Source organism: Mesorhizobium sp. M0496, assembly GCF_040321205.1.
In the GTDB taxonomy this organism is placed as follows: domain Bacteria; phylum Pseudomonadota; class Alphaproteobacteria; order Rhizobiales; family Rhizobiaceae; genus Mesorhizobium.
Map to the genome: position 1 here is coordinate 112,900 of NZ_JAMYRC010000009.1, position 57,123 is coordinate 170,022.

Annotated in this window: 48 protein-coding genes, 1 tRNA gene and 3 pseudogenes (2 of these 52 cut by a window edge); 25 read left to right on the top strand and 27 right to left on the bottom strand. The window is 62.1% G+C overall.

The window, feature by feature from the left end:
* On the top strand, positions 1-426 hold the 3' portion of the coding sequence (locus NKI73_RS11455) for a L,D-transpeptidase (protein ID WP_352629557.1). Its footprint begins 180 nt before the window's first position; 426 of the gene's 606 nt are visible here — the last part of the coding sequence; its start codon lies beyond the left edge, outside the window; the stop codon is at positions 424-426.
* The gene (locus NKI73_RS11460; protein ID WP_352629570.1) at positions 423-1,013 is read left to right on the top strand and encodes a hypothetical protein; all 591 of its coding nucleotides are present in this window, start codon (positions 423-425) and stop codon (positions 1,011-1,013) included. Before NKI73_RS11455 ends, NKI73_RS11460 begins: the two co-directional genes overlap by 4 nt.
* A gap of 15 nt (positions 1,014-1,028) precedes the next feature.
* On the opposite strand, the gene NKI73_RS11465 is transcribed toward NKI73_RS11460, so the two are convergent.
* From NKI73_RS11465 to NKI73_RS11495, 7 genes are all read right to left on the bottom strand, one after another.
* On the bottom strand, positions 1,029-1,565 hold the full coding sequence (locus tag NKI73_RS11465; RefSeq protein ID WP_352629577.1) for a hypothetical protein: 537 nt from the start codon (positions 1,563-1,565) through the stop codon (positions 1,029-1,031).
* A gap of 86 nt (positions 1,566-1,651) precedes the next feature.
* Entirely contained in the window at positions 1,652-2,500 is an 849-nt protein-coding gene (fghA, locus tag NKI73_RS11470) for an S-formylglutathione hydrolase (protein ID WP_352629579.1), read from the bottom strand.
* A 241-nt stretch (positions 2,501-2,741) separates the two neighbouring features.
* Complete coding sequence (locus NKI73_RS11475; RefSeq protein WP_352629581.1) at positions 2,742-3,869, bottom strand: S-(hydroxymethyl)glutathione dehydrogenase/class III alcohol dehydrogenase; 1,128 nt, start codon at positions 3,867-3,869, stop codon at positions 2,742-2,744.
* 161 nt (positions 3,870-4,030) lie between these two features.
* The gene (locus NKI73_RS11480) at positions 4,031-4,681 is read right to left on the bottom strand and encodes a glutathione S-transferase family protein (RefSeq protein ID WP_352629582.1); all 651 of its coding nucleotides are present in this window, start codon (positions 4,679-4,681) and stop codon (positions 4,031-4,033) included.
* 9 nt (positions 4,682-4,690) lie between these two features.
* Positions 4,691-6,457 carry a 2Fe-2S iron-sulfur cluster-binding protein gene (locus NKI73_RS11485; RefSeq protein ID WP_352629583.1) on the bottom strand — a complete coding sequence of 589 codons (1,767 nt, stop codon included), beginning with the start codon at positions 6,455-6,457 and terminating at the stop codon, positions 4,691-4,693.
* Positions 6,458-6,478: 21 nt separating this feature from the next.
* Positions 6,479-7,384: an aromatic ring-hydroxylating dioxygenase subunit alpha gene (locus tag NKI73_RS11490; RefSeq protein ID WP_352629585.1), complete on the bottom strand. Its 906-nt coding sequence runs from the start codon at positions 7,382-7,384 to the stop codon at positions 6,479-6,481.
* A 40-nt stretch (positions 7,385-7,424) separates the two neighbouring features.
* Positions 7,425-8,285 (bottom strand): aromatic ring-hydroxylating dioxygenase subunit alpha, encoded by an 861-nt coding sequence (locus NKI73_RS11495; protein ID WP_352629670.1) that lies wholly within the window; start codon positions 8,283-8,285, stop codon positions 7,425-7,427.
* A 249-nt stretch (positions 8,286-8,534) separates the two neighbouring features.
* On the opposite strand from NKI73_RS11495, the gene NKI73_RS11500 reads away from it, so the two are divergent.
* From NKI73_RS11500 to NKI73_RS11520, 5 genes are all read left to right on the top strand, one after another.
* Positions 8,535-9,392 carry a GntR family transcriptional regulator gene (locus NKI73_RS11500; RefSeq protein WP_352629587.1) on the top strand — a complete coding sequence of 286 codons (858 nt, stop codon included), beginning with the start codon at positions 8,535-8,537 and terminating at the stop codon, positions 9,390-9,392.
* Positions 9,389-10,483, top strand: a complete 1,095-nt coding sequence (locus NKI73_RS11505) for a BMP family ABC transporter substrate-binding protein (RefSeq protein ID WP_352629589.1) — start codon at positions 9,389-9,391, stop codon at positions 10,481-10,483. Before NKI73_RS11500 ends, NKI73_RS11505 begins: the two co-directional genes overlap by 4 nt.
* 100 nt (positions 10,484-10,583) lie before the next feature.
* The gene (locus NKI73_RS11510) at positions 10,584-12,131 is read left to right on the top strand and encodes an ABC transporter ATP-binding protein (RefSeq protein ID WP_352629591.1); all 1,548 of its coding nucleotides are present in this window, start codon (positions 10,584-10,586) and stop codon (positions 12,129-12,131) included.
* Positions 12,115-13,182: an ABC transporter permease gene (locus NKI73_RS11515; protein WP_352629593.1), complete on the top strand. Its 1,068-nt coding sequence runs from the start codon at positions 12,115-12,117 to the stop codon at positions 13,180-13,182. Before NKI73_RS11510 ends, NKI73_RS11515 begins: the two co-directional genes overlap by 17 nt.
* On the top strand, positions 13,182-14,102 hold the full coding sequence (locus NKI73_RS11520) for an ABC transporter permease (protein WP_352629595.1): 921 nt from the start codon (positions 13,182-13,184) through the stop codon (positions 14,100-14,102). Before NKI73_RS11515 ends, NKI73_RS11520 begins: the two co-directional genes overlap by 1 nt.
* Before the next feature lie 8 nt (positions 14,103-14,110).
* Here the strand turns inward: NKI73_RS11520 and NKI73_RS11525 are convergent, their stop codons facing one another.
* The 6 genes and pseudogenes from NKI73_RS11525 to NKI73_RS11550 form a co-directional block, all read right to left on the bottom strand.
* Positions 14,111-14,410 (bottom strand): hypothetical protein, encoded by a 300-nt coding sequence (locus NKI73_RS11525; protein ID WP_352629597.1) that lies wholly within the window; start codon positions 14,408-14,410, stop codon positions 14,111-14,113.
* Positions 14,403-14,624 carry a hypothetical protein gene (locus tag NKI73_RS11530; protein ID WP_352629599.1) on the bottom strand — a complete coding sequence of 74 codons (222 nt, stop codon included), beginning with the start codon at positions 14,622-14,624 and terminating at the stop codon, positions 14,403-14,405. Before NKI73_RS11530 ends, NKI73_RS11525 begins: the two co-directional genes overlap by 8 nt.
* Before the next feature lie 60 nt (positions 14,625-14,684).
* Positions 14,685-15,163 (bottom strand): annotated as a pseudogene (locus NKI73_RS11535) (zinc-binding dehydrogenase); the annotation flags it as partial.
* A 47-nt stretch (positions 15,164-15,210) separates the two neighbouring features.
* A complete protein-coding gene (locus NKI73_RS11540; RefSeq protein ID WP_352629601.1) occupies positions 15,211-15,804 on the bottom strand; it encodes a DJ-1/PfpI family protein in 594 nt (197 codons plus the stop codon).
* Positions 15,805-15,886: 82 nt separating this feature from the next.
* Positions 15,887-16,090: pseudogene (locus NKI73_RS11545) on the bottom strand (ATP-binding cassette domain-containing protein); the annotation flags it as partial.
* An 11-nt stretch (positions 16,091-16,101) separates the two neighbouring features.
* A complete protein-coding gene (locus tag NKI73_RS11550; RefSeq protein ID WP_352629603.1) occupies positions 16,102-16,803 on the bottom strand; it encodes a GntR family transcriptional regulator in 702 nt (233 codons plus the stop codon).
* A 188-nt stretch (positions 16,804-16,991) separates the two neighbouring features.
* On the opposite strand from NKI73_RS11550, the gene NKI73_RS11555 reads away from it, so the two are divergent.
* The 3 genes from NKI73_RS11555 to NKI73_RS11565 are packed head-to-tail and all read left to right on the top strand — an operon-like array spanning position 16,992 to position 20,550.
* Positions 16,992-18,218, top strand: a complete 1,227-nt coding sequence (locus NKI73_RS11555; protein ID WP_352629606.1) for an iron-containing alcohol dehydrogenase — start codon at positions 16,992-16,994, stop codon at positions 18,216-18,218.
* A gap of 15 nt (positions 18,219-18,233) precedes the next feature.
* Positions 18,234-19,715, top strand: coding sequence for an NAD-dependent succinate-semialdehyde dehydrogenase (locus tag NKI73_RS11560; RefSeq protein WP_352629608.1), 1,482 nt, complete (start codon positions 18,234-18,236; stop codon positions 19,713-19,715).
* 10 nt (positions 19,716-19,725) lie between these two features.
* Entirely contained in the window at positions 19,726-20,550 is an 825-nt protein-coding gene (locus tag NKI73_RS11565; RefSeq protein ID WP_352629610.1) for an alpha/beta hydrolase, read from the top strand.
* A 131-nt stretch (positions 20,551-20,681) separates the two neighbouring features.
* Here the strand turns inward: NKI73_RS11565 and NKI73_RS11570 are convergent, their stop codons facing one another.
* Positions 20,682-23,792 (bottom strand): efflux RND transporter permease subunit, encoded by a 3,111-nt coding sequence (locus NKI73_RS11570; protein WP_352629612.1) that lies wholly within the window; start codon positions 23,790-23,792, stop codon positions 20,682-20,684.
* A gap of 2 nt (positions 23,793-23,794) precedes the next feature.
* Positions 23,795-24,901, bottom strand: a complete 1,107-nt coding sequence (locus NKI73_RS11575) for an efflux RND transporter periplasmic adaptor subunit (protein ID WP_352629613.1) — start codon at positions 24,899-24,901, stop codon at positions 23,795-23,797.
* Positions 24,902-24,987: 86 nt separating this feature from the next.
* On the opposite strand from NKI73_RS11575, the gene NKI73_RS11580 reads away from it, so the two are divergent.
* The 4 genes and pseudogenes from NKI73_RS11580 (at position 24,988) to NKI73_RS11595 (ending at position 27,464) form a co-directional block, all read left to right on the top strand.
* A complete protein-coding gene (locus NKI73_RS11580) occupies positions 24,988-25,599 on the top strand; it encodes a TetR/AcrR family transcriptional regulator (RefSeq protein ID WP_352629672.1) in 612 nt (203 codons plus the stop codon).
* 70 nt (positions 25,600-25,669) lie between these two features.
* Entirely contained in the window at positions 25,670-26,485 is an 816-nt protein-coding gene (locus NKI73_RS11585; RefSeq protein ID WP_352629616.1) for an oxidoreductase, read from the top strand.
* Positions 26,486-26,614: 129 nt separating this feature from the next.
* A pseudogene (locus NKI73_RS11590) lies at positions 26,615-26,725 on the top strand (transposase); the annotation flags it as partial.
* A 61-nt stretch (positions 26,726-26,786) separates the two neighbouring features.
* A complete protein-coding gene (locus NKI73_RS11595) occupies positions 26,787-27,464 on the top strand; it encodes a hypothetical protein (RefSeq protein WP_352629617.1) in 678 nt (225 codons plus the stop codon).
* A gap of 87 nt (positions 27,465-27,551) precedes the next feature.
* Here the strand turns inward: NKI73_RS11595 and NKI73_RS11600 are convergent.
* Both NKI73_RS11600 and NKI73_RS11605 read right to left on the bottom strand, forming a co-directional pair.
* Positions 27,552-27,628 (bottom strand) — tRNA-His (locus NKI73_RS11600).
* Positions 27,629-28,007: 379 nt separating this feature from the next.
* Positions 28,008-28,466 (bottom strand): phasin, encoded by a 459-nt coding sequence (locus NKI73_RS11605; RefSeq protein ID WP_109670216.1) that lies wholly within the window; start codon positions 28,464-28,466, stop codon positions 28,008-28,010.
* A 248-nt stretch (positions 28,467-28,714) separates the two neighbouring features.
* Here NKI73_RS11605 and NKI73_RS11610 point away from each other — a divergent pair, with 248 nt between their 5' ends.
* On the top strand, positions 28,715-32,473 hold the full coding sequence (locus NKI73_RS11610; RefSeq protein WP_352629618.1) for a PAS domain S-box protein: 3,759 nt from the start codon (positions 28,715-28,717) through the stop codon (positions 32,471-32,473).
* Positions 32,474-32,807: 334 nt separating this feature from the next.
* On the opposite strand, the gene NKI73_RS11615 is transcribed toward NKI73_RS11610, so the two are convergent.
* The gene (locus tag NKI73_RS11615) at positions 32,808-34,778 is read right to left on the bottom strand and encodes an acetoacetate--CoA ligase (protein WP_352629620.1); all 1,971 of its coding nucleotides are present in this window, start codon (positions 34,776-34,778) and stop codon (positions 32,808-32,810) included.
* Between the two features lie 217 nt (positions 34,779-34,995).
* Here NKI73_RS11615 and NKI73_RS11620 point away from each other — a divergent pair, with 217 nt between their 5' ends.
* Positions 34,996-36,849, top strand: coding sequence for an AsmA family protein (locus NKI73_RS11620; RefSeq protein ID WP_352629622.1), 1,854 nt, complete (start codon positions 34,996-34,998; stop codon positions 36,847-36,849).
* A gap of 20 nt (positions 36,850-36,869) precedes the next feature.
* Here NKI73_RS11620 and NKI73_RS11625 read toward each other — a convergent pair whose 3' ends face one another.
* The 7 genes from NKI73_RS11625 to NKI73_RS11655 form a co-directional block, all read right to left on the bottom strand.
* On the bottom strand, positions 36,870-37,688 hold the full coding sequence (locus tag NKI73_RS11625) for an ABC transporter permease (RefSeq protein WP_352629624.1): 819 nt from the start codon (positions 37,686-37,688) through the stop codon (positions 36,870-36,872).
* A 4-nt stretch (positions 37,689-37,692) separates the two neighbouring features.
* Complete coding sequence (locus NKI73_RS11630) at positions 37,693-38,667, bottom strand: ABC transporter permease subunit (protein WP_352629626.1); 975 nt, start codon at positions 38,665-38,667, stop codon at positions 37,693-37,695.
* Positions 38,668-38,676: 9 nt separating this feature from the next.
* Positions 38,677-39,816 carry an ABC transporter ATP-binding protein gene (locus NKI73_RS11635; protein ID WP_352629628.1) on the bottom strand — a complete coding sequence of 380 codons (1,140 nt, stop codon included), beginning with the start codon at positions 39,814-39,816 and terminating at the stop codon, positions 38,677-38,679.
* Between the two features lie 82 nt (positions 39,817-39,898).
* Positions 39,899-40,996 carry a polyamine ABC transporter substrate-binding protein gene (locus tag NKI73_RS11640; RefSeq protein WP_352629630.1) on the bottom strand — a complete coding sequence of 366 codons (1,098 nt, stop codon included), beginning with the start codon at positions 40,994-40,996 and terminating at the stop codon, positions 39,899-39,901.
* 344 nt (positions 40,997-41,340) lie between these two features.
* Positions 41,341-42,291 (bottom strand): DMT family transporter, encoded by a 951-nt coding sequence (locus tag NKI73_RS11645; RefSeq protein WP_352629632.1) that lies wholly within the window; start codon positions 42,289-42,291, stop codon positions 41,341-41,343.
* A 178-nt stretch (positions 42,292-42,469) separates the two neighbouring features.
* Positions 42,470-43,420, bottom strand: coding sequence for a DUF2167 domain-containing protein (locus tag NKI73_RS11650; protein WP_352629634.1), 951 nt, complete (start codon positions 43,418-43,420; stop codon positions 42,470-42,472).
* 93 nt (positions 43,421-43,513) lie between these two features.
* A complete protein-coding gene (locus NKI73_RS11655; protein WP_352629635.1) occupies positions 43,514-44,956 on the bottom strand; it encodes a helix-turn-helix domain-containing protein in 1,443 nt (480 codons plus the stop codon).
* 237 nt (positions 44,957-45,193) lie between these two features.
* Between NKI73_RS11655 and aceA the strand changes: the two genes are divergently transcribed.
* The 3 genes from aceA (at position 45,194) to NKI73_RS11670 (ending at position 47,464) form a co-directional block, all read left to right on the top strand.
* The gene (gene aceA / locus NKI73_RS11660; RefSeq protein ID WP_352629637.1) at positions 45,194-46,480 is read left to right on the top strand and encodes an isocitrate lyase; all 1,287 of its coding nucleotides are present in this window, start codon (positions 45,194-45,196) and stop codon (positions 46,478-46,480) included.
* A gap of 58 nt (positions 46,481-46,538) precedes the next feature.
* The gene (locus NKI73_RS11665) at positions 46,539-46,781 is read left to right on the top strand and encodes an SMc00767 family acetate metabolism repressor (RefSeq protein ID WP_352629639.1); all 243 of its coding nucleotides are present in this window, start codon (positions 46,539-46,541) and stop codon (positions 46,779-46,781) included.
* Positions 46,782-47,077: 296 nt separating this feature from the next.
* A complete protein-coding gene (locus NKI73_RS11670) occupies positions 47,078-47,464 on the top strand; it encodes a response regulator (RefSeq protein WP_502905660.1) in 387 nt (128 codons plus the stop codon).
* Between the two features lie 20 nt (positions 47,465-47,484).
* Here NKI73_RS11670 and NKI73_RS11675 read toward each other — a convergent pair whose 3' ends face one another.
* Entirely contained in the window at positions 47,485-48,201 is a 717-nt protein-coding gene (locus NKI73_RS11675; protein ID WP_352629643.1) for an HAD family hydrolase, read from the bottom strand.
* 163 nt (positions 48,202-48,364) lie between these two features.
* On the opposite strand from NKI73_RS11675, the gene NKI73_RS11680 reads away from it, so the two are divergent.
* From NKI73_RS11680 to NKI73_RS11690, 3 genes are all read left to right on the top strand, one after another.
* Positions 48,365-49,801: a glutamine synthetase family protein gene (locus tag NKI73_RS11680; RefSeq protein WP_352629645.1), complete on the top strand. Its 1,437-nt coding sequence runs from the start codon at positions 48,365-48,367 to the stop codon at positions 49,799-49,801.
* Between the two features lie 208 nt (positions 49,802-50,009).
* Positions 50,010-51,296, top strand: coding sequence for an NAD(P)/FAD-dependent oxidoreductase (locus tag NKI73_RS11685; protein ID WP_352629647.1), 1,287 nt, complete (start codon positions 50,010-50,012; stop codon positions 51,294-51,296).
* Between the two features lie 363 nt (positions 51,297-51,659).
* Complete coding sequence (locus NKI73_RS11690; protein WP_352629649.1) at positions 51,660-52,520, top strand: SH3 domain-containing protein; 861 nt, start codon at positions 51,660-51,662, stop codon at positions 52,518-52,520.
* Between the two features lie 106 nt (positions 52,521-52,626).
* Here NKI73_RS11690 and NKI73_RS11695 read toward each other — a convergent pair whose 3' ends face one another.
* The gene (locus tag NKI73_RS11695) at positions 52,627-53,373 is read right to left on the bottom strand and encodes an SDR family oxidoreductase (protein WP_352629651.1); all 747 of its coding nucleotides are present in this window, start codon (positions 53,371-53,373) and stop codon (positions 52,627-52,629) included.
* Positions 53,374-53,687: 314 nt separating this feature from the next.
* Here NKI73_RS11695 and zwf point away from each other — a divergent pair, with 314 nt between their 5' ends.
* The 3 genes from zwf to edd form a co-directional block, all read left to right on the top strand.
* Complete coding sequence (gene zwf / locus NKI73_RS11700; protein ID WP_352629653.1) at positions 53,688-55,157, top strand: glucose-6-phosphate dehydrogenase; 1,470 nt, start codon at positions 53,688-53,690, stop codon at positions 55,155-55,157.
* Complete coding sequence (gene pgl / locus NKI73_RS11705; protein WP_352629654.1) at positions 55,139-55,855, top strand: 6-phosphogluconolactonase; 717 nt, start codon at positions 55,139-55,141, stop codon at positions 55,853-55,855. Before zwf ends, pgl begins: the two co-directional genes overlap by 19 nt.
* A gap of 72 nt (positions 55,856-55,927) precedes the next feature.
* On the top strand, positions 55,928-57,123 hold the 5' portion of the coding sequence (edd, locus tag NKI73_RS11710) for a phosphogluconate dehydratase (protein ID WP_352629656.1). Its footprint extends 628 nt past the window's final position; only the first 1,196 of its 1,824 coding nucleotides appear in the window; its start codon is at positions 55,928-55,930; the stop codon falls past the right edge of the window.

Sequence of the window (57,123 nt, forward strand, 5' to 3'; positions counted from 1 at the left end):
TTTCCAACCACCGAGCAGCCGGGAACGATCATCATCCGCAAGGATGAGAAGGCGCTTTACCTGGTGACCCGCCAGGGCCAGGCGCTGCGCTACCAGATCAGCGTCGGGCGCGACGGGTTCGGCTGGACCGGCGTCGTCAAGGTGGGGGCGAAGACCGAATGGCCGGAGTGGCGCCCGCCACAGGAAATGCGGGCCCGCCAGCCGGAGCTGCCGAAAATGGTGCCCGCCGGTCCCTACAATCCACTCGGCGCAAGGGCGCTCTATTTGTCTCGGGACGGGCGCGACACGCTCTACCGCATTCACGGCACCAACGATCCGTCAGGGGTCGGCTTCGACGGGACATCGGGCTGTTTTCGGCTCACCAACACGGATGTGATCGATCTTTTCAAGCGCGTCGCGGTCGGCGCAAAGGTGGTGGTCCAATGACGACGATCAGCGAACCGGACATGCCGGCGATCGACATCGGAAACCATGAGCAGCGCGAACAGGGCGCCATCGAGAAACCCAGCAAGACAAAGACGGTTGGCATTCTCATCGCCAGCGGTGCCTTGCTGATCACCGCCGTCAACATGGCGGCCGCGATCTATCTCTATCGCGGCATGAGCGACCTGCGTTTCGTCGAAGCGCGGCTGGAGCAGCTCGGCGCGTTCGAGCAGCGGATCGCGGCACGGCTCGACACGGTCAATAACGGCTTCCAGAGCAGGTTCGAGAAACTGGACAGCCAACTGCAAGGCAGCTTCAACGAGATCGATGGCAGCATTGCCCGGCTGGGACAGAATGTGCCGGTCGCCGGCGGCGAGGCCATGCCGAGTGCGGCGGAACCGTCCGAGATCACCACCAGTACGCTGGCGGAAGCGCCCGAAGCTCTCGAAGGCGAGAGCGAACCGAGCGTCATCGAAGCGCCGCGTGCGCCGAGGAAGAGGATCGCGCCGGCCTCGCCCCCTGCCCCAAGCTCCAACTACCAACGCATGGAGCAACCTGACGGCAAGGTCTATTACCGCAGGATCAACTAGACCGCCTGGAACAGTTTAGAGATCGCGCTGCAGGGCCAGGCTGCGGATGATCCGGGCTTCGGTCCGCGCCCGCGCTTCGCCGAGGAAGGCGATGTGGCAGTATGCACAGGCCGTGACGCCCAGAAGCAGCACCAGGCTGTTCTTCAAGGTGAAATCGACCGTCAGCGAGAATGGAAGACCGCTCGGCGACGTGAACGCGGCAATCGTGCTCGCCGTTTCCGGATGACTGCCGACCGCGATCATCAGCCCGGCGAAAATCAGGGCGACGTGGTTGGCGAGGAAGAAGAAAGCCGACCTTCTGGTGTTGCACGCCATCCAGCAGACGATCGATGCCGCGGCAAGGATGGCGGCGTCGAGAGCCATCGAGCCCCCCAGATTGACATCGACCTGCTGCCAAAGCATCGTCGCCAACGGACGCAGTTCAAGCCATATCCACCATGCGGTGGGGCTGGCTGGATAGGCTCCCAGCAAGAACGTCGCCATGCGCTCCCCTGCCAGGATCGCAAGAATGAGAAACGGGAAGGCAAAAAGCAGAAGCGGCTTGCGTTTCATGTTCCCTCGACAATCTGCCAGCCAAGATAGACTGCATAGATTGCGCAAGGCTTAACGGCCGACGGTCGAGATAGGCCCAAATCGGCTTATGACGAAAGCCGTTCCGCATGCCATTTCAGATGGTCGTCCATGAAACTGGAAATGAAGAAATACGAGTGGTCGTAGCCGTCCTGCATGCGTAGCGTCAGCGGGATGCCAGCCTTGGCGCAGGCCGCTTCCAGAAGCCAGGGCCTCAGCCCGTCATTCAGAAATCCGTCCGACGTTCCCTGATCGATGAGAAACCCCGGAAAACGGTGTCCATCCTCGATGAGCGAAGTGGCGTCGCAGCCGCGCCACGAGGCGTCGTCGTTGCCGAGATACTTTTCGAAGGCCGGTCTCGACCAGCCGGCGGTGGCTGGCTGCACGATCGGCGCAAACGCCGAGCAGCTTTTGAAGCGCTCTGGATTTTTCAGCGCAATCGTCAGCGCCCCATGGCCGCCCATAGAGTGGCCAAAGATCGCCTGGCGCCTCATGTCGGCCGGAAATTCCTGCGCGATCAAGGCCGGCAGTTCCTCAGTGACATAGGAATACATGCGATAGTTCTTCACGTAGGGCTCCTGCGTCGCATCGACATAGAAGCCCGCGCCACTGCCGAACTGCCAATTGCCCTTCTCGTCGGGAATGTCGGCACCACGCGGACTGGTGTCGGGACAAACGACGATCAGGCCAAGCTCCGCGGCCATCCGCCTGTATTCGCCCTTGTCCATCACATTGGCATGGGTGCAGGTGAGGCCGGAGAGGTACCACACTACGGGGCAAGGCGCTTCACGGGCCTGCGGTGGTACAAAAACGGCAAAAGTCATGTCGCAGGCGCAGGCATCCGAAGCGTGGGAATAGACGCCCTGCACGCCGCCATGCGACCTGGCGGCGGAGATGATCTTCATCTGTTCTGACATGTGCTTTTTCTCCGCCAATTTCAAAACGCCAACCATGGTCGCCGTCAATACGGCATCGGTCGGGATCGCGGCAACCCTGGAGGATGGACCATGATCCGGATTCCGTGGGGTGACGCATGTCTGGTCGACCGGCGGCGCGGGCATTCCGGAATGCCAATCGCGCCGCCGGTCTTACGCCGATGCTGGGGAAGCCGGTATTTGGGAACACAGAGCTTTCAGCGGGGCGTATGGCTCAAACCGATCAGTAGACCACCACGCTGCGGATGCTTTCACCGGCATGCATGAGATCAAAGCCCTTGTTGATGTCCTCGAGCTTCAGCGTGTGGGTGATCATCGGGTCGATCTGGATCTTGCCGTCCATGTACCAGTCGACGATCCTCGGCACATCGGTGCGGCCGCGCGCGCCGCCAAAAGCGGTGCCCATCCAGGTCCGTCCGGTGACCAATTGGAACGGCCGCGTCGAGATCTCCTGGCCGGCGCCGGCCACGCCGATGACCACCGACTTGCCCCAGCCGCGATGCGAGGCTTCCAGCGCCTGGCGCATCACCTTGGTGCTGCCGGTGCAGTCGAATGTGTAGTCGGCACCGCCGATCTGGTCGGCGCCGCGCTTGGTCATGTTGACGAGGTGCGGCACGACATCGCCGTCGATCTCCTTCGGATTGACGAAATGCGTCATGCCGAACTTCTCGCCCCAAGCCTTCTTGTCGTTGTTGAGGTCGACGCCGATGATCATGTCGGCGCCGGCAAGTTTTAACCCCTGGATGACATTCAAGCCGATGCCGCCGAGGCCAAAGACGACCGCGGTCGCGCCTTGCTCGACCTTGGCGGTGTTGATCACAGCCCCGATGCCGGTGGTGACGCCGCAGCCGATGTAGCAGATCTTGTCGAAGGGGGCGTCGGGATTGACCTTGGCCACCGCGATCTCAGGCAGCACGGTGAAGTTGGAGAAGGTCGAGCAGCCCATATAGTGGAAGATCTTGTCCTTGCCGATCGAGAAACGCGACGAACCATCCGGCATCAGGCCCTGGCCCTGCGTGGCGCGGATGGCCGTGCACAGATTGGTTTTTCGCGACAGGCAGGACGGGCACTGCCGGCATTCGGGCGTGTAGAGCGGGATGACATGGTCGCCCTTCTTGACCGAAGTGACGCCCTTGCCGACATCGACCACCACGCCGGCACCCTCATGGCCGAGGATCGCCGGGAACAGGCCTTCGGGATCGGCGCCGGAAAGCGTGAATTCGTCGGTATGGCAGATGCCGGTCGCCTTGATCTCGACCAGCACCTCGCCCTCGCGCGGGCCGTCGAGGTCGACCTCCATGATCTCCAGCGGCTTTCCGGCAGCGACAGCAACTGCGGCGCGGGTTTTCATCTTTTCTCTCTCCCAAAACTTGTTCTTGCCGAAGCCATGGCTCCGCTCGTGGTGATCGGTCTAAAGCCTGTTCCATCCCGATGGCATCGGGATGGGGCTCTATCTCAGTGTTTGGGCATGATCTTTTCCGAAAACCGGATTCCACTTTTCGGGATCATGCTCTAAGCGGCGACCTTGCCGGGACCAGCCGGGAACACGCCCGACATCACCGTAAACCCCTTGATGCGCTTGACCCGGTCGCACCAGCGCCGGATTGCCGGATAGTCCTGACGCGGAATGCCGCCCTCTTCCGACAGGATGACGTAAGGAAAACAGGCGATGTCGGCGATGGTCGGGCGGCCGGCCGAACAGATCCAGTCGCGGCCTTGCTGTTCGCCGAACCACAGATGCTCGTCGAGGATGCGGAACAGCCGATGCGCGCCGGCGCGCGCCGCATCGATGTCGAAATCGTAGAACAGGCCGTCATGCAGCCGCGCCGCCGATGCCGTTCCGGTGATGCCGTCGGCAAAAGCCAGCCACTGGCTGATCTCACCAAGCAGCGCCGGATTGTCTAGCGGGTACCAGCTGTTTGACGGATCATAATTGGCGGCAAGATAGACAAGAATGGCCTGGGCGTCGCGCAGCACAAGACCGTCATCGTCGAGCACCGGCAGCTGTCCGAGCGGATTGAGCCTCAGGAACCATTCGGATTTGTGCTCGCGGCCGGGGTAGAAGTCGACAGGCACGGTCTTGTAGTCGATGCCGAGGAAACTCATCAGCAGCCGCAATTTGTAACAATTGCCGGAGAGTTCGTAGTCATAAAGCGTGATCATCGGCTGCTCCTAGATGTCCAGCACGAGGCGTGCCGACTTGGCCCGCGAAACGCAGGTCATGATCTTGGTCCCGGCCTGTTTTTCGGCGTCGTTCAAATAGACGTCCTGATGGTCCGGTTCGCCTTCGATCACCGTCGCCACGCAAGTGCCGCAGGCGCCCTGCTCGCAGGACGACGGCACATCGATGCCGTTCTCGCGCATGACCTGCATGATGGTCTTGCCGGCAGGCACCTTGAGCGTGACGCAGGAGCGTGCCAGGGCCACTTCGAAGCTCGAACTGTCATCGATCTCGTTGGTGTTCTTGAAATACTCAAAATGCACGGCAGCGTCCGGCCAACCCTGTTCTGCCGCGGTCTTGCGGGCAGCTTCCAGCATCGGGCCTGGGCCACAGATATAGACGTGCATGCCGTTCCGGTATGCGGAAAGCAGTTCGTGCAGTTTCGCGCCTGTCTGTTCCGGCGTGAGGCCAAGATGCGGCACCAGTGAGCCACCGAGTTGCCGCAGCCGATCGGAAAAGGCGAGATGCTCCTCCCCTTGCGCGAAATAGTGCAATTCGTGCGCCAGATCCTGGTTCTTCAGCGCCTGCGCCATCGCCAGCAACGGCGTGATGCCGATACCGCCGGCGACGAACAGCGTCTTGATCGCGTCGCGGCGCAGCGGGAAATTGTTGCGCGGCTCGGAGATCGCCAGCACATCGCCTTCACGCACCGTCTCGTGCATGCATTTCGAACCGCCCTTCGAATCCCTCTCCAGCTTGACGCCGATGGTAAAGCTGTCGGTTTCGCCAGGACCGTTGGTGATCGAATATTGCCGGACCTCGCCATTGGGCATGTGGACATCGATATGGGCGCCTGGCTGGAAAGTGGGCAAAAGGCCCTTGATCGGGCGAAGCTCGAAGCCGGCTATGCCATCGGCGGCCTGCCATTTCCTTGCCACGGAGACGCGCAGCGCCGCCTTGCGGCCATGCGTCGTCAGTTCCGGCATTTCGGCGAGTTCGGCTGACACTTTTTCGTAAACAGGCTCGATCGGCGCGGGCGCGGCGGCGCTTGCCGCCTCACGTTCCGCCGCATCGCGCAGCTTGCCGAGCCGTTCATTGTGGTGGCGCAAGACGGCGATGCGCGCGGCTCCCTCGATGTCCCGATCGAGCACGCCGCGAATGACCGAACGGTTGGAATCGACGGGTTGAACGAAGAAGACGCCATGCGTCTCCTGGCTGCCGGCACGCGAGCGGAGCGCCACGGCAAAATCCTGCACGGTTTCGACCAGCATCTCGGCGGCGTCGCCCTCGACGGCCCCGCTGGGCTGGAACCGATAGGCTTTCAACCTCTCGACAACCTTGCCGGCAGGCGCATCGACCGGAATGCCGCGCAAGGCAAGCAACTGGCCTTCCAGCAGCCCGGCGACATCGGGCACCTCCCCTTGCGGCTCTTCGGACGACCAGACGAGGCCATAGCGCTCCACCGCCGGAAAGGTGCGGTTGGTGATGGTGCGCGCCGGCGCGTCGGCCGGATGGGCGGGAATATAGGTGCAGCCTGCGGTGCGGTTCGAATAGCGCCAGCCATGATACTGGCATTTCAGCTCGCGGCCGTCATTGATACCGATCGACAGCCTTACACCGCGATGTAGGCAGCGATTCTCCCAGATGTTGACGTAGCCATCATCGGCCCGCCAGACGGCGAATTCCCGACCAAGCAGCTGGCCGTGGAAGACGTGGCGGTAAGGCAAATCATAGGCAGCGGCGATCGGATGCCACCGGCTTCTGGCTTCTTGCAACATTCGTCATCTCCAAAAATAGTGTCAGGCCGCAACCGGGATGACGCCGTAGGTCACGCCCTTCTGGCTAAGCCAACGTCGGTAGGCGATGGCCGACTTGTCGGCCCGGATCGGTGTTTCGGCGCGCGGGTCCAGCGGCAGGCGTTTCGGCACCTGGTTCTCGAGGATCGGTTTGTCCTGCCCGAAGATCGTCTGCTGGAAGCGCTTGATGATCTTGTCTTCATTGTCTTCGTCGAGCACGCAAAGCAGCATGTGGGCGCGCACATGCTCCTGGTCGACAGGCTGCAGGAAGATGGCGATGACATCCCGCCGTGCTTCGTCGACCGGGCTCGATTTGTAGAGCACCGAGCAATAGGGATGTGGCACGCGGTAGACGTAGTCCACATCCGCGCCACCATCCGAAGCTGTGGAAGCCATCGGCTGAAAGAAGCGGCAACGCGTGGCCAGTATCTCGTCGCGGTCGACGGATATCTCGACGTCATATTCCTTGACCTCGGTATGCGGTTCGACGCCGAGGATGTCGGTGTGCACATAGGGAAAGTGGCCCATGTCGAGAAAATTCTCGATGGCGCGCGGCGCCGAGACATTGACGCCAAACGTTGCCGCGTTGAGCTTGCGGCGGTCCGGCTCTTCATATTCAGGGATCGGAAACAGCTCTGCCGGCGGCGAGCCGAGCGAGGTCCAGACATAGCCATAGGCGCTCTTGGCGGGCAGCGTTTCACGGATCGATGCCGGATCGACCCGGGCGCCGGATGGCAGGTCGGGCCTGGATATCCAGACCCCGATGGCGCCGGTCGTGCCAATTGCGAAACTGACCTGCTCGCCGAGCAGAGTCGTTTCCATCACACTGTTTGGCGTCGTCTCGGCAATGGCACCGATCGGATGCCAGAGATTAAGAATGACCGGGTCCGAGCATCTCGTCTGTATCATTTTCATGTCCCTCGAAGGAGCCAGGCCGGCATCGATCCCATCAGGCCTGGGCCGGAATGGCGCCGTAAGTTATTGCCTGATCCCGCAACCAGCGCCGGTAGGAAACAGAGACGGCGTCGGCGCGGATCGGTGTTTCAGCCCTCGGATCCAACGGCAACCGTCGTGGCACCTGGTTTTCCAGGATCGGCTTGTCCTGGGCGAAAATCAGCTGCATGAAGCTGCGCACCGTTGCCGCGTCGATGCCGTCCACAAGGTAGCAAAGGAAGGGATGAGCGACGCAGTTCTCCTCATCGACCGGCTGCACGAACAGGGTGATGACGTCGAGCCGGTCCTTCTTCACAGGATTGCTCTTGTAGAGGGCCACCGTATACGGCCGGATCACCTTATAGATGTAGTCGACGACAAAGCCTTCCTTTGCGGTCGGCGAGGCCAGCGGTTGATAGAATTTGCATTCGGTCGCCAGCACCTCGTCCTTGTCGGTGATCTCGACCCTGTAGGGCACCACTTCGGTGTGTGGCTCGTCACCCAGCAGGCCTGTGTGCACGAAGGGGAAGTGCCCCATGTCGAGAAAATTCTCGACGGCGCGCAGACCCGACACCTTGACCGCGATCGAGCCGCCGCTGACCAGATGCCGGTCCGACTCGTTCGATTCCGGAATGTAAATGATGTCCCGCCAGGGCTTGCCAAGACATGCCCAGACGAAGCCGTAGCGCTCGGCAGAATTGACCTGTTCGCCGGTGTCCTGGCGGACGATCTCCTTGTTGTAGCGTCCCTTGCAGGTGATCGAGAGAGCGACCCCCAAAAGCCGTGTGGTGAACGGAGCACCAGCGGACAGCATCGAGCAATCCGCAACAATATGCCAGTCGTTCAAGAGAACCCCGTCGCTGCAAGGGCTGGTCATCGCAATCGTCCTCCCTGGCCGGCTCTTCACATCGAACCCGGCTTGGTCAGCGCCACCATTGCAAACACAAGATTGGATATCAATCAATGCATTTTTTGTAGCCAATGAATGTTTTTTGGTTGACAGACTGAAAGGATTGCATCCCATATATGGCACACCGCAACCTGGGATATGGGGCGCTGGAATGACGCCGATCATCGGCAGTGACATTGCGAAAGACGCGTGGAAATCAGCGCGGAGCGCCGTCTCGTGAGCAGCCGTTCCCAGTCAATCGCCGACACGCTGACGCGCGCCATCATTGATCATCGTCTCGTCCCCGGCTGCAAGCTCGGTGAACGCGAACTTGCTGAAATATTCGACGTCAGCCGCATCGTGGTCCGCCAGGCTTTGATACGCCTCGCCGATGACGGACTGGCCCAGATCGAGCGCAATCGCGGTGCTTTCGTCGCCAAGCCGAGCATGCAGGAGGCGATGGAAATCTATGACGCCCTGACGCTTGTCGAACAGGGCGTGGCAGCACAGCTCAGCGATCGGCTGGGCCCGGCCGGCTGGGCCGAACTGCGCCACCATGTCGAACGGCAGCGACAGGCCGTGGCCGCCGGCAATGATGCCCTGGCCGACGTGCTCGGCCAGGAGTTCCACACGGTGTTCGTGCGCCTCAGCCGCAACAAGGTGATGCAGGAAATCCATGCGCAACTCGTGCGCCGCACGACGCTGCTGCGCTCGCTCATTACCGCCGATTTCGACTATTGCAATCTGCTCGACGATCACTCGCGGGTCGTTGACCTGCTGGAAAAAGGCCGCTTGAAGCAGGCCATGGATCTCATCGACACACACCACCGCACGGTGGTGCGCGGCTACATCATGGACCGTGAGGTGTTTCCGGAAATGACACCGGCCGAGGCCCTTGCCCCCTATCTCGACGGCACGGCCGATGCGGCGACAACAGCGGTTCCGCTCAGAAGGATGGCGAAGTCGCCCGGGAATGGCGACGCCGCAACGCATCTCGGAGCCGCAGCGCATCTCCATGTTCATCTTCCAAAAACAGATCCGGCATCCACAAGCCGGGCATCAACCAAAAAAACCAACAGAGGGTTACCATCATGAACGACGTAACAAGACGGGATTTCCTGAAATACGGCAGCGCGCTGGGCGCAGCACTTGGCGCAGGAGGCCTAAGCACGATCGCACAAGCGCAGGAGGTGCTGAAAATCGGCGCCGTCTATGTCTCGCCAGTGGCTGAAATCGGCTGGACCAAGCAGCACAGCCTCGGTGTCGAAGCCATCAAGGCCGCATTCGGCGACAAGGTCGAGCTGACCGTCATCGACAACATCTTCATGCCGCAGGACGCCGAGCGCATTTTTCGCGAACTGGCGAGCGCCGGCAACAAGCTGATCTTCGGCACCAGCTTTTCACACGGAACGCCCATGCAGAAAGTGGCGCCACGGTTCCCCAAAGTGGCATTCGAACATTGCTCCGGCATCGTCCACCTTGCCAATCTCGGCACCTTCGAAGCCAAATACTACGAGGGTACTTTCGTCGCCGGCGCTGCCGGCGGCTACATGTCGAAATCAGGCAAGATCGGCTTCATCGGCGGCTTCCCGATCCCCGACATCGTCGGGCCGGCCAATGCGCTGCTGCTCGGTGCGCAAAGCGTCAACCCGAACGCCACCTGCAACACCATCTTCCTCAACTCCTGGTTTGATCCGGGCAAGGAAAAGGAGGCCGCCAAAACCCTGCTTTCACAAGGCTGCGACGTCATCTGCTCGATGACGGACACGGCCACCGGTGTCCAGGTCGCCGGCGAAGGCGGCGCCTGGTCGATCGGCTATGCCAGCGACATGGCGAAATTCGGTTCCGGCAAGCAATTGACGGCATTCGTGCTCGACTGGACGAGCGACTATGTTGGCGCCGCCAAGGCCGTTGCCGCGGGCACCTGGAAGCCGGAAGTGCGTTGGGACGGACTGGCGGCAGGCGTCGTGAAAATGGCGCCCTACAATGACGGCATTCCGGCCGACACCAAGGCCAAGCTCAAACAGCTCGAGGCCGATATCGGCAGCGGCAAGGTTCATCCCTATGCCGGCGAGCTGAAAGACCAGGACGGCAACGTCAAGGTTGCCGCCGGTTCGGTTCTGGCCGACGACGACATTCGCGGCATGAACTGGTTCGTGAAGGGGATGATCGGCAAGCTGAGCTGATCGTCGCTCAAAAAGCCATCCGGCGCCGAAGCTGGAATGCTTCGGCGTCTGCCAGCTTGCGCCTAGTCCAACCCCGCTTCACGCCACGGCAGGACCCGCCATGCATCCGCGTTTAGAACTGCGCAACATCTGCAAGCGCTATCCAGGCGTCGTCGCCAATGACGACGTTTCATTGTCTATCCAACCCGGCGAAATCCACGCTGTCTTGGGCGAGAATGGCGCAGGCAAATCCACCCTGATGAAGATCATCTACGGCGCGGCGCAGGCCGACTCCGGGGAAATCCATAGCGATGGCAATCCGATCGTCGCTCACAATCCGGCGGTATCCCGCGCTCTCGGCATCGAGATGGTCTACCAGCATTTTGCGCTGTTCGAATCCGTGTCGGTGGTCGAGAATATTGCCTTGTCGACAAGCAGCACGTTCCATCTGCCGACGCTTGCCGAAAAGATCCGCGACCTCTCCATGCGCTACGGCATGCCTATCGATCCGTATCGCCAGGTGCACGACTTGTCGGTTGGCGAGCGCCAGCGTGTGGAGATCGTGCGCTGCCTGCTGCAGGCGCCGAAACTCCTGATCCTCGACGAGCCGACTTCCGTGCTGACGCCGCAGGCAGTGGTCAAGCTGTTCGAGACGCTGCGGCAGCTCGCCGCCGAAGGCTGCAGCATCGTCTATATCAGCCACAAGCTCGACGAAGTGCAGGAGCTCTGCGACACCGCCACCGTGCTGCGCAACGGCAAGGTCACCGGCACCGCCCGCCCGAAGGAGACGACATCGCTGGAGCTTGCCCGCATGATGGTCGGCTCCAAGCTGCCTGAAATGCATGTCAGTCCGCCAAGCCCGAGCGACAAGCCGGTGCTCGCGGTCAACAACCTTTCAGTCTCGGCCCGAGACCATTTCGGCGTCGACCTGAAGGATGTGTCGTTCAATGTGCATGGCGGGGAAATCGTCGGCATTGCCGGCGTTTCCGGAAACGGCCAGGCCGAGCTGATCGCCTTGCTCAGCGGCGAACGTACCCATGACCGCGGCGACGCGATCAGGATTTGCGGCACCGACGCCGCCCGCCTGCGTGCCCACGAACGCCGCAAGCTCGGCGTCGCCTTTGTTCCCGAAGAAAGGCTCGGACGCGGTGCTGTGCCGTCGCACACGCTGTGGGAGAACGCCGTGCTGACCGCGCATCGCTTCGGCACGGTGCGCAACGGACTGGTCGATCGCCGCAAGGCCAAGGCTTTCGCCGCCGGCATCATCGACAGGTTCAAGGTCAAGGCCAATGGAGCGCAGTCGACCGCGCAAAGCCTGTCGGGCGGCAACCTGCAAAAGTTCATCGTCGGACGCGAGATCGCGCTCAAGCCAAAGCTGTTCCTGGTGTCTCAGCCGACCTGGGGTGTCGACGTCGGCGCATCCGCCTTCATCCGGCAGACCATCATCGATCTCAGCCGTGCCGGGGCAGCGGTTCTTGTCGTCTCCGAAGAGCTCGACGAGTTGTTCGAGATCTGTGACCGGCTGCTGGTGATCTGCAAGGGAAAAGTGTCATCGCCACTCATCCGCACGACAACCGACCGCGAGGAGATCGGACTTCTGATGACCGGCCGGACCATGAACGAGCCGACATCGGCAAACGGGAGTGGCGATATTGCACTTCAGGATTGAACAAAGGCCGGAGCCATCCGCGCCGATGCGCATTGCCGCACCGATCCTGGCGACGATACTGACGGTCGTCGTCGGCTCGGTTTTCTTCGCCTATCTCGGACATGACCCGCTCGCCACGCTCCATGCGTTCTTTGTCGAGCCGCTCAGTTCGATGAACGGGCTGTCGGAATGGCTGCTCAAGGCCTCGCCGCTGATCCTGATCGCTTGCGGGCTGGCGGTCGGCTTTCGCGCCAATGTCTGGAACATCGGCGCAGAGGGCCAGTTCACGATGGGTGCGATTGCCGCCAGCGGCGTCGGGCTGTTCTGGCCAAATCCGGAGAGCGTGCTGCTGTTGCCCCTGATGTTCCTGGCCGGCATGGGCGCCGGCATGGCATGGGCGGCCATTCCGGCCTTCCTGCGTGCCCGCATGAACACCAACGAAATCCTCGTCACGCTGATGATGACCTACATCGCCACGCTGTTCCTGTCCTATCTCGTGCATGGGCCGTGGCGCGATCCGGCCGGTTTCAACTACCCGCAGACTGCCCTCCTGCCGGCTGCCGCGATGCTCCAGTCCTTTGATCCGGCATACCGGCTCAATTCCTCGGTCTTCATCACCGTCGTCGCCGTCATCGCGATGTGGCTGTTCACCGACCGCAGCTTCCTCGGCTACAAGATGTCGGTGAGCGGCGCGGCACCACTGGCCGCGCGGTATGCCGGGTTCCGCGAGTCGGCGGCGATCTGGATCGGCCTGCTGGCCGGCGGGGCAGCAGCCGGCATCGCCGGCATGGCGGAAGCTGCCGGACCGCTCGGCCAGCTCTCGCCACAGATATCGCCGGGTTATGGTTTCGCGGCCATCATTGTCGCCTTCATCGGACGGCTGAACGCCTTTGGCATCGTGCTCGGCGGGTTGCTGATGTCGCTGCTTTTCCTTGGCGGAGAAGGCGTGCAGATGACGCTTGGCCTGCCTTCGGCGCTGACGCGGATTTTCCAGGGCATCCTGCTGTTCTTCCTGCTCGCCGCCGACTTCTTCATCTTCTACCGCGTTCGCCTGGTCCGGGAGAAAGCCTGATGGATCTGTTCATTGCCATCTTCACCGGCACCGTCATTGCCGCGACGCCCCTGATCTTCGCCGCCCTCGGCGAACTCGTGGTCGAAAAGTCAGGCGTTCTCAATCTCGGCATCGAAGGCATGATGCTGATGGGGGCAGCACTTGCGTTCTGGGCTGTCACCGCGGGCTTTTCCATGCCTGTCGCGATCATGGCCGGCGCGCTGGCCGGTGCTGCCGCATCGCTGCTGTTCGGCGTTCTGGCGCTGACCTTCCTGACCAATCAATACGCCGCCGGTCTGGCGTTGGCGATCTTCGGGTCAGGTGTTTCGGCCTTTCTCGGACGCGGTTTTGGCAGTTCCCCGATCGAAGCGCTGCACGGCGTCGACATCCCCTATCTGTCGGATATACCTTTCCTGGGGTCGATGCTGTTCCGCTTCGACCCGATGGTCTACCTGGCCTTGCTGATGTTCGCCGCGATCAGCTGGTTTCTCTACCGGACCAAGGCGGGGCTTATCTTGCGCACGATCGGCGAGTCACCGCAGACGTCGCATGCGATCGGCTATCCGGTGATCAAGATCCGCTACATGGCCGTCCTGTTCGGCGGACTGATGGCCGGACTGGCGGGCGCCTATTTGTCGGTCGCCTACACACCGCTGTGGGTCGAGAACATGACCGCCGGCAAGGGTTGGATCGCGCTGGCGCTGGTGGTTTTCGCCACATGGCGGCCGCTGCGCATTCTGCTTGGCGCCTGGCTGTTCGGCGGCATGACGATCCTGCAGCTGCAAGGACAGGCGCTCGGGCTGGAAGTGCCGTCGGAACTGCTGTCGGCCCTGCCCTATCTGGCCACCATCATCGTGCTGGTCCTCATTTCGCGAAACCGCCAGATGCTCGCGCTGCATTTCCCGGCCTCGCTTGCAAAGCCCTTCCGCCCGGCGAGCTGAACCAGGAACTATTCTCTGTTGTAGGGTATGCCGAGCGCCACCGGCTGATGCGTGCGCGATCGCAACCCGGCCAGCAGCACCAGGGATGCCACATAGGGTAGCACGAGGAATATCTGATGGGGAGGGGTATCCCCACGACCATGTAGGCAACCACCGCACCGATCAGCATGGTGCCCTCGACAGCGATGTTCCAAATGCCCGCGCTGCGTGACGAGTTCGCCCATCGCCGAAAACAGCAGCGGTGTCGCAATGCGGACCATCGCTGCCAGCAGGCTGATCAGCAGCGGTCCCTGCAGCAGCTCAAGCATGGACTTCCCTCCTCACGATCTGAAGGCGCGTCGCGACCGCGGCACTGAGAAAGAACAGCAGCACCAGCCCTTCCATCGCCGACACCAGACCAGCAGGCGTGCCGCTCTTCAGCCGCATATAGATGGTGCCGCTTTCCAGAGCGCCGAAGAAGCCATTGTCGACCAGCCAGGCGCCGTTGCCGCCAGCGTTGCGATAGGTCGAGGCGCTGCGCATTCGACAGCCCGGCCAAAAATAAGGCGATCCGCCTGCCGCGAGATGTCATGACAGCGGAAGTCAACAAGGTGCCGCCACGTCGATAACAGCCTTGATCAGACCGGACTTCTGCTGCGCCCAGATGTCACGGGGGCTGTCACGCAGGGTCGTGCGGTGGGTGACGAGTTGATCAATTGGTATTTTTCCCGCACAGATCGAGGCAATAACGTGCTGGAAATCGCCATGCGTCGCATTGCGACTGCCGATCAGCATCATTTCCCGCTTGTGAAACTCCGGATCGGAGAAGCTTATGTTGTCCTGCACGACGCTGACCATCACCATGACGCCGCCATGGGCGACATAGGCAAAGGCGGACTGCATCGAACGGCTGTTTCCCGTTGCGTCGAAGACGACATCGAAACCTGTTTTGGCGGTTCCTCCGCTATCGTTTCGACGATCGATCCCTTCGAGCCGTCGATCACCAGGAAGCCCAATTGCGTGGCGGCAAAGGCCAGCCGCTCCGCGTCGATGTCCATGATGGTCACGTTGTGGCGCGCTATGTGTGGGAGCCGACGCATCTCCTCAGAAATGCGTCGGCGCCAAAAGCCTACGTGTGGCGGATTTCCGTTCCCAGCACCTTCAAACATTCGCGGATGAACGCAGCAAGTGCCGTCCATCCCTTGGCCGAAACCATCGTCCCATCCACATAGGCATCGGTGGGAGACAGATCGATGTAAGTGCCGCCGGCAAGGGTCACCTCCGGCTCGCAAGCCGCGAGTGCTGCTACCTTCTTGCCGCGAACGACGCCGTCGACCGCGATCAAAATCTGGACGCCATGGCAGATCGTGAAGATCGGCTTCTTGGCGTCGTGGAAATGGCGCACGATCGCCTGCACGCGCTTGTCGGTGCGGATATACTCAGGGCCACGGCCGCCCGCGCAATAGACTGCGTGGTATTGGTCGAGCTGCTTCTCAGCGTCGGAAAACGTCTTGTTGATCAGCGCGTAGTGGCCGAGCTTTTCGGTATAGGTTTGGTCGCCCTCGAAGTCATGCAGCGAAGTCTTGATCAGGTCCCCAGCGTTCTTGTCTGGGCAGACCACATGGATAGTGTGACCGACGGCTTCCATCGCTTGCTGGTAGACGAAGATCTCGTATTCTTCGGTGAACTCACCGGTCAACATCAGTATCTTTTTGCCTGGCATGGCTCTTCCTCTCAGTGTTTTGGGCCAGGCAAGGCGCAGATCGCGCCCTGCCCTGCTGTGAAGTCGGATCGGCTCAGAATGGTGTCGACTTGCCCGCCCCGTTCTCGCCGATGATGGCGTGGACCTCACCGGGCAGGACGTCGAGCACTATGTCCGACAGCACCGTCACCGGGCCGTATTGTTTCGATAGGTGCTCGGCGCGCAGAACTGGTTCGACGGTGCCCGGCGCGTCACCAGAGGGCAGCGTGCTTCCTCCCTCTCCAGCGATATTGGCGGCAATGGACATCGGTTCCGGCCTCAATCGAATGCCGGAAGCAAGCGATCGCGCGAATGCTCGATGTGGACGCGCATCGCCTTTTGGGCGGCGTCGGGATCGGCCGAGCCGAACGCGGCGAGGATCGCCTCGTGTTCGTCGAGCGCCTCCTCGGTCACGCGGGCATGGTACATCAAGCGGAAGATATGGAAGTGGATGTGCTGGTGACTCAACGTCTCGCGAATGAGTTCGTTTTCGGAAAACTCCATGATCTTGTCGTGGAAGATCGCGTCCTGCCGGGCGAAATTCGAATAGCGGAGGCGATCGTCCTTGCCTTCGCGCCGTGACATCACGCCGGCCGCTTCCAGCAAAGTGTTGAGCTTCGCTTCGTCCATGGCAGCGGCAGCTTTCGCCGCGGCATGCGGCTCAAGCAGAAGGCGCATCTCATACAATTCGTCGAAACGGCGCCGGGTAATCTGGGGTGCCGCGCGGTAACCAATGAGATGCGTCTTGAGTACCAGGCCTTCGCCTTCGAGGCGGCCGAGCGCCTCGCGTATCGGCGTGTGCGAGACGTTGAATTCCTTGACCAGGCTATCGACGGTAATGCGGGAACCTGGCGCGATCTTCAGCGCCATCAGCTGCGCGAAGATCGCTTCGTAGACATCCTCGACCAGGCTGTTGGAGCGCTGGATGCGACCGCCGGCGGCGGTCGTTTCGGTCGTTTCGGTTAAGTCGGCGGTCTGCATCTTTTTGCCTCTTGACAGTGAGGACTGCTAACACGATGCTCCGGTAGATGCAATCCTATATCATATACGATTTTAAAGCGGATATAATTTTAAGCCGTCACATGGCGCCAGGCGCCTTTGCGGACAGATGGTGGATCCGTCGCGATAGCCTTTCCAGTTGAGCCGCCGTCAAAGGACAAAAGATCATCATGAGCCTCTTCGCCGCCCTCCGGCTTCCGCGTGAAATCCTTTTCGGCAAAGGCCAGCGTCATGTGCTGCAGACAGTCGCCAGCAGGTTCGGCCGGCGCGCGCTGGTCTGTACCGACGAGCGTTTCGCCGGCACCGCGGTGTTCGCGGAGATCGTCAAATCGCTCCAGGCTGCCTCGATCGAGGTGCTGGTGCATGACCGCGTCCTTCCCGACGTGCCGCGTGACACAGTCAGCATCTGCGTCGACGAGGCGAAGGGGTTCCGGCCCGAGATGGTGATCGGCATCGGCGGCGGCAGCTGCCTCGATTTCGCCAAATGCGCCGCCTTGCTGCTCAGTCACGGCGGCAACCTCCAGGACTATTACGGTGAGTTCCAGGTTCCTGGCCCGACGCTGCCGCTGATCGCTGTGCCCACCACCGCGGGCACCGGCTCCGAAGTGACTCCGGTCGCGGTGATCTCCGATCCTGACCGGACGCTCAAGGTCGGCATATCGAGCCCGCATCTGATCGCTGCGGTTGCCTTGTGCGACCCCGAACTGACGATGACCTGTCCACCAGGGCTGACCGCGATCGCCGGCGCCGATGCATTGACACACGCAATCGAGGCTTTCACCGCCATGCGGCGCGACGCGGACCCCGACATGCCGCAAAAACACGTGTTCATAGGCAAGACCGCGCTGACCGATCATTTCGCGCTGCTGGCCATAAAGCTGCTGGGGCGCAGTCTGCAGAGAGCCTGCACGGACGGCACTGACGCCGATGCGCGCGCCGATGTGATGATGGGCGCGTTGGCGGCAGGGTGTGCATTCGGTACCGCGGGTACGGCGGCGGCGCATGCCGTGCAGTATCCGGCCGGCGCGCTTACGCACACCGCGCACGGGTTGGGTGTGGCAACCATGATGCCCTACGTTATGACCTATAACAGGCGTGTGGCTGCCACTGAAATGGCCGAGATCGGTGGAGCGCTTGGCCTTGAGGCCAAGGGGCGAAGCGCTGAGGAGATGGCGGACGCCACCATCGAGCAAATCCGGCAGCTGTTCACGGCGATCGGCATCACGCCAACACTGGCCGATCTCGGCCTTCCCGCCGACAAGCTCGACTGGACCGCCGAGCAGGCGCTCGGCATCGACCGCCTGATCAAGAACAACCCGCGCCCCTTCGATCTCTCCGCCATGCGACGCCTTGTCCAGGCAGCTCATGACGGCGACCTCGCCGCCTGCGCTATGTAACAACGGAACAAGACTATGAATTCGAATGCTCATCAGCTCGATCAGGACGGCTACGACGTGCGCGGCTTTTCGCATGGGCTTTACATCGACGGGAGATGGCGGCCGTCCTCCGATGGCCGGCTCATCGATGTCGTCGACCCCTCCTCCGGGGCGAAGATCGCGGCGGTTCCCGATGCGACGATCGAGGATGCCACTGCTGCCGTCCAGGCCGCGGCCAAGGCGTCCAAAGGATGGCGGGAGACGCCACCACGCAAGCGTTCGGAAATCCTCAGGCGCTGTTTCGAACTCATGGTCGAACGCTCTGACACACTGGCCATGCTGATCTCGCTGGAGAACGGCAAGGCCCTGCGCGACGCGCGCGGCGAGGTGGCGTACGCCGCAGAATTTTTCCGCTGGAACGCGGAAGAAGCGGTTCGTATCACCGGTGAGTTCGGGACCGCGCCGGCAGGCACCAACCGCATCGTGGTCGACTATGAGCCGATCGGCATCTGCGTACTCATCACGCCGTGGAATTTTCCGGCCGCGATGGCGACACGAAAGATCGCGCCGGCGCTGGCGGCGGGCTGTACGGTCATTCTGAAGCCCGCCAGCGAAACGCCGCTGACGGCCTATGCGCTCGCCGCGCTGTACAGCGAAGCCGGCGTGCCGGCCGGCGTCGTCAATGTGCTCACCACGACCAGCCCCGGTCCACTGACATCGGCCATGCTGGCCGATCCGCGCGTCAGGAAGCTTTCGTTCACCGGCTCGACCGGTGTTGGCCGAACCTTGCTCGGCGAGGCCGCCAAGCATGTGATCTCCTGTTCAATGGAACTCGGCGGCAATGCACCTTTCATTGTCTTCGACGATGCTGATCTCGCTGCCGCGCTCGACGGCGCCATGATCGCAAAGATGCGCAATGCCGGCGAGGCGTGCACTGCCGCCAACCGCCTCTATGTGCAGTCGGGCATCCATGACGCGTTCGCCGACGGCCTTTCCAAACGCATGGCGGCGCTCAAGGTGGGAGCGGGCACAAATGCCGATACCGAATGCGGACCGATGATCACGAAAAAGGCGGTCGACAAGATCGACCGCCTGGTCAAGGACGCGGTGGGTCGGGGAGCCAAGGTGCTTTGCGGCGGCTCGATTTCAGAAGGGGAAGGCTTTTTCTATCCTCCGACGGTGCTGTCGGAGGTATCGTTGGAAGCTGACATGGCGCGTGAGGAGATCTTCGGGCCGGTAGCTCCGATCACCAGGTTCGAGACCGAGGAGGAGGCTGTGGCGCATGCCAATGACACGGAATATGGCCTTGCCGCGTACATTTATACGCGCGACGTGGGGCGTGGCATGCGGATAGCGTCGGGAATCGAGGCCGGCATGATAGGCCTCAACCGGGGACTGATGTCTGATCCAGCGGCGCCCTTCGGCGGCGTCAAGCAAAGCGGCCTTGGCCGCGAGGGCGGCCAGCACCACGGCATCGCTGAATTCATGGAGGCGAAATATATTGCCGTTACCTTCTGATCGGGCATCCATGCAGAAAGACGCCTTCCGCACCCGCGACCACGTCGCCGACTTCGATGACATCGTGACCAACATCGTCGCCCGCAGCGCAGCGACGCGCGCAACACTGCCCATGGTGGCTAATGTCGCCTATGGCAACGGCACAGCCGAGAGGCTCGACCTGTTCTTTCCGCCGGGAGAGCGCAAGAATCTTCCGGTTCATATGTTCATCCACGGCGGCTATTGGCGCATGTTTTCAAGGAGCGACTATTCCTATGTGGCGAACACAATCACCAAAGCCGGTGCGATCGCGGTCATCGTCGATTATGCGCTGATGCCCGAGTTCAGGATGGCGACAATCGTCGAGCAGGTCCAGCGTGCCAAACAATGGGTGCTGGACAATATCGTCGACCATGGCGGCGACCCAGGCCGGCTAAGCGTAAGCGGTCATTCGGCGGGCGCGCACCTGGCCACGTTCCTGTTCGAAAAGACGCCAATGCCATCATGCATCCGTGAAGCTCTGCTGTTGGGTGGTCTTTACGACCTGAAGCCCCTTCAGACATGCTTCCTCGAGCCACTAATCGGGATCACCGATGAGGAGACGGCTGCCTTCACCCCAATGATGCGGCGGCACGACCCAAAGACGGCGGTGACTATTCTCGTCGGAGAAGAAGAAACGCCGCCTTTTCACCAGCAAGCGGCCGATTTCAGCCTGCGATTGCGACAGCAGGGTTTGGCAGTTCACGACCTGTGCCTAAAACACCGAAACCATATGAACAGTGTACGGGACCTCGGCGTCGCCGGCACGCAGGGCGGCGATTGCCTGATGGAGATGATAGGACGTACGCGCGGCTAGCGTGAGAGGGCCACTGGCACAGCGCTACCTGAACATCGCACTCGGGGTGCTTTAACGCCCCCGATCCTCCCTCTGTCGCGGACAAATCCGGCGGACGAGAATTCGACTCCATCTCGTCCGACACCAGGCCTCTACTCCGCAGCCATAGCTAGTCGCAGGTCCGGCTCCTCCGTCGAGACCTCATGGATCTCATCCGCAGTCGGCTTGATGCGGAACCACGCGGTGTACAGAGCTGGGAGGAAGAGCAGGATCAAAACCGTGCCGGCCGCCGTTCCGCCGATCAGCGTGTAAGCCATCGATCCCCAAAACACGGAGTGCGTGAGGGGGATGAAGGCCAGCACGGCGGCGAGAGCGGTCAGGATGACGGGCCTCGTGCGTTGCACAGTGGCCTCAATGACGGCGTGATAGTCGTCAAGACCGGCAGCACGGTTCTCCTTGATCTGTTCCGTCAGGATCAGCGTATTGCGCATCAGGATGCCGGCCAGTCCTATGAGGCCCAGAATGGCGTTGAACCCGAAAGGCTGGTTGAAGGTGAGCAACATCGGCACGACCCCAACGAGGCCAAGCGGTGCCGTCAGCACGACCATGAACATCGTCGAGAAGGATCGTACCTGCAGCATGATGACGATCAGCATGGCGGCGATCATGGCCGGGAAGATCTTGCCCAAAGCAGTGTTGGCCTTGGTCGCCTCCTCGATTGATCCACCCATTTCGATGCGATAGCCGGCCGGAAGGGAAGCGATCAGCGGCTGCAGGGCCGTCATGATCTGCTTGGAGACCTCTGGAGGCTGCGTTGCCTCATTGATATCCGAGCGGACTGTGATGACCGGCAGACGATCGCGACGCTTCAGGATCGGCTCTTCAAGACGGACTTCCGAATGACCGATCTGGTCGAGCGGAATCTGGCGGCCGTCCCGGCTCATCAGCGAGAAATCCGCCAGACGCGCCGGGTCCAGCCGCTCAGCCCCAGCGCTGCGCGCCACGATCGGGACATTGCGAATGTCCTCGCGGACCTGCGTGACGGGAATGCCGGTGAGCAGGAACTGCAGCTGCTGGGCCACCTCCGCAGGCGACAGCCCAATGAGGTTCAGCCGATCCTGGTCAGGGATGAAGCGCAGTACGGGCGTGCGGTTGCCCCAGTCGCGGTTGGCCTGGCGCACGTCCGGGACGCCCCGCATGATCTCGATGGCCTTCTCGGAGATGCTATAGAGTTGCGTGGCATCAGTCCCCGTGACCCGGAACTCGACAGGGAACGGCGTATAGGGTCCGAACACTAGCTGCGTGACGCGGACATTGGCTTCCGGCGCGAGCCCCTGCGATACCGCCTCCCGGAGCCGGTGCTTCAGCGCCTCGCGCGCCTCCGCGTCCGGTGTCAGAACGACGATCTTGGCGAAGGCAGGATCAGGCAGTTCCGGGGCCATCGCGAAGAAGAAACGCGGAGCGCCCTGACCGACGTAGCTCGTCACGATCTTGGCTTCGGGCTGGCCGTCCAGCCAATGCTCGAGCTTCTCCACTGTGGCGGTCGTGGTCTCGATGCTGGTGCCTTCCGGCAGACGAACCTCGACCAGCACTTCGGGGCGGTCGGATGTCGGGAAGAATTGCTGTTTCAGGCTGCCCATGCCGACAACCGAAAGCGCGAAAACGATGGCGACGACACCGCAGGTCACGAACTTGTGGCGCACGGCAAAGATGATGAGCCGGCGAAGGCGCCGATAGTTCGGTGTATCGTATATGGCGTGAACGCCGCCTTCGACCGGTTTGATCGCGGGCAGCATCTTGACGCCAAGGTAGGGCGTGAAGACCACGGCGACAATCCAGGAGACGATGAGGGCAAACCCCACGACCCAGAAGATGTTGCCGGCGTACTCGCCGGCCGTCGAGCGTGCGAAGCCCACGGGCAGGAACCCAGCGATCGTCACGAGCGTTCCCGACAGCATCGGCGCCGCGGTATGGCTCCAGGCATAGGCCGCCGCTTTGATGCGATCCATGCCCTCTTCCATCTTCACCACCATCACTTCGATGGCGATGATGGCGTCGTCCACGAGAAGACCGAGCGCCAGGATGAGGGCGCCGAGCGTGATGCGATCGAAGAACCGGCCGGTCTCCAGCATGATGAGGAACACGGCGGCAAGCGTCAGCGGGACGGCGGCCGCCACGACGATGCCGACGCGCCAGCCCATGCTGAGCAGGCTGATCAGCAGCACGACACCGAGCGCCATCGCGAATTTCAACATGAACTCGTCGACCGCCGAGGTGATGTTGACGGCCTGGTCGGACACCTTGTCGAGCGTTATCCCAAGCGGCAATGTCCGTGCGATGGCCGCCGTCCTGTCCTCCAGCGCCTTGCCGAGCGCGCGACCGTCCCAACCTTCCTGCATAACGGCCGCGAGCATGATGGTGGGCTCGCCCTGGCGTCGGATGAGATAGGTGGGAGGGTCCTCGTAGCCGCGGCGAACCTCGGCAACGTCGGAAAGCTTCAGCGTCCGCCCCCCGGCAACGATCGGCGTGTCGGCGATAGCCTGGACACCGTCATAAGCGCCGTTGAGCCTGATGAAGACCTGCGGCCCCTGAGTATCGATCGAGCCCGCCGGCGTGACGGTGTTCTGCCTTTGCAGGGCCGCAACGATATCTTGTGCGGACACGCCGAGGGTTGCCAGCTTGGCATAGGAAAACTCGACGAATATCTGCTCCGGACGTTCACCGAGGATGTTGATCTTCTTGACGCCAGGCACGTGCAGAAGATCCTGGCGAATGGTCTCGGCCTGCCTGGCCAGCTCACGCATCGGCATGCCTTTTGCCTTCAGCGCATAAAGGGCGAAGCTCACATCGGAATATTCGTCGTTGACGAAGGGCCCGTAGACGCCGGGCGGCAGGTTGCGGGCTTCATCCCCGAGCTTCTTGCGGGCCTGGTAAAATTCTTCCTGCACGGCGGATGGCGGCGTGCTGTCCTTCAGCGTGACCGTCATATAGGCGTATCCCGGCCGCGTGGTCGTCTCGACCCGATCGTACCAGGTGAGCTCCTGAAGCCGCTTCTCCAACGGCTCGGCGACAAGGTCCTGCATCTCGCGGGCCGTCGCGCCCGGCCATGCCGTCGTGACCGTCAGGGTCTTGATGGTGAAGTTGGGATCCTCCGCCCGCCCGAGCATAAGGAACGCGTAGGCGCCAGCCGCCACGAGCAGGAGGATGAAGAACAGGGTGACGGCGCGTTCGCGAACGGCGATCGCTGAAAGATTGAGGTTCATCGTCAGTTGCTCCCGCTTTCGGAGGCAGTCCTGACGCGAGCGCCCTCCTGCAGGAGATGAGCGCCGAGCGAAACGACCGGATCTCCCATGTTCAGCCCGGAGACCACGGCGCTTTCGCTTGTCACACGAACAAGGCCGACGGGTCGGAAGTGTACGGTCGACGTGGCGCGATCCAGGGCCCAAACGCCGGTCTTGCCGCCATCATCGAGCACGGCTCCGAGCGGTACCTGGACTTCCGGCCGGCTCGCCTGGCTTGTGATCCGGATAGTGACGGTCGCGCCAAGCGGTGCTGCCGCGGCCTCCCCGTCGAGCACGTAGCGGGCCTCATAGGTACGGGTCTGGGGATCGGCGGCATCCGACAACTGCCGCAGATGCGCGGTATGGCGCCCATCGGCTGCATAAACGGCGGCCTCGGCCACAGAACCGATCGCCGGCCGGATCGTTTCGGGAAGCGCGACCACCGCTTCACGAGGGCCGGCCTGGGCGATCCGAACCACTGTCTGACCGGCGGAGACGACCTGTCCCGGCTCGCCGATGGTTTCGACCACAGTTCCATCCGTGTCCGCCACCAGGACGGAATACGCCGCTTCGTTTTCCGCGACTTTCGCTTCCGCTTCGGCGGCGGCGAGTTGTGCGGTCGCGGTATCCAACGCGGCCTTCGCCTGCTCGTAGCGCTGCGGAGTTGCTGCTAATTCCTTCTTGACCAGAACGGCATAGCGCTTTTCGTCAGCGCTCGCCTGAACCAGCACAGCGCGTGCCGCGGCAACCGCATTGCGCTTGGCGGTGAGCGCGAGAGCCAGATCGGTGTCGTCGATACGCAGAAGCGGTTGGCCCGCCTTGACCCGTTCACCGACGTTCACCAAGCGCTCGATGATCTTGCCGGGTACGCGAAAACCAAGATTGCTCTGCACCCGCGCGGCAATCGTGCCCGTGAAGCCGCGTTCGGATCCAGCCACTGGCGCCGCCGTCACCAATCTGACGATCGGCGCTTCCTGCCTCGGATCCGCCACTGCGGCTGCCTGCGTGCGAACGGGCAGCGTGACGAATGCGGCCACCCCTAACCCAGCAGCCAGGATGCTGCCCAGCCCAATGACAAGTCGCTTTTTCATGCCCATCGCCTCATGCCGAAATAGATTGCGTTCGAACTCTATATCTGCTATTGATTACGAATGCAATCTAAAAAAGGAGACTGATGATGCGCGTAAGTCGCAGTCAGGCAGAGCAAAACCGGCAAACCGTGATCGATGTGGCAAGTCGCCTTTTTCGCGAGCGCGGCTTTGACGGCATCGGCCTCAAGGATCTGATGAAGGGGGCCGGGCTGACCCAAGGCGCCTTTTACAAGCAATTCGAGTCGAAGGACGATCTGGCGGCGCAGGCATCCAGGCGGGCGATGGAAAGCGCCACCCACAGGTGGTCGGCCGCGACCGCGGCAAATCCTGGGAACCCGCTCGACGGGGTGATCTCATTCTACCTCAGTATGGATCATCGCGGGGAAAAGATGGACGGCTGCCCGGTCGTTGCGCTCGGCTCGGATGCCGCCAGGCAGGGCCCCGAGGTGAGGGCGTCATTCGAGGCCGGGATCAAGGAGTACCTTGAGATGCTCGGCAGTTGGGTTGGCGAGGGCGACAGTGAGAAGGCCGGCGACAAGGCAATGGCTGTTCTCTCGACAATGGTCGGCGCGGTACTGCTCTCGCGGGTCGTCAACGACCCCGACCTCGCTCAGGCATTTCTGGATGCGGCGGCCGATCAGGTTCGCGAAACAGTCGCCGTCCCGGAGGCCCGACGCGAGCGCCAGCGGCGCTCATAACTGACGCTCTTCGCTCCGACCTTCCATGCTTCTCCAACTCCGGTCCAACACAAAGAAAGACATAATTTCCATGAACAAGACCAATCCTGGCGTCGCCCTTGTGACAGGGGCATCTTCCGGCATCGGCCGCGCTACCGCCGATGCCTTGCTAAGGGCGGGCTATCGCGTATTCGGTACCAGTCGTCGCGAAGCCGCCGAAAGCTCTGGTGGCATTACCATGCTGGCTTGTGACGTGACCGATGATGAGTCCGTCGTGAAGATGGTCGAGAAGGTACTGGCCGAGGCCGGGCGCATCGACCTGCTTGTCAACAATGCCGGAATGGGTCTGTTTGGCGGCGCGGAGGAGTCCTCAATCGCCCAGGCTCAGGCGCTGTTTGACGTGAACGTCTTCGGCGTTTTGCGCGTGACCAATGCGGTGTTGCCGACAATGCGACGCCAAGGGATGGGCAGAATCGTTAATTTGAGTTCGGTACAGGGGATTATCCCCGCCCCCTATTTCGCGCTTTACTCGTCGACCAAACATGCCATCGAGGGTTATTCCGAATCGCTCGATCACGAATTGCGCCCGTTCGGCATTCGCGTGTCGTTGGTGGAGCCCGCCTATACCCGTACGTCATTCGAGGACAATCTCGCCGCCCCCGATCAATTGCTTGATATCTATGACTCCGCGCGCGCTGGCATGACTATATCCGTTCGGAAATCGATGGAAAAAGGTGATGCGCCCGAAGTGGTAGCCGAGACCGTTTTGGCCGCTGCGATCGATCCCACTCCGAAGAAACGCTATGCGGCGGGAAAAATGGCGCGCCAGGTCAGTTTCCTGCGCCGTTTCGTCCCCGCGTCCGCATTCGACAAGAGCCTGCGAAAGCAGCTCGGGCTGCCGGCCTGACGCCGGCCTTATCAGGGAATTCATGGCGGCCGGCGGTAAGCTGAGCCACGACGAAATCGTGACTCGCAACCGGGCGGTGACTGCGGAGTGACCGAAGCCTAAGATTGGCGTGTCGATCCCGGCATCCTGGTCGTTCGCATCTTCCCCAACCCGCGGAGCTGCCTGCGGCTGGTTCGGGCGTTGGCAGTGAATATCCGCGAGAACTGGCTTGAGGCGACCCGCTATCTCAAGCAACGGGATAGAGCCTTTTCCAACTCCTGGAGCGGGAACTTGCTTCTTCCCGTGAAATACCGGAAGAAAGATGATCGACTGGCGATTGATTCGGAGCTTGTGCATGCGCGGGGTGCGAGCGGCTTTGGCTGCACTGATCCTGACCGGTTCCATCACTTCCGCCCTCGCTGACAACAGTTCTCCCTTCATCTATCTTGCAACCGAAGATCCTTTCGCTGCCGGTCAACCGACGAAGAACGACGTCTATTTTTTTGGCGGCGTTTTTGCGGCCGGGTCCTTCGGGGATACCATCAACGTCTTCGGCGCCGACTATACGAACAACTACATTATCGGAGCTGCTTACGGCCGCGACTTTGCCGATATTGGCGCTGGTTTCGTTCTTGGCGGTGTGACCGGGGCCGCCGTAAGGTTTGGCGAGGACGACGACACGTCAGGAGAAGTTTGGGCCGGGGTTAGGGTTCGTCACCAGGGCCTTGTCATCGGCGATCTGGCGATTGCGCCCGCACTGACGGCCGGTCTGAGTGCCGTTACGGGCACCACCGGGATCGAACGCGAACGCGAAATCTATTACGACGGCGACGCCTCTTTCCTTGGTTTCATCGGCGCGGAGCTTTCCTTCAGGCTAAGACAAGCTCCCAACGTGGAGCTTGTCTATCAACTCCACCACAGATCCGGCGCCGGTGGCACGTTTGGAAATATGGGAGAGGGTTCCAACGCGAATACTGTTGGAGTCCGTTATCGCTTCTAGCTGACGCCTGAACGCTCCGACAGCAAGCCTGGAAGCTGACAGCTTGAATTTTGTGATGTAAAATCAATCGCTTAAGAGAGAAGCCGATGGTACCGTTGGCTGGGATCGAACCAGCGACCTCCGGATCCACAATCCGGCGCTCTAACCATCTGAGCTACAACGGCACATTTGCCTGAGCGGGATCGAAGCAGAAAAACTCATCCACTCGACCGCTCTGTCTTTCGGCGATGCGTCCTTACGGGCTTATGGATTCTAATTCAAGGCTTTTGGAAAGCAAAGATCAGTTCCTCACATCGGCGCGACATTTGCCTGGCAAAAGGAGGGCACAAGGCAAGAACAGCGCCGAGCAAAGAAAAAGGCCGGCGGGAGGAGGTGCCGGCCTTTTCCTGTTACGAGCCAGCGGGAGGAGGTGCTGGCTGGTCACCCCGGGAGGCAGAGGGAGGAGGTTCCACCCGCCGGGTATTCTTTGATGGCCACCATCATACACCTGATCTTTTTTAAGAAAATGCGACCTTTTGCTGCATCTTCAGATCATGCGTAATGTTAGGCAACCTTGATTTCCTTCATCGCCTTCTCGAAGGCGGTCTTGATCGGCTTGGAGACGTCCTCGGCTGCCTTGGAGGCGACGGCCTGGAAGTCCTTGGCCTGCTCGACGGTCGTCTCGACGCGCTTGCGCAGGAACGCGGTCTGCAGCTCGACGACTTCCGACAGCGACTTGGCGCCGATCAGCGCTTCGAGGTGGGAGAAGCCGGCTTCGGCATTGGCACGCAGAGCGGAAATGGTCTTGAGCGAGAGGTCGCTGGAAACGGTCTTGGCGGTCTCGAAGGTCGACTCCAGAGCCTTCTGGGTCTCCTCGGCGCCGGTCTTCAGCTTGGCATAGGCTTCCTTCGACTGCTCAACGCCCTTTTCGGCGAAAGCGCGCATCTGGTCGGTGGCCTTGGAAGCGTCGAAGCTCGGGAATTCAACGTTTTCGATCGTCTCGGCGGTCTTGGTCCTGGACATTTTCCATCCTTTTCAGCGGCAGCGGCTTTGACAGAAAGCCGTCTCGTTCATGTATGATGGCAATATAAAGGCAAATTTTGTGCATTGCAATATCTTTGTTGCAGTGCACCATAAATTTCTTTGGGCCATTAACCAAGAGCCCAGATTCCAGCCTTTGCACGTTCTGGCTTGTGGACCTTCGCGCCTCCGGCTTTTATTAACAAAGCGTTAACTGCAAATTCGCCGCTCCGTGAGGGTTCGCCAAGCGCATGCCGTCCGAATATTCCTTCCTCGACGTCGCCGTGCTCGACGCGGTCCGCCAGCGCTTTGCCGCCGGCGACGCGATCGCGATCCTGTCGGCGGACCTGGAGCAGGTGATCTGGGCCAACGGGCCGGGAGCCGCGATGTTCGGCTACCCCGACATCGAGGCCATCATCGGCGCCTCGGCGCAGCTGCCCTTGATCGCCAGGCGCCAGATCATGGCGACCAGCGGATTTCCCGAGATCGGCAGTGACCGCGCCATCATGGTGCGGCTGGCGACCGGCATGACCAGCCGCGCCGTCGGCTTCCTGGCCAGTGCGGTGACCATGCCGGACGCCGAGAAGGCGATCATGCTGGCGGTGCCGGCGGCGCAGACGGGCTCGCGCAGTGCCGGCGAAATCGCCGCGCGGGCCATCAGCGGCCTTACCGAGGATGGCCATTTCATCGCCTTTGTCGACGCCGGGGGCACTGTCGAGGCAGCCTCGGAAGGATTTTCGGCGCTGGGCATCCTGCCGGAGACGCTGGCCGCGCTCGTCGCCGACGTCGCGGCCGAAAGCGACCGCATCGTCAAGCGCCTCGTCCCCGGCGGCACCGCCTCCTATCCGGCAGGGCTGGCAAGACTGACCGAGGAGCGGCATCTGCTGGTGGTGATCGACGAGGACCAGCTCGACGACACGGCCCCTGCCGAACACCCGGCGCAAACCACTGCCGAGGCCGCGCCGGCCGACGCCGCTGGCGTCCAGCCGGAACAGGGTTCCAAGGCGGCACCAAACGACGAACCGGGCGCCTCGCGAACGGCCGACGCCGCATCGCAGCCGCATGAGATCGCCGACGCGACCGGGCAGACGCCGACAGCGGCCAACAGCGATCGACCGGCAGCTGCGCGCACGCCGGCGCAGCACGACCATTGGTACTTCAACGCAGGCGAGGACGAAGGGCAACAGCCGCGCCGGCCCGAACCTGAAGCGCCGACTGAACCGGCGGCCCTGGAAGTTCCCGCCCAGGGCACGAAACAACAAGACACCGAACGGAATGATGTCCAGGCCACGACCGCGCCTGCGACCGTTCCAGCGATAGACCGCGCAGCGGCGCCGGTACGCTTCGTCTGGCGCACCGACGCCGAGGGCAAGTTCAGTGCGCTGTCCCCGGAATTCGCCGACATCGTCGGCAAGCCCGCGGCCGACGTGATCGGCCGGCGCTTCAAGGATGTCGCGGCCACCTTCGGCCTCGACCCCTCCGGCGAGATCGCAGGCCTCCTGGAACGGCGCGATACCTGGTCCGGGCGCTCCGTGCTGTGGCCGGTCGTCGGCACTGATCTGAAGATACCTGTCGACCTGGCGGCGCTGCCTGTCTATGGCCGCAGCCGCGCCTTCGAGGGCTTCCGCGGCTTCGGCGTCGCTCGCGCCAGTGACGCGGTCGTCGATCCGGAGGCCATCGGCATGGCGCTGGTGCCCAACGGCGAGGCGCCGGCGGCAACGGAACCGAAAGCCCTCGAACCAGCATCGGAAGAGCCGAAAGCCGAGGGCCCTCAGGCATCGGATCCATTCAAGGGCGAGGTGCCGGCGCTGACGATCGTGCCGAAACCGGAGCGGCGCTTTGCCGACAAGGTGATCCGGCTGGCCGAACATCGCCAGCCGGCCAACGACAAGGGCCTGTCGAGCCTGGAACGCAGCGCGTTCCGCGAGATCGGTGAGCGGCTGAAGAAAGACAGTTCCCCGGTGGAGCCGCCAGAGGCTAAGGAGCCCAGCCTCGAAAGCTCCGGGAAAGCGACGACCGAGACATCTGCTGAACCGTTGACGGAAACTGCAGACGTGCCGACAGCGGAGGCCGAAGCTCCGGCCGAGGCGGCCGGCGACCCGACGAATGCCGGCGAAACCCCTGCGGCAGAGCCAGAGAACGAACCGGTCCAGCCTTCTGATGTCGATGCCGAAGACGAGCGGGATCTGGCGCGGCTCGATGGCGGCCATCCGGACGAAGCGGTTCATGAAGACCGCTCCGAGCCGAATGCGACGGGCTCATTGCTCGACTATGCCGGCCATGATGATGACAGCATGACGTCGGCAGACTTCCGCGATGCCGAGGATAGCGAGGATTGGGCGCAGCCCGACGAGGAAGCCTCCGCGCCCGACGGGCAGGCGGTTGCGTCCGCCGAGGAAACAGCCAGTGTAGGCGACGCCGTGGAAACACGCATCGAGCGCCAGCGCCTGCAGGTGCCGCCGCTCAAGGCCGAAGGGTTCGTGCCGTCGGCGTTTTCAGCCGGAGATGAGCACAAGGCTCCCGATACCTCGCTTCTCGGCAAGTTGCCGGTGCCGCTGCTCATCCATTCCGGCGACCAGTTGCACTATGCGAACGAGGAATTCCTCAACCTGACCGGCTATGACGCGCTCGACGACCTGGCGGATGCCGGCGGCCTCGGCGCGCTGTTTGCCGACCCCTACGCCGACGACGGCGCTTCCGACGGCACCGATCGCGCGCTGCGGTTGAAGACGCGTGATGGGCAGGAATTCCCGATCGAGGCCATTTTGCGCTCTGTTCCCTGGCGCGATGGCAAGGCGTTGATGCTGGTCGTGCGCCGCTCCGACGAGGATGATGCACCAGCGGGCCTGCATGCGGTTGGCGACGAGCAGACGCAGCCAGACATTCCCGAACTCAAGGCACGCATCGCCGAGATGCGCACCATCATCGACACCGCCACCGACGGCGTCGTGCTGATCGGCCGTGACGGCACCATCCGCTCGATCAGCCGTCCGGCCGAAGCGCTGTTCGGCTTCGACAGCGACGACGTGACCGGCAAGCCGTTCGCCTCGCTGTTTGCGATCGAAAGCCAGCCCGCGGCGCGCGACTATCTCAACGGACTGTCCGAACCCGGCGTGGCGAGCGTCATGAATGACGGCCGCGAGGTGATCGGGCGCGAGGCGCAAGGGCGCTTCATCCCGCTGTTCATGACCATTGGCCGGCTGCCCAACGACAGCGGCTTCTGTGCTGTCGTGCGCGACATCACGCAGTGGAAGCGGGCCGAAGAGGATTTGACGCAAGCGCGTGCGGTGGCCGAGCGCGCATCCTCGCAGAAGACCGATTTCCTCGCCCGCATCAGCCACGAGATCCGCACCCCGCTCAATGCCATCATCGGCTTTTCCGAACTGATGGTCGACGAGAAGTTCGGACCTGTCGCCAATGACCGCTACCGCGACTATCTGCGCGATATCAACCGCTCGGGCAATCATGTGCTCGACCTCGTCAACGACCTGCTCGACATCTCGAAGATCGAAGCCGGCCAGCAGGAGATGGCCTACGAGGCGGTGTCGCTCAACGACACGCTGGCCGAGACGGTGGCGATGATGCAGCCGCAGGCCAACCGCGAACGCGTCATCATCCGCTCCAGCTTCGCTTCGCGGCTGCCGGAAGTGGTGGCCGACCTGCGCAGCGTGCGCCAGATCGCCCTCAACATCCTGTCGAATGCCATCCGTTATACCCAGGCTGGCGGCCAGGTGATCGTCTCGACCGCCTATGAGATGTCAGGCGACGTCGTGATGCGGGTGCGTGACACCGGCATCGGCATGAGCCAAGCCGAGATCGAGCAGGCGCTGAAGCCGTTCAAGCAGATCAACGCGCTGAAACGCGGACGCGGCGACGGCACAGGGCTTGGGTTGCCATTGACCAAGGCGATGGTGGAAGCCAACCGCGCCCGGTTCATCATCAACTCGACACCGGGCGAAGGCACCCTGGTCGAAGTCGCTTTTCCATCGACCCGTGTGCTCGCGGAATAGGCTAGCCTTTCCCCCAGGTCGATCCGGTATCGGCAAAAGAAAAGGCGCCCAAAGGACGCCTTAAGAGATGGGATTGCTGTCACAACGGGGGCTTGAGCGAATTCAGATCCTCCGGGGGCTGAGGAACGGGATTTCTCCCTCAAGTTATGTACGACTATCGACGCCGGGCCTTAACAACTCCTTACCGGCGCGGCGGAAAATTTACGAATGTGTACCACTCATGAAATCTAGGTAAATTCTACCGACATATTCGGTTAACCATGCCGGAAAATCTGTGTTTCATGCATGTCGTTGTCTCAAAACCGAGGCCACTTTGAACGACATGCATTAGCGATCACTCAGCCAGCTGCGGCAGGTCCTTGAACAGCTCCAGCGCCTCTGGATTGGCCAGCGCCTCCTTGTTCTTGATGGCGCGGCCATGCACCACGTCGCGCACCGCAAGCTCGGTGATCTTGCCCGACTTGGTGCGCGGGATGTCCGTGACGGCGACGATCCTGGCCGGCACGTGGCGCGGGCTTGCGCCGCTGCGGATCTTGGCGCGTATACGTTTTTCGAGTTCCTCATCGAGTTGCACGCCGGCGGCCAGCCGCACGAACAGGACGACGCGCACGTCATTGTCGAAGTCCTGGCCGATGCACAGCGCCTCCAGGATCTCCGGCATCTGCTCGACCTGGTTGTAGATCTCCGCCGTGCCGATCCTCACGCCGCCCGGGTTAAGCGTGGCGTCGGAGCGGCCATGGATGATCAGGCCGCCATGCGCGGTCCATTCGGCGAAATCGCCGTGACACCAGACATTGTCGAAGCGCTCGAAATAGGCCGCCCGGTACTTCTTGCCCTCGGGATCGTTCCAGAAGCCGATCGGCATCGCCGGAAACGCCTTGGTGCAGACCAGTTCGCCCTTTTCCTGCCGGACCGGCCTGCCGTCATCATCCCAGACATCAACGGCAAGGCCGAGGCCGGGACCCTGGATCTCGCCGGTCCAGACCGGCTGCGTTGGCACGCCGAGCACGAAGCAGGAGACGATGTCGGTGCCGCCGGAGACCGAGGCCAGATGCACGTCCTTCTTGATGCCGTCATAGACGAAGCGGAAATCCTCCGGCGACAGCGGCGACCCAGTGGAGGAAATCGCCCGCACGCTTGACAGATCATGACTGCGGATCGGCTTCAGGCCGGCCTTGCGGACGGAATCGATGAATTTGGCCGAGGTGCCGAAGAAGGTCATCTTCTCGGCATCGGCAAAGTCGAACAGCACATTGCCGTCGGGGTAGAAGGGAGAGCCGTCATAGAGCAGCAGCGTGGCACCCGAAGCGAGCCCCGACACCAGCCAGTTCCACATCATCCAGCCGCAGGTGGTGAAATAGAAGAAGCGGTCGCCCTCGATCAGCCCTGCATGCAGCCGGTGTTCCTTGACATGCTGGATCAGCGTGCCGCCGGCCGAATGGACGATGCATTTGGGAATGCCGGTCGTTCCAGACGAAAACAGGATGTAGAGCGGATGCGAAAACGGCAGCCGCTCGAAGCTGACGGGTTTGACGGCAAAGGGCGACAGCGCCTCCTCCAGCGCCACCGCCTTGTCGATGGTACCGGCGACATCGCTCGACGTGCCGAGATAGTCGACGACCAGTATCTTGCGGACGGTCGAGAGCTTGGCCGCGACCGCGGCGATCTTGTCGGCAACCTCGATCGCCTTGCCATTGTACCAATAGCCATCGGGCGCGATGAAGACGACGGGCTCGATCTGGCCGAAGCGGTCGAGCACGCCCTGCTCGCCGAAATCGGGAGAGCAGGACGACCAGACCGCGCCGATCGAGGCGGCAGCCAGCATGGCGGCAACGGTTTCCGGCATGTTGGGCATCATCGCGGCAATGCGGTCGCCCTTCTTCACCTTGAGCGACAGAAAAAGCTGCTGCAGCCGTGAAGTCAGCGCATGCAACTCGTTCCAGGACAGCCGGCGCTCGACCTTATCCTCGCCGCGAAACACGATTGCCTCACTGGCGCCGGTCTTCTTCAGCAAGTTCTCGGCAAAATTCAGTGTAGCCTCGGGGAAGAACGATGCGCCGGGCATTCTGTCGCCATCGACCAGCGCAGGCTCGCCCCCATTAGTGCCCTTGTCGCCGACGATGCCGCAGAAATCCCAGACCAGGCTCCAGAACCCTTCGCGGTCCTCGACCGACCAGCCGTGAAGCTGCGAATACGAAGAAAACGCCACGCCGGCTTTCACTTCGGCGACCCTGGTGAAGGCGGTCAAGGGTGCTGCATCAATCTGGTCTTGCGTCGGGGTCCAGAGCGGTACTTCGGCAGCCATGATCGTTCCTCCACGGTCGCCTCGCTTATGCATATCGCAGCGCAGCAGAGCAAGATTTTGTTCGGCCGATGCGGCCAGATGTGCGCAAATGCCATCGCCGGGCCATAAAGACTTGAAATGCGTCGGCCCTAAGTCGTAGTGACGACTGGAAGTCGTGGTGACGACTGGGTTACACCCATCGAGCGATCTTTGTCGGAATGGAAGCATACGGGGCGATATGCCATCATCTTTGATCCGGCGCGGAATATGGGCGATCGGCGCTGCCGTGATCGTCATCGCGCTGGTGGTTGCCACCCTGCCGCTGATCGCCTCCACCCGTATCGTGCGCGACCGCATCGCCTGGGAAATGAGTGCGTGGAGCGGCTTCCGGGTCGCCATCGAAGGCTCGCCGCGCATCGAGGTCTGGCCGACATTCCGGGCGATCCTGACCGATGTGACGCTTTCGCAATGGACCGACACCGAGACGCCGCCGGTCGTCGAGGCCGAACGGGTCGAGGTCGACCTTTCCGCCATGGCGGCCTTGCGCGGCGACGTGGTGTTTTCGACGGCGCGGCTGGTGCGGCCGACGATCCGGGTTCAGCGCACGCCAACCGGCCTTTTCCTGCCCGCCGTCCCAACCGGTGGGCGCATCACGCGTTCCATCGACACGGCCCGGGGCGTCGTCAATGCCGACCCCGCAAAGCCGAATCTCGACAAGCTGCCGACCGATACTTTCGGCACGGTGGAGTTTCGCGACGGCCGCATGGTGGCTTCGGTCAACGGTAAGGACGTCGAGATTCTGAGCAGCCTGAGCGGACAGGCGACCTGGGCGGCGATGAACAGCAATGCAACGCTATCGGCGACCGGGATCTGGCGCGGCGAAAGTGTGGCCGTGGACGCCGCATCGGAGAAGCCGCTGGTGCTTTTTGCTGGCGGCTTGGCGCCGCTTTCCCTGTCGTTCAAGGCGCCCCCCGCCACCTTCTCTTTCGACGGCACGGCCAGCATGTCCGAAAACAGCTATTTCGACGGTCAGGCGAAATTTTCGGCGCCCTCGCTACGCCGCGTGCTGGAATGGTTGCAGGCCGGCATCGCGCCGGGTGCTGCGATCGGCTCGGTCAGCATTTCGAGCAAGGTCACGGCAACGGCCGGGCGCGTCAAATTCGACAACACCGCCATTGCGCTGGACAACAATCCGGGAATGGGAGCGCTGGACCTGTCGCTTGGCGAAGCTCAGCCGGTGATCTCCGGCACACTCGCCTTCGACACGCTCGACCTCAGATCGTTCCTGTCGGCCTTCACGCCGCTGGCGCCCACCGGCGCGGTGGGGCCTAGCGAAGTCGACAGTAGTTTCGCCGACAAGATCAACCTCGATCTGAGGTTGTCCGCAGCACACGCCACCGCCGGGCCTATCCAGCTCGCCGACGTCGCCGCCACCGCCCAGGTCAAGGATGGTCTGTCCGTCTTCGATATCTCCGATGCCTCGGCCTTCGGCGGCAACATCCAAACCAGCCTTCGCTTCGACCGCAAGCCGGAAGGCTCGCAGGTCGAAATCCGGCTGCTGGCCTCCGACATCGACGGCGGCGCTTTTGCCACCGCGGCGGGGATGACGCGGCTGGTGCCGGTCGGCACGGGGACCGTCTCGGTGATCCTCAAGGGGCCGGGCAGAACCTGGAATTCCATCTTCGACAATGCCGACGGCTCGGTCTCGGCGACCTTCGGACCGGGTGCGTTGAGCAAGCTCAACCTGCCGGCCTTTCTCAAGCATACCGAACAAGGCGGCTTTTTCGCGCTCGACGACGTCTCCGACGGAACGCTGCCGATCGACGGCGCCGAGATCAAGGCCAGCATTTCGAAGGGCGTGGCACGGATCGACAAAGCCGAAGCCAATTCGGCGAAATATAAGATCTGGCTGTCCGGGATCGCGTCCTACGCCGGACGCGGACTGGCCCTGTCCGGCGGTGTCATTCAGCCGGACCAGGCGGCAACGCAGACCAATGGCCAGCAAGGCCCCAACCAGGCATCGTTCTTCGTTGGCGGGACCTGGAGCACGCCGTTCATTTCACCGATCAGCCGCGGCGTTTCGGGGGAATAAGGCAGCCGCGCTTTCCGTCTTCACCCGCGCTGTGCGGCCTGCTCGTCGAGTTGGCGCTGCACCTCACGCCGCTTGTTGGCAAGCGAGGCGATGATAACGCCGATCGCCACAACGGCGATCAGGATGGTGCAGGCGGCATTGATCTCCGGTGTCACGCCAAGGCGAACCTGGCTGTAGATCTTCATCGGCAGCGTCGTGGCGCCCGGCCCGGAGGTGAAGCTGGCGATGACCAGATCGTCGAGCGAAAGCGTAAAAGCCAGCATCCAGCCGGAGACGATTGCCGGCATGATCACCGGCAGCGTGATCTGGAAGAAGGTCTTCACCGGCGTCGCGCCAAGATCCATCGCCGCTTCTTCCAGCGAGCGGTCGAAGGTGATCAGGCGCGACTGCACGACGACGGCGACGAAGCACATGGTCAGCGTGATGTGGGCCAGCGTGACGGTCAGGAAGCCACGGTCGAGACCGACGGCAACGAAGAGCAGCAGCAGCGACAGGCCGGTGATGACTTCCGGCATGACCAGCGGCGCAAAGACCATGCCGGAGAAAAGCACCCTGCCCTTGAAGCGTGTGTAACGGGTCAAGGCGAGTGCCGCCAGCGTGCCGAGTACCGTCGCCACAGTGGCCGAGATCAGGCCAACGCGTGCCGTCACCCAGGTCGCGTCCATGAGGCCCTGGTTGTGGAACAGCGAGACGTACCATTTGGTCGAGAAGCCGCCCCAGACAGTGACCAGTTTCGACTCGTTGAAAGAGAAGACGATGAGCAGCACGATCGGCAGATAGAGAAAGGCAAAGCCAAGCACGATCGAGGTGATGTTGAAGCGGCTCCAGGTGGCGTTCATGAGGTCACCTGTCCATTTCCTGAGCGCGCGCCTGAGCCCGCTGGAAGAGCATGATCGGCACGATCAGCAGCAACAGCAGGATGACGGCGACGGCCGACGATACCGGCCAGTCGCGATTGGCGAAGAACTCGTTCCACAGCGTCTTGCCGATCATCAGCGTCTGCGACCCGCCGAGCAGATCGGGAATGACGAATTCGCCGACGGCCGGAATGAACACCAGCAGGCAGCCGGCGATGACGCCGGGCAGCGACAGCGGGAAGGTGATCTTCCAGAAAGCGCTGGTCGGCGGACAGCCGAGATCCTTTGCCGCCTCGATCAGCGAATAATCCATCTTCTCGAGAGCGGAATAGAGCGGCAGCACCATGAACGGCAGGTAGGAATAGACGATGCCGATGAAGATCGCCGTATAGGTGTTGAGGATGATCAGCGGCTGGTGGATGACGCCGGTGGCGAGCAGCAGCTGATTGAGCAGTCCCTCGGGCTTGAGAATGCCGATCCAGGCGTAGACGCGGATCAGGAACGAGGTCCAGAACGGCAGGATCACCAGCATCAGCAAGGTCGGGCGGATCGTCGCCGGCGCGCGCGCCATGCCGTAGGCGATCGGATAGCCGACGAGCAATGTCAGGACCGTCGAGATCGCGGCGATGATGACGCTGGTCACATAGGCGTTGAAGTAGAGCGCGTCCTGAGTCAGCCAGGTGTAGTTGTCGAGGCTGAGTTGTTTCAGCTGAGCCAGAAACCCGGAAATGCCGCCGCTGAAATCGAGTGCCGGCGTATAGGGCGGAATGGCGATCGCCGTCTGCGACAGCGAAATCTTGAAGACGATGACGAACGGAATGAGGAAGAAGAACAGCAGCCAGACATAAGGGATGATGATGACCAGGCGGCCAACGAAGGCAGCGCCCAGCCTGGCGAGGGCGGTTTTGCCGGCATTGGTTGCCGGAGAAGCTGATGTGGTGGTGACGGCGGCGCTCGACATGGTCGCCCCCTACCGCGTCAGCACGACGCCGGCGTCGGGCCGGAAGGAAACCCAGGCGCGGTCGTTCCAGCTCAGCGGATCCTCGGTGATGCGGGCCGCATTCATGGTGCTCGCGCGCACCACCTGACCGTCGTCCAGCCTGACGTGATAGACGGTCATGTCGCCGAGATAGGCGATGTCGTAGACCTCGCCCTCGATGGCGTTGACGGCCTCGGCCGGCTTCTTCGACGACACCTTGATCTTTTCCGGCCTGATGGCGAAGGTGACAGCCGTCCCGGCACTGGCAGCGCCGGCATTGTCGGTGCGGATGGTGATGCCATTGCCGGCGTCGATGCTGGCGCTACCGGCATCGCCACGCGCGATCTTGCCCTCGAACATGTTCACGTTGCCGACGAAACCGGCGACGAAGCGCGACCCCGGCGCCTCGTAGACTTCGGCCGGCGTTGCCACCTGCATCACCTCGCCCTTGTCGATGATGGCGATGCGATCGGCCATGGTCATCGCCTCCTCCTGGTCATGGGTGACGACGACGAAAGTCAGGCCGAGGTTCTGCTGCAGGTCCATCAGTTCGAACTGCGTTTCCTCACGCAGCTTCTTGTCCAATGCGCCGAGCGGCTCGTCGAGCAGCAGCACCTTCGGCCGCTTGGCGACCGAGCGGGCGAGCGCGACGCGCTGGCGCTGGCCACCGGACAGTTGGTGCGGCTTGCGCTTGGCGAACTGCTCGAGCTTGACCAGCTTCAGCATCTCGGCAACGCGCGACGCGATTTCGGGCTTCGGCATGCCGTCCTGCTTGAGGCCGAAAGCAATGTTGTTCTCAACCGTCATATGCGGGAACAGCGCATAGGACTGGAACATCATGTTGACCGGCCGGCGATAGGGCGGGATGCCGCGAAGATCCTGGCCATCGAGCAGGATACGGCCGGCCGTCGGCTCCTCGAACCCGGCAAGCATCCTGAGCAGCGTCGATTTTCCGCAACCAGAGGCGCCGAGCAGGGCGAAGAACTCGCGCTCGAAGATGGTCAGCGACAGATTGTTGACGGCGGTGAAGTCACCGAACTTCTTGGTGACATTGTCGAACTGGATGTATGGCTTGGCGTTCGGGTCGTTCCACGGCGCAAAATCCCTGCGGATGCTGCCAAGCGATTTCATGTCCCACTCCGTCCTGATTCTTGCTTCTTGCCAAAGAAAGAATGGTCCCGGCAGGTGGCTGCCGGGACCATGTCGGATTTGCTTACTGGCCAGTGACGATCTTGGTCCAAGTGCGCGTTATGACGCGCTGGGTCTTGGGATCGTATGGCGAGACGGTGTAGAGATTCTTTATCGTCTCGGCGTCGGGATAAACCGACGGGTCATCCAACAGTGCCTTGTCGACGAACTGCTGCGAAGCCTTGTTGCCGTTTGCGTAGAGCACGTAGTTCGACGACTTGGCGATAACTTCCGGCTTCATCATGTAATTGATGAACTCGAGCGCCTCGGCGACATGCGGCGCATCGGCAGGGATCGCCATCTGGTCGAACCACATCTGCGCGCCCTCCTTCGGCACGGAATAGCCAATCTCGACGCCTTGCTTGGCCTCGACCGCGCGGTTGCGGGCCTGGAACACGTCACCCGACCAGCCGACCGCCAGGCAGATGTCGCCATTGGCGAGCGCGTTGATGTATTCGGAGGAGTGGAATTTTCGGATGTAGGGCCGGACCTTGAGCAAAGTCTCCTCGGCCTTTGCGATATCATCAGGCGACGTGCTGTTCGGATCGAGGTTGAGATATTTCAACGCCGCCGGAATGATGTCTGCGGGCGAGTCCAGCACGTAGACGCCGCAGTCCTTCAATTTGGCAAGGCTGTCGGGATTGAAGAAGACATCCCAGCTGTCGATCTTGTCGGTGCCGAGTGCCGCCTGCACCTTCTTGATGTTGTAGCCGATACCAACCGTACCCCACATGTAGTTGACCGAGTATTCGTTGCCGGGGTCGTATTTGGCGGTTCGCTCGGTGACGGTGTCCCACATGTTGGAAATGTTGGGCAGTTTCGACTTGTCGAGCTTCTGGAACACCCCGGCCTGGATCTGGCGTGCAAGGAAATTGCCGCTCGGCACGACAACGTCATAGCCGCTGCCGCCGGCAAGCAGCTTGGTTTCCAGGATTTCGTTGGAATCGAACGTGTCATAGACGACCTTGATGCCGGTTTGCTTGGTGAAATCGTCAATAATCGAACTGTCGATATAATCCGACCAGTTGAAGACATTGACGACGCGATCCTCGGCATGACCGCCGACAGTGAAAAGCGTCAGAAATACCGAAGTCGCCGAAAGCCAGAGCGCTTTGCGGATCATACTATTCTCCTTTGGTGAGTGTTCCTTCGCCGGCTCGTCGCGGTTCCAGCGCGGCCGGGCATTTGTTTCAGGCTATTGAGCTTTCCAAAAGGCGACAAGCGTGAACTACCGGCGCTATGCAGGCAGTTCGATGAGCGGCAGGCGTTGCATCGTCGCTGGGACTCGTGTGGCGTGCAGATGCCTACATAGGCTTTCGCCGTGGCGCGGGCAGAGATACGACGATATGGTCCGGTCTCGATCTGACCGGCTGGGAGACTTGGCAAGATAGGCCTGTCTTGTTGTTGCCGTATTCCCAGCCTGCCCGCGCGGCAGCGACGTTGTCAATGGCAAAGCTGCAGGCCGCCTCAATTAGGCGACGGCACCCCGGTGACCCCCGCACGCTCGGGCCGTGTCTGGCGCTTGAATTCGAGCCCGATATGAACGAGCAGCGCCGTGACCACCACCGCACCACCAATGATGGTGCGCCCGGACGGCACCTCCGAATGGATGAGCCAGACCCATATCGGGCCGAGGATCGGCTCGAACGTGCCGAGCAGTGCTGCTATTGCCGCCGGGATCAGCCGCGCGCCGGTGGCGAAGAAGGCGAGGCCGAGGCCCAGATTGACCACGCCGAAGACGAAGAGAAAGCCCATGTCACTGGTCGACACAGTGAATGTCGATGCCTGCGAGGCGGCAAAGCCTGCCGCAAGCATGGTGCCGAGACAGGTCGCCGGCGTCATGCGCACGCTGGAAAACCGCCGGGTGATGACGGTGGCGATCGAGAACATGACCGCGATCAACAGCGCCAGCCCGTCGCCTATCGGCGAGACGGCGCCATCAAGCGATTCCGACACCATGATGGCGACGCCGGCAATGACGGCGGCGATCGCCAGCCAGGTCGCGACACCAACCCTTTCACGAAACAACGCCCAGGCAAACAGCGCCGCCAGCAGCGGCACGCCGGCTTGCATCAACAGGATGTTGGCGACGGTGGTGTAGGCAAGTGCCACGACGAACGCGGTCGATGCGGTGGCGAAGCAGACCCCGACGGCAAGGCCGGGCAGACCCATGTCGCGGAACATTTTCAACATGCCGCGCCAGCCGTCGCGCCAGACCATGAAGCCGATCAGGAAGGCCGCTGCCCAGACGGAGCGCCAGAAAATAACCGTCCAGCTGTCGCCGGTGGTGATGAAGCGGGCGATGGTGCCGCCGAAACTCCACATCAGCGCCGACAGGAAGACCAAAAGCATGCCGACACGCTCCTCGCGCGGCGAGACGGCTGGCGATGCGACGATCGGCGATGCGGTATCGATCATGGCTTCCACTGTCAGCGTTTTCGGCGCTGCACGATGCGCACTGGGCGACAGAAACGTGCCGTTTTCGCCTAATACATCGGCAACGGCTGGGCGTGATCCAGCTTCACGTTTCCCTTTGGCGCACTGGTCAGACGCCTAGACCAAATTCGCCCTGCCAGCGTTGTCTGATCATCCCTACCTAGGAGGAAGCCTTCCTGTTGCCCCGAATAAGCCGCCAAAGGCCGGCCAACGGAACCAGCAGAATCAGTCCGAATTTCTTCAAGGCGATGAGCGCCACCGCCAGAAGACCAGCCTTTGCCGCCAATTTCCCGGCGATGAGGCCGCCAATCCCAACCGCGGCGACGGTGTCGGTGCCGGGCAGGAAATCCGTGTATCTCTTGCCCGCGCTGAAGCCCGCCAGGCCAAGCACTTCATCCAGGCTCTGCTTTATCTCCGGCAACTGCTCCACATTGGCGATGTAACTCATCACGAAGACGCCCTCCCTGCCAAGGAAACGGACATCGTAGTTGAGCGTGTGGACGGCGTCGTTTCCGAACTGGAGTTCCTTGGCCCAATGCAGACGCTTGTTGACGGCATCATAGACTGGCGGCGAAGCCCAGCCGATCAACGTGATGGGCGGAAAACCGTCCTTCACCCGTTGATCGTTGCCCGACAAAGTATCGGCTTTCATGCTGCTCAACAGTTCGCTGTAATTGATGGAGGCAGCGTCACCGTCATCGACATAACCGATCTTTTCCCAGCGCAGCTCTATGCCCCAATTGTTGTCGGCGATGGGATCATAATTGCTCGGGAAGATCATGCCGATCGCGTCGGAACCGGCGTCGGGTGGGTTACCCCAAGCCTCGGTCAGGACCGAGACGGCGTCCTTCTTATTCAGAAAGTAGAACTTGCCCTTGAGATCGAGGTGAATGCCTTCGGCGAGGTCAATCGGTCCGGTCTTTGGATTTATCTTGTCCAGGAATGCCTTGCCGGCATCATTGTACTGTTTGTAGGAGCTGAAGAAATCCGAGGATTTTTCTGCATATGCAGATGAAGCTGAGAGGGCAAATGTCAGCCCAAGCCAAAAAACCGTCCTGCCCATCGCCGCCCCCCAGCCTTGCGCAATTCGTTTTTGATATCCCGTTGTCATTTCCGAATCAATATTTCGATCGACAATACTTTGCGGCGAAGGTCGGCAGCTTCTTCCGCAAAGCCGGATGACCTTCCTTGCAGGCTCGCGCCGCTACTGGAAATCGAAGGCGCTCAAGCCCGTCACCATCTCGTCGAGGCCGAGCGGACGCGTCACCGGCGGCTCGGCGCGCGCCAGACAGCCGACGCGCTCGCAAAGCCGGCAGGCGGGCCCGACCGGCGTCGCCGCGACACTGCCGGCCTTTGCGGTGACTGCCACACCAGGCAGTGCCGCGCCATAGACGATGTCGTCGCGAAAGCCGATGTCGCAGCCAAGCAGCAGCGCGGTGCGGCGCGGGCGTTCCGAGAACGCCCCTTGCGGTCCTTCCAGCGTGCGGGCGATGCACAGGAACTCGGCGCCGTCGGGCATTTCCACCGCCTCGACGAAGATCTGGCCGGGCTGGGTGAAGGCGACATGCACCGGCAGCTTGGGGCAGGCGCCGCCAAAGCGGCTTTGCGGAAAGCCCTGGCTGCCGACCTTGCGAAAGCGGTTGCCGGCATTGTCGACCTCCAGCATGAAGAACGGCACGCCTGAGGCACCCTGCCGCTGCAGCATGGTCAGCCGGTTTGCGGCCTGTTCGAAGGAGACACCGAAGCGCGAACGAAGGACATCGATGTCGTAGCGGGCGCGCACGGCAGCCGCATGAAAGGCCTGGTAGGGCATCATCAGCGCATGCGCCGCATAGCGGCCGAGTTCGAAGCGGGCGAGCCGGCGGGCCTCGTCGGTGGTCAGCTTGAGCGCCTGGATCTCGCCGGCGACCGCGACTGTCATCCGGATCAGACAGGCCTCCATCGCGACTTCGCGCAACTGGTCGAACGGCGACAGCCGCTCGGACAGGAACAGGCGCTGCGAGTGGCGGTCATAACGGCGACGCCAGTTCGGCATGGTGGCGACCGGCAGCACCTTGACCACGATGCCGTATTCGCGCTTCAGCCAGGCCTTCAGCGCTCCGAACAAATCATCGCCGGGATCAAGCAGCGACGTGAACGCCGCGGCCTCTTCCTCGATGGCTGCGAAATGGTTCGGCCGGCGCTCGAAGATCTCGTGCACCTCGTCGATCGGCAGGCGGGCGCCGGAAAGTGCTGTGGCCCGGCCTTCGCGCGCCAGAAGCTCATTGAGGTCTGACAGGCGCTCGGCCTGTTCGCGATAGGCGCGGAACAGTTTTATCACCGCCGCCGACGCATTGGGTGCCGCCTCGGCAAGCTCGATCAGTTCCTGATCACCGGGTAACTCGCCGACCAGCAGAGGATCGGTGAACACCTCCCTCAAGGCGGCGACAGACCCCCTTGCCTCGCCTTGCAGTTCGTGCGGATCGACCTTGTAGACGGACGCCAGCTTGAGGATCAGCTGCACCGTCAGCGGTCGCTGGTTGCGCTCGATCAGATTGAGGTAGGATGGCGAGATACCGAGGCCCTCGGCCATCGCCGTCTGGGTCAGGCCCTTGGCGTTGCGGATGCGGCGGATGCGCGGCCCGGCAAATATCTTCTGGTCAGCCATCGACTGTCCTTGACAGGAATTTACACAAGTGTCGCGGCAACCTCACTGCGTTGCCTTTTACAATCATGACAAATTTACAGCGCTCGCCTGTCAAACGCAACACAGGTTTTCTTTTATCTTTCGTCGATTTCCTTGATTTTTCTGGCCTGTTTCGCGCCGCAATGTAAATTCAGTCATATTCCGGCGCACAGATGATTGATGCCCGGACACGGGTGCAGCAATCCTTCGGAGTGATCAATGACTGATTTTTACAACCTCGTCCCATCGGCGCCAGAAGGTCGCTTCGACGGAATCGAACGGCCCTATTCCGCGGAAGATGTGAAGCGGCTGCGTGGCTCGGTGCAGATCCGCCAGAGCCTTGCCGAAATGGGCGCCAACCGGCTGTGGAAGCTCATCCACGAGGAGGACTTCGTCAACGCACTCGGCGCCATGTCCGGCAACCAGGCGATGCAGCAGGTGCGCGCCGGACTGAAGGCGATCTACCTGTCGGGCTGGCAGGTTGCCGCCGACGCCAACACGGCTGGCGCGATGTATCCGGACCAGTCGCTCTATCCGGCCAATGCGGCGCCCGAACTGGTCAAGCGCATCAACCGCACGCTGCAGCGCGCCGACCAGATCGAGACCTCCGAAGGCGGACTTTCGGTCGAGACCTGGTTCGCGCCGATCGTCGCCGACGCGGAAGCCGGCTTCGGCGGACCGCTCAACGCCTTCGAGATCATGAAGGCATTCATCGAGGCGGGTGCCGCAGGCGTCCACTACGAGGATCAGTTGGCATCGGAAAAGAAGTGCGGCCATCTCGGCGGCAAGGTGCTGATCCCGACCGCGGCGCACATCCGCAACCTCAACGCCGCACGCCTGGCGGCGGACGTGATGGGCACGCCGACCCTGGTCGTCGCGCGCACCGACGCGGAAGCCGCCAAGCTGCTCACCTCCGACATCGACGAACGCGACCAGCCTTTCGTCGACTACGGCGCCGGGCGCACAGTGGAAGGCTTCTACAACGTCAGGAACGGCATCGAGCCCTGCATTGCCCGCGCCATCGCCTATGCGCCTTACGCGGATCTGATCTGGTGCGAGACCTCGAAGCCCGATCTGGCGCAGGCCAGGAAATTCGCCGAGGGCGTGCGCAAACATCACCCCGACAAGCTGCTCGCCTACAATTGCTCGCCATCGTTCAACTGGAAGAAGAACCTCGACGACGCGACGATCGCCCGGTTCCAGAAGGAGCTCGGCGCCATGGGCTACAAGTTCCAGTTCATCACGCTCGCCGGCTTCCACCAGCTCAACTACGGCATGTTCGAACTGGCCCGCGGCTACAAGGCAAGGCAGATGGCGGCCTATTCCGAGCTGCAGGAAGCGGAGTTCGCGGCGGAGGCCAATGGCTACACCGCGACCAAGCACCAGCGCGAGGTCGGCACCGGCTATTTCGACGCCGTGTCGATGGCGATCACCGGCGGCCAGTCATCAACCACCGCCATGCATGAATCGACCGAGCACGCGCAGTTCAAACCGGCCGCGGAATAAAGACCACAGAAATACAGAGGAAACGCCCAACAGGGCTTGGGACACAAGGAGAAGACCAATGGCATCGATAAGCCGTGTCAAGGAACGCGCCGAGGAACAGTCCACGACGATGAGCGTCGACCAGCAAGCGACGATCCGCATGCTGGCCAACGATCTGCACCGCCTCAACCAGTCGGTGATGAAGGCGGTCGAGGCAGGCGTCTCGGTGGAACTCGTGCGCTCGGCACGCCATCACGGCGGCGACGGCAACTGGGGCGATCTGCTGATCCCGGTGATCGTCACGCAGCAGGGCCACGGCTAATCGCAATCCGTGCAACCGCCCCTTCACCTGCGCGGCTTCTGCGCAGGTGAATTCTCTTTTTATGAAATGCCGGTGTGGACAGTTCAGTACAGTAGCGTTGCTTGAAATTCACTGCTCGGAGTATGAATTCGGGGTCTTTTATTTCAACTTGACATGGACCACGATCTCACGCCAATTGCGCCCCAGATTCAACTCTGCATTGAAATGGGGGCGAGCTTCTTGGTCGACTTGTGTGCCCAGTGAATCGTGAAGGCGAGACTCCAAGACATCTGAATGGGGTGACCCGCGACGCAAACATGGAGGCGATCCGTGATCCGTCGCAAGTGCTTGTCGTCTGCAAATCGCCAATCAATCGCGTGGTGATTTCGAAAATCGTCGAGCGATCCGGGCTCAAGCCAATCTCGGAATCTCCCGACACGGCGGTAAGGACCTTGCGGTCCCTCATTCCCGGTGCGGTTGTCCTTGACGGCGGCGCCGACAACAAGGACTGCGACAATCTTATGTCCAGCATCGGCGCGTTGCGGCGCGCCTCGGGCAAATCGCTGCCACCGGTGATCCTGCTTTCGACCAAAAATGGCACTACTGAAAGCCTGGGCCTGTCTGACATCATCGACGTGGTGGTCGCCAAGCCGATCACGCCCGAACGGCTGCAACCGGTGATCGATCGCTTGGTAGGCCGCTAAAGCATAGGCGGTTCCTGGGATCAGCCTTCGCCCACGATGCTTTCAACCAATTCCGGCAGTTGTCCGAGATCGGATATCTGGCGGAACCTCGATTCGGCCACCGGAGCCTCGACATGCTCGAGCACCCAGGTCAGTTCATGCGGCACATGGACACCCCAACCGCCGGCCTCGATGGCCGGCACCACGTCCGACTTCAGCGAGTTGCCGACCATCATGCCTTTTGCCGGACCATCGCCGTGCCGGCTTAAGATCCTGCCATAGGTGGCGGCGTTCTTGTCGCTGACGATCTCGACCGCGTCGAACAATTCGCCCAGGCCTGACCCGGCCAGCTTGCGCTCCTGGTCGAAGAGATCGCCCTTGGTGATCAGCACAAGGCGGAATGCGCCGGCAAGGTTCTCGACCGTCTCGCGCGCATGCGGCAAGACCTCGATCGGATGGCTCAGCATCTCGCGGCCGGCATCGAGAATCCCCGATATGACCGAGGCCGGCACGCGACCTTGAGTGACCTCGATCGCCGTTTCGATCATCGACAGGGTAAATCCCTTGATGCCGAAGCCATAGACGGCAAGGTTGCGCCTTTCGGCCTCCAGCAATCGCGCCGAGATGTGCTCAACTTCGCCATGATCGGCAAGCATGGCGGCAAAGTGCTTCTCGGTCAGACGGAAGAACTGCTCGTTCTGCCAGAGCGTGTCGTCGGCGTCAAAGCCGATCGTCGTCAGTTTGCCGTCGTGCCGCATGCAATTTCTCGATTAAGACTGGGGTCTCGATTGGGATCGGGATTGCGGAAATTAAGCCGATTGGCGCGATTTTCAATCGTGTCGGCCAATGCCCGACGCGGCTCCCCTTCCCTTCCATGGAGGGGCACGGCTATACTCCACAATCCGCAACCCAATCTGGTGAATGATGCCGCCTGCAAAAAAGGAAGTCCGTCCGTCGAGCCGCGGAGGACGCGCCCGCACGCCTGCCTTCGTGAAAAACCAACGGGGCGTCAAGAACTGGAAGGAAGTCAGCGCCTGGCTGGAGTGGCGCGGCATCGAGGACATCGAGTGCATCACGCCTGATCAGGCCGGTGTCGCGCGCGGCAAGATGATGCCATCGAAGAAGTTCACCTCCAACACCTCGCTGGCACTGCCATCGGCGGTCTTCATGACGACGATTTCCGGTGGCTACCCCGAGGATGGCAACGGCTTCCATTATCCGGAAGACGACGGCGACCTCAAACTGATGCCGGACCTGTCGACGCTGACGGTGGTGCCCTGGGAAGAAGACCCGACGGCCGCGGTCATCTGCGACCTCGTCCACCAGGATGGACGCTCGGTCGAGTTCACGCCGCGCAACGTCTTGAAGCGCGTGGTTGCCGCCTATGACAAGCTCGGCCTGAAGCCGGTGGTGGCGCCCGAGATCGAGTTCTATCTGGTGCGCAAGAACCCCGATCCGGACTATCCGCTGACCCCGCCTGTGGGCCGGTCCGGACGCGCGATCGGCGGCGGCGCCGGCTATTCGATCGCCGGCGTCAACGAATTCGATGAACTGATCGACGACATCTACCATTTCTCCGAAGGCCAGGGCCTGGAGATCGATACGCTGATCCATGAGGAGGGCGCCGGTCAGCTGGAGATCAATCTGCGCCATGGCGATCCGATCGAACTGGCCGATCAGGTGTTCATGTTCAAGCGCACCATTCGCGAGGCAGCGCTGAAGCACGAGATCTATGCCACCTTCATGGCCAAGCCGATCCAGGGGCAGCCTGGCTCGGCCATGCATATCCATCAGTCGATCATCGACAAGAAGACCGGACAGAACATCTTTTCGGCGGCTGACGGCTCGGAAACCGAAAACTTCTTCCATTTCATCGGCGGCATGCAGAAGCATGTGCCGAACGCGCTGGTGATGTTCGCGCCCTATGTCAATTCGTACCGCCGGCTGACCCAGGCGGCGTCGGCGCCGGTCAACAACAAATGGGGCTATGACAACCGCACCACGGCGTTTCGCGTGCCACGCTCGGACCCGGCGGCACGACGCGTCGAAAACCGCATCCCCTCCTCCGACGCCAATCCCTACCTGGCGCTGGCTGCATCGCTTGCCTGCGGGCTGATTGGCATCACCAACAAGATCAAGGCCGAGCCTCCGGTGCTCACCACCGCCAATGCGGACGAGATCGATCTGCCGCGCAGCCTGCTCGAAGCCGTCGACCTGTTCGAAGGCGATCAGGAACTCTGCGCGCTGCTGGGCAAATCCTTCGCCGCGACCTATGCGGCCATCAAGCGGGCAGAATTCGAGACGTTCATGGAAGTGATCAGCCCGTGGGAGCGGGAGTATTTGTTGCTCAATGTTTAGCGAATAGCGAATAGCGAATAGCGAATAGCGAATAGCGAATAGCGAATAGCGAATAGCGAATAGCGAATAGCGAATAGAAATGATGAGACGGGCGACATAGCCTCGATCAACCCTCACTTTTCAATTCTTCCCCATTTTCTATTCGCTATTCGCTATTCGCTACTCGCTATTCGCTTCCCCCTCCAAATCTCCGAGTCTTCACCGCATCATGCCCTACCAATCCCCGATCTCCCCCGGCCGCTCCTGGTACGAAGACACAGCCGGACCGCGGCCTGAATACCCCGTGCTCGATGGCGACCGTACCTGCGACGTCGTCATTGTCGGCGGCGGCTTCACCGGCCTGTCGGCGGCGGCACATCTGGCCAAGGCTGGAGCGGATGTCGTGCTGATCGAGGCGTACCGTTTCGGAGACGGCGCTTCTGGGCGCAATGGTGGTCAACTTGGCACTGGCCAGCGTGCCTGGGTCGAGGACCTGGAAGCCGAATATGGCTTTTCCCGCGCCAAGGCGCTGTTCGATCTCGCCGAAGAGGCGAAGACGCATCTCCTCGAATTCGCCGCTGCCAACCAGATCGATATCGACTACATGCCGGGCCAGCTTTCGGTGGCGCACAAGCCGCGTTATGTCGACGACTACAAGGCGCATGCCGAGATCATGGCGAGCCGTTTTTCCTACCCACATATCTCGTTCATGGATGCCAAGGAGACGGCGGAGCGGCTGGGGTCGACCGCCTACTTTGGCGGGACGCGCGACACCGGCACTGGCCACATCCACCCGATGAAGCTGGTGATCGGTACGGCGCGGGTGGCAGCGCTTGCAGGCGCGCAGCTGTTCGACGAGACGCCCTCGACGGGCATCATTTCCAGTGGCGGCAAGGTCAAGATCTCGACACCGAGAGGCACGCTGACGGCGCAGAAATGCCTGATCGCGGTCAACGCCTATGGCGGCACGCTCGAGCCGGTGAGTGCGGCGCACATCATGCCGATCGGTTCGTTCATCGGCGCGACGGTGCCTCTGGGAGCGGACTCGAACGTGTTGCCGGGCGGCGAGGCGGTCGACGATTCCCGCTTCGTCGTGCGCTATTTCCGCAAGTCGAGGGATGGCCGGCTGCTGTTTGGCGGACGCGAGATCTATGGCGTCAACGATCCGAAGGATATCCACATCCACATCCGCCGCCAGATCGCGGAACTCTACCCGGCATTGGGGGATGTCGAGATCACGCATGGCTGGGGCGGCTATGTCGGCATCACGGTGCCGAGAAAGCCGTTCGTGCGCGAAGTGATGCCCAATGTCATCTCGGCCGGCGGCTATTCCGGCCACGGCGTCATGCTGTCGAACTTCTTCGGCAAGCTCTATGCCGAAACCGTCGCCGGCAACCGCGACCGGCTGAAGCTAATCGAGGATCTAAAAATCCCGCCGTTCCCTGGCGGTCGGCGCTTCCGCACGCCGCTGCTGTTTCTGGCGCTCAACTGGTTTGCTTTGCGCGACAGGATCTAGAGCCTGCTCCGTCCCGACGGTAAAAGGATCGGTTCCATCTGCTGGTTTGCATGATTTTGGCGAAAGCCTGATGCCACTTTCGGGATCATGCTCCGGGCTGGACAGGATCGCTCTGAATTCCTGTAATATTGCTGTAATATTTGTTGCCGTAGCGGCACATTGCGGAATCCCCATCAAAGGTGCAGAATCGGCTGGGAAGGCGTAGTGATGCCACAATCGCCGGCAAAAGATGCCGGCTGTGGGCGACTGATGGGGAATTCTGCGGGTTTGCCCGCTTTGGTTTCTTGGGACCGATGCAGATCTTTAGCCAGGTTCTTGGCTTTCGATCTAAAGAACATTGGCCCACTTATGGAGGTGGCAAAAGTGAAAGAGCCCTTCAGTTTCGGTACGCCGGAACGTCGGCGCTTTGCCATGCAGTTCGGATACGACATGCGGCCGTCCTTCTGGCAGGGAGTCCGTTCGAACTCGCATCTGGTGATCGCCGCAATCGGCACTGCCGCGTTGCTTGGCGTCGCTGCCGTGGCGCTATGGCTGGCATTGCCGGCCGGCGACAGGCAAGCGGCGGCGAGTTCCGAGCAGACAATTCCAGCGATTCCGGTGAAGACGACGAAAATAGCCCCGGTGGGGGCCGCGGTCGCCGCGGCAGCCGTGCCGCAGATGCGCAAGTCCGACACGGTTTCACCGACCGTGGCGGCTGCGGAAGCCAACGTACAAGCGCTCGCGGCCAATGATCCGCGCTGGACCGGTTCGCAGCCGAAGGCTGCATCCGCTTCCGACGCGCCTGCTCCCAGCCAGGCGGCGAACCAGGCTGAACAGGCGCCGGACAAGCCGGTGGCGGCGTTCGCGCAGCCGGCAGCCGATACCGATGCCAGCACTGAATTAGCCAAGGTTGCCGCGCCCCCCGCGGCGGCGGGCAGCCATCCCGATGGCGCACAAACCGCCGCCATCCCCGCGGTGCAGCCGCCAGTGCCGGCGCAACAGCCAACGACTGGAGGCGACGACAGCAAGGCCAAGGCGAAGCCCAGGAAGGTCGCGGCCGCCGGAACGGGGCGTATCCTGAGGGCGGTGACCATGCGGAGCGGCCCGAAGAAAAATGCCGCCGCCATCGCCACGGTGCCGGCCAGAACCTCGGTGCAGGTGATGAGCTGTAAGCAATGGTGCCAGATCACCTACAACGGCAAGACCGGCTGGATTTACAAGAGTTACATCAAGACCGGCGCCTGACGCCACCGCGATCTGCCGCCAAGCATGCTGCCAATTTCAGGCATTTTGACTTGCATGATCCGTTCCGAAAATCGGTACCGATTTTCGGAGTCATGTGTTGGCACTTTCAGATACAGCGGCCGCCGTCGACCTCCAGCGCCACACCGGTGATGAAGGCGGCTTCGTCGGAGGCCAGCCAGAGTGCGGCGTTGGCGATGTCGAGCGGCGTCGAAAGCCGGCCGAGCGGGATCGATGCGCGGAACTTCTCGCGGATTTCGGGTGTGTCGGCGCCCATGAATTTCTCCAGCATGCCGGTCTCGCCGGCAACCGGGCAGAGGCAGTTGACGCGGATGTTCTTCGGTGCCAGTTCCACCGCCATCGACTTGGTGGCGGTGATCGCCCAGCCTTTCGACGCATTGTACCAGGTGAGGCCGGGCCGCGGCCGCAGACCCGCCGTGGAGGCCGTGGTCAGGATGACGCCGCCGCCTTGCCGCTCCATGATCGGCACCACGGCAAGTGCCGCGTGATAGATCGCCTTCATGTTGACTGATGTGATCAGGTCGAAGGTTTCCTCGTCGACGTTGAGCATATCGCCGTTGCGATGGGTGTAGCCGGCATTGTTGACCATGATGTCGATGCGGCCGAAGGCGCTCTTCGCGGCATAGACCATCTCGTCGAATTCGGAGCGCAGCGAAACATCTGTCTGGGTCCAGATCGCCGCTTCACCGATCTCGCCTGCGACGCGCTCCGCGCCCTTGGCATTGAGATCGGCGACAACGACCCTGGCGCCCTCCTGCGCAAAGCGCCTGGCGATGCCTTCGCCAAAACCCGACGCAGCACCGGTGATGACGGCAACCTTGTTTTCCAGACGCATGATTTTCCCGCTCATGATTGGTGACGATCGACCGGCACGCCAATGGCGTGCGTCCGCGCCAAGCCACGGCTTCTGACCGGGTTGGTCGAAAGATGTGCGGCCATCGCCGATTTCTCCTTTGGCTTTCGCCCCGATCCCGCTCTATGCTGCAACTGCGAAGGCTTCCGGAGCCGCGCCTGTCGACAAGCCTCCGGGGTACCGGACTGTCAAGAGGCACGCGCCACACTCAGATGTGACACCATGGCACTGGAAAATTTAAATCGATTAGATTATATCAGCCGCGTATTTGTGACCGGCGTCAGAGCGGACAGACCATGACCAGCCAGATCATCCCCGTCGACCCTTTCGACTTCATCATTTTCGGCGGCACCGGCGATCTGTCGGAACGCAAGCTTCTGCCGTCGCTCTACTATCGCCAGCGCGACCATCAGTTCTCCGAGCCGACGCGCATCATCGGCACGTCGCGCTCGAAAATGAGCGATGAGGAATTCCAGGCCTTCGCTAGCCAAGCGATCTCCGAGCACGTCAAATCGGCCGATATCGACGCCAAGGAGCTGAAGACCTTTCTGGCGCGGCTATCCTATGTTTCGGCCGATGCAACGACCGGCGCCGGCTTCGACAAATTGAAAAAGGCGATCGGCGACAGCGACCGCATCCGCGCCTTCTACCTGGCGGTGGCGCCGGCGCTGTTCGGCGATATCTCGCACAAGCTGAAAGAACACAATCTGATCACGCCGAACTCCCGCATCGTGCTGGAGAAGCCGATCGGCCGCGACCTTGCCTCGGCGCGAGCGCTCAATGATCTGGTCGGCGACGATTTCCACGAAAGCCAGATCTTCCGCATCGACCACTATCTCGGCAAGGAGACGGTGCAGAACCTGATGGCGCTGCGCTTTGCCAACGCGCTCTACGAACCGCTGTGGAACTCCGCCCATATCGACCACGTGCAGATCACCGTGGCCGAGACCGTGGGGCTGGAAGACCGCGTCACCTATTACGACAAGGCCGGCGCGCTGCGCGACATGGTGCAGAACCACATACTGCAGCTGCTGTGCCTCGTCGCCATGGAAGCGCCGTCATCGATGGATGCCGACGCGGTGCGCGACGAGAAGCTGAAGGTGCTGCGGGCGCTGAAGCGCATCAACGGCAACGAGGCGCCGAAGCACACCGTGCGTGGCCAGTACCGCGCGGGCGCCTCGGCCAGCGGAGCTGTAAAGGGCTATGTCGAGGAGCTTTCCCACGACAGCAACACCGAGACCTTCGTCGCCATCAAGGCCGAGATCGGTACCTGGCGCTGGGCGGGCGTTCCGTTCTACCTCAGGACCGGCAAGCGGCTGGCAACCCGGGTTTCGGAAATCGTCATCGAATTCAAGCCGATCCCGCACTCGATCTTCGGCGACAGCGCCGGGCCGATCTTCGCCAACCAGCTGGTCATCCGGCTGCAGCCCGACGAAGGCGTCAAGCAGTTCATCATGATCAAGGATCCGGGTCCGGGCGGCATGCGGCTGCGCCAGATCTCGCTCGACATGAGCTTCGCGCAATCCTTCGATGGCCGCGCGCCGGACGCCTACGAGCGGCTGATCATGGATGTCATCCGTGGCAACCAGACCCTGTTCATGCGCCGTGACGAAGTCGAGGCGGCGTGGAAATGGATCGACCCGATCCAGAACGCATGGGAAAGCGCCAGACAGGAGGCGCAGGGCTATACGGCAGGCACCTGGGGACCCTCGGCCTCCATTGCGCTGATCGAACGTGACGGGCGGACATGGCACGAGAGCAATTGAACGGCACCGCCTATAGCTGGAACGGCTTCGCCGGGCGCCAGGAGCTGGCGGCCGCCCTCGCCGGTCATGTCGCCGACCGCCTGACCAGGGCAATCGCCGAGCGCGGCATAGGGCTGCTCGCCGTCTCCGGCGGCACCACGCCGGCAAAATTCTTCGCCGCCCTATCGGCGATACCCATCGCCTGGGACAAGGTGATCGTGACGCTGGTCGACGAGCGCTTCGTGCCGGCCTCCTCGCCGCGTTCCAACGCCGGGCTGGTGGCGGCCAATCTCTTGCAGAACGCGGCCAAGGCGGCCCGTTTCGTGCCGCTCTATCACGAAGCCACCAGCATCGAGGATGCGGCTTCATCCGACAATGCGGCGCTGCGGTCGCTGCCCTGGCCGCTCGATGTCGTCGTGCTCGGCATGGGGCCGGACGGCCATACCGCCTCGTTCTTTCCCGATGCCGATGACCTGGCAACACTGCTCGATCCGTCCTCCGACAGGATCGTGCTGCCGGTTCATGCGTTGAGTGCGGGAGAGCCGCGGCTGACGCTTTCGCTGGCGCGCATTGTCGATGCCGGCTTCATCGCGCTGCACATCGAAGGCGAGGACAAGCGCACCGCCTTCGACGGCGCGGTGGCATCTGGACCGCGAAAGCCAATCCGCGCCGTGCTCGATGCCGCACAGAAGCCCGTAGAGGTTTTCTGGGCGCCCTGATTTGAAATGTACTGAGGGTCCCGGCGGACAGCCGGTTTGTGTTCCGGGACCTCGCCTGAAAGGACCGACACCATGACCGTCAGACGCGACATCGAAGCCATCACCGAGCGTATCCGCCAGCGTTCAAAGCCAGGCCGCGAGCGTTATCTCAGCCGCATCGCCGAGGCGTCGAGCCACACCGCCAACCGGGCCGTGCTGTCGTGCGGCAATCTCGCCCACGGCTTTGCGGTGTGCAGCCCCTCGGAAAAGCAGGCGCTGGGTGCCGACAAGGTGCCTAACCTCGGCATCATCACCTCCTACAACGACATGCTGTCGGCGCATCAGCCTTTCGAGACCTTTCCGGCGCTGATCAAGGACGCGGCACGCGAGGCCGGCGGCATTGCCCAGGTCGCAGGCGGGGTGCCGGCGATGTGCGATGGCGTGACACAAGGCCAGCCCGGCATGGAGCTGTCGCTGTTTTCGCGCGACGTGATCGCCATGGCGGCCGCGATCGGCCTGTCGCACAACATGTTCGACGCCGCCGTCTATCTCGGCGTCTGCGACAAGATCGTACCGGGGCTGGTGATCGCAGCCCTCACCTTCGGTCATCTGCCGGCGGTGTTCATTCCCGCAGGACCGATGACCACTGGCCTGCCGAACGATGAAAAGGCCAAGGTCCGCCAGCTCTATGCCGAGGGCAAGGCGGGACGCGCCGAACTGCTGGAGGCCGAGTCCAAGTCCTACCATGGGCCGGGCACCTGCACCTTCTACGGCACGGCGAATTCCAACCAGATGCTGATGGAGATCATGGGTCTGCACACGCCCGGCGCTTCCTTCGTCAATCCCGGCACACCCCTGCGCGAAGCGTTGACCCGCGAGGCGACCAAGCGGGCGCTGGCGATCACCGCGCTAGGCAATGCCTATACGCCGGTTGGCCGGATGATCGACGAGCGTTCGATCGTCAACGGCATCGTCGGCCTGCACGCCACTGGCGGCTCGACCAATCACACCATCCACCTGATCGCCATGGCGGCGGCGGCCGGCATCGCCATCACCTGGCAGGACATTTCCGACCTTTCGGAAGCGGTGCCGCTGCTGGCGCGAGTCTATCCGAACGGTCTCGCCGACGTGAACCATTTCCACGCGGCCGGCGGCCTCGGCTTCCTGATCCGCGAACTGCTCGACGAAGGCATCCTGCACGAGGATGTGCAGACGGTCTGGGGCGAAGGCCTGCGACCCTACGCGGTCGAAGCAAAGCTCGGCACCGATGGCAGCGTGGTGCGCGAAGC

What these genes read in the sequence shown, in the direction of transcription:
- NKI73_RS11460 (WP_352629570.1), top strand. Translation starts at nt 423, where the DNA reads ATGACGACGATCAGCGAACCGGACATGCCGGCGATCGACATCGGAAAC.
- NKI73_RS11465 (WP_352629577.1), bottom strand. Translation starts at nt 1,565, where the DNA reads ATGAAACGCAAGCCGCTTCTGCTTTTTGCCTTCCCGTTTCTCATTCTT.
- fghA (WP_352629579.1), bottom strand. Translation starts at nt 2,500, where the DNA reads ATGTCAGAACAGATGAAGATCATCTCCGCCGCCAGGTCGCATGGCGGC.
- NKI73_RS11475 (WP_352629581.1), bottom strand. Translation starts at nt 3,869, where the DNA reads ATGAAAACCCGCGCCGCAGTTGCTGTCGCTGCCGGAAAGCCGCTGGAG.
- NKI73_RS11480 (WP_352629582.1), bottom strand. Translation starts at nt 4,681, where the DNA reads ATGATCACGCTTTATGACTACGAACTCTCCGGCAATTGTTACAAATTG.
- NKI73_RS11485 (WP_352629583.1), bottom strand. Translation starts at nt 6,457, where the DNA reads ATGTTGCAAGAAGCCAGAAGCCGGTGGCATCCGATCGCCGCTGCCTAT.
- NKI73_RS11490 (WP_352629585.1), bottom strand. Translation starts at nt 7,384, where the DNA reads ATGATACAGACGAGATGCTCGGACCCGGTCATTCTTAATCTCTGGCAT.
- NKI73_RS11495 (WP_352629670.1), bottom strand. Translation starts at nt 8,285, where the DNA reads ATGACCAGCCCTTGCAGCGACGGGGTTCTCTTGAACGACTGGCATATT.
- NKI73_RS11505 (WP_352629589.1), top strand. Translation starts at nt 9,389, where the DNA reads ATGAACGACGTAACAAGACGGGATTTCCTGAAATACGGCAGCGCGCTG.
- NKI73_RS11510 (WP_352629591.1), top strand. Translation starts at nt 10,584, where the DNA reads ATGCATCCGCGTTTAGAACTGCGCAACATCTGCAAGCGCTATCCAGGC.
- NKI73_RS11520 (WP_352629595.1), top strand. Translation starts at nt 13,182, where the DNA reads ATGGATCTGTTCATTGCCATCTTCACCGGCACCGTCATTGCCGCGACG.
- NKI73_RS11525 (WP_352629597.1), bottom strand. Translation starts at nt 14,410, where the DNA reads ATGCTTGAGCTGCTGCAGGGACCGCTGCTGATCAGCCTGCTGGCAGCG.
- NKI73_RS11530 (WP_352629599.1), bottom strand. Translation starts at nt 14,624, where the DNA reads ATGCGCAGCGCCTCGACCTATCGCAACGCTGGCGGCAACGGCGCCTGG.
- NKI73_RS11540 (WP_352629601.1), bottom strand. Translation starts at nt 15,804, where the DNA reads ATGCCAGGCAAAAAGATACTGATGTTGACCGGTGAGTTCACCGAAGAA.
- NKI73_RS11550 (WP_352629603.1), bottom strand. Translation starts at nt 16,803, where the DNA reads ATGCAGACCGCCGACTTAACCGAAACGACCGAAACGACCGCCGCCGGC.
- NKI73_RS11555 (WP_352629606.1), top strand. Translation starts at nt 16,992, where the DNA reads ATGAGCCTCTTCGCCGCCCTCCGGCTTCCGCGTGAAATCCTTTTCGGC.
- NKI73_RS11560 (WP_352629608.1), top strand. Translation starts at nt 18,234, where the DNA reads ATGAATTCGAATGCTCATCAGCTCGATCAGGACGGCTACGACGTGCGC.
- NKI73_RS11565 (WP_352629610.1), top strand. Translation starts at nt 19,726, where the DNA reads ATGCAGAAAGACGCCTTCCGCACCCGCGACCACGTCGCCGACTTCGAT.
- NKI73_RS11570 (WP_352629612.1), bottom strand. Translation starts at nt 23,792, where the DNA reads ATGAACCTCAATCTTTCAGCGATCGCCGTTCGCGAACGCGCCGTCACC.
- NKI73_RS11575 (WP_352629613.1), bottom strand. Translation starts at nt 24,901, where the DNA reads ATGAAAAAGCGACTTGTCATTGGGCTGGGCAGCATCCTGGCTGCTGGG.
- NKI73_RS11580 (WP_352629672.1), top strand. Translation starts at nt 24,988, where the DNA reads ATGCGCGTAAGTCGCAGTCAGGCAGAGCAAAACCGGCAAACCGTGATC.
- NKI73_RS11585 (WP_352629616.1), top strand. Translation starts at nt 25,670, where the DNA reads ATGAACAAGACCAATCCTGGCGTCGCCCTTGTGACAGGGGCATCTTCC.
- NKI73_RS11595 (WP_352629617.1), top strand. Translation starts at nt 26,787, where the DNA reads ATGATCGACTGGCGATTGATTCGGAGCTTGTGCATGCGCGGGGTGCGA.
- NKI73_RS11605 (WP_109670216.1), bottom strand. Translation starts at nt 28,466, where the DNA reads ATGTCCAGGACCAAGACCGCCGAGACGATCGAAAACGTTGAATTCCCG.
- NKI73_RS11610 (WP_352629618.1), top strand. Translation starts at nt 28,715, where the DNA reads ATGCCGTCCGAATATTCCTTCCTCGACGTCGCCGTGCTCGACGCGGTC.
- NKI73_RS11615 (WP_352629620.1), bottom strand. Translation starts at nt 34,778, where the DNA reads ATGGCTGCCGAAGTACCGCTCTGGACCCCGACGCAAGACCAGATTGAT.
- NKI73_RS11620 (WP_352629622.1), top strand. Translation starts at nt 34,996, where the DNA reads ATGCCATCATCTTTGATCCGGCGCGGAATATGGGCGATCGGCGCTGCC.
- NKI73_RS11625 (WP_352629624.1), bottom strand. Translation starts at nt 37,688, where the DNA reads ATGAACGCCACCTGGAGCCGCTTCAACATCACCTCGATCGTGCTTGGC.
- NKI73_RS11630 (WP_352629626.1), bottom strand. Translation starts at nt 38,667, where the DNA reads ATGTCGAGCGCCGCCGTCACCACCACATCAGCTTCTCCGGCAACCAAT.
- NKI73_RS11635 (WP_352629628.1), bottom strand. Translation starts at nt 39,816, where the DNA reads ATGAAATCGCTTGGCAGCATCCGCAGGGATTTTGCGCCGTGGAACGAC.
- NKI73_RS11640 (WP_352629630.1), bottom strand. Translation starts at nt 40,996, where the DNA reads ATGATCCGCAAAGCGCTCTGGCTTTCGGCGACTTCGGTATTTCTGACG.
- NKI73_RS11645 (WP_352629632.1), bottom strand. Translation starts at nt 42,291, where the DNA reads ATGATCGATACCGCATCGCCGATCGTCGCATCGCCAGCCGTCTCGCCG.
- NKI73_RS11650 (WP_352629634.1), bottom strand. Translation starts at nt 43,420, where the DNA reads ATGACAACGGGATATCAAAAACGAATTGCGCAAGGCTGGGGGGCGGCG.
- NKI73_RS11655 (WP_352629635.1), bottom strand. Translation starts at nt 44,956, where the DNA reads ATGGCTGACCAGAAGATATTTGCCGGGCCGCGCATCCGCCGCATCCGC.
- aceA (WP_352629637.1), top strand. Translation starts at nt 45,194, where the DNA reads ATGACTGATTTTTACAACCTCGTCCCATCGGCGCCAGAAGGTCGCTTC.
- NKI73_RS11665 (WP_352629639.1), top strand. Translation starts at nt 46,539, where the DNA reads ATGGCATCGATAAGCCGTGTCAAGGAACGCGCCGAGGAACAGTCCACG.
- NKI73_RS11670 (WP_502905660.1), top strand. Translation starts at nt 47,078, where the DNA reads ATGGAGGCGATCCGTGATCCGTCGCAAGTGCTTGTCGTCTGCAAATCG.
- NKI73_RS11675 (WP_352629643.1), bottom strand. Translation starts at nt 48,201, where the DNA reads ATGCGGCACGACGGCAAACTGACGACGATCGGCTTTGACGCCGACGAC.
- NKI73_RS11680 (WP_352629645.1), top strand. Translation starts at nt 48,365, where the DNA reads ATGATGCCGCCTGCAAAAAAGGAAGTCCGTCCGTCGAGCCGCGGAGGA.
- NKI73_RS11685 (WP_352629647.1), top strand. Translation starts at nt 50,010, where the DNA reads ATGCCCTACCAATCCCCGATCTCCCCCGGCCGCTCCTGGTACGAAGAC.
- NKI73_RS11695 (WP_352629651.1), bottom strand. Translation starts at nt 53,373, where the DNA reads ATGCGTCTGGAAAACAAGGTTGCCGTCATCACCGGTGCTGCGTCGGGT.
- zwf (WP_352629653.1), top strand. Translation starts at nt 53,688, where the DNA reads ATGACCAGCCAGATCATCCCCGTCGACCCTTTCGACTTCATCATTTTC.
- pgl (WP_352629654.1), top strand. Translation starts at nt 55,139, where the DNA reads ATGGCACGAGAGCAATTGAACGGCACCGCCTATAGCTGGAACGGCTTC.